The following is a 54,196-nucleotide window of genomic DNA, read 5'->3' on the forward strand; positions in this document are numbered from 1 at the left end:
GCGATGTTCTGGCGCAACCCCGACCGGAACATCGCCGAGGCGGTGATGGCCGTGCTTGACGGCGCCCGCAAGCCGGCCGAGCCGCAGAAGCCGAAGGCGGGAAGCCGCCGCGCGGCCGAGGCCATGGCGCCGCGCGAGAGGAAGGACCCGCCGAAGCCGCCCGAGCAGGAGCCGGAGAAGTTCGAGGCGGCGATGATCGTCTCGGCAGAGGAACGGCTCCGCAAGATGGATTTCGAGGCGATGAGCGAGGCGGAGGTGCGCGCCGCCCGCGCCGCCATCGCACGCCTTCGCCTGCCGTTCGACGAGCTGCCGACGCGCCGCTTCCGCCCCGACCCGATGGGACCGCGCGCCGATCTGCGCGCCACCCTGCGCCAGTCACTCCGCGAGGGCGGAGAGCTCGTCGAGATCGCCCGGCGGCGGCGGCGTGTGCGGACGCCGCCGCTCGTGGCGCTTGCCGACATCTCCGGCTCGATGGCGCGCTACGCCGCGGTGCTTCTCGCCTTCCTGCATGCGGTGGCGAACGACCGCTCGCGCGTGCATGTGTTCCTCTTCGGCACGCGGCTGACGAACGTGACGCGCGCGCTGAAGCATCGCGACGCGGAGGTGGCCTTCCAGATGGTCGCCAACCTCGTGCCGGACTGGTCGGGCGGCACGCGCATCGGCGAGACGCTGCACCGCTTCAACCGGGACTGGTCGCGCCGCGTGCTCGGCCAGGGCGCGACGGTCCTCTTGATCACCGACGGGCTCGACCGCGACGGCGGCGTCGGCCTCGCCGAGGAGGCCGAGCGGCTGCGCAAGTCCTGCAGGCGGCTGATCTGGCTGAACCCGCTGCTGCGCTGGGACGGGTTCGAGCCCAAGGCGGCCGGCATCCGCGCAATCCTGCCGCACGTGGACGATTTCCGCCCGGTGCACAATATCGACAGCCTGAAGGCGCTGGTTCACGCCCTGTCTGGCCCCGCGCCGCAGCGAAGCTGGAGGAAGGCGGCATGAGCACCAACACCGATGCCGAGGACATCATCGCCACGGCGAGCGACTGGCTTGCCAGGGGCGAGCGCGTCGCGGTCGCCACCGTGGTCGAGACCTGGGGAAGCTCGCCCCGCCCCGCCGGAAGCCAGATGGCGGTGAGCGAGACGGGCCGCATCGCCGGCTCCGTCTCCGGCGGCTGCATCGAAGGCGCGGTGGCGGACGCCGCGAAGGCGGTGATGGAGAGCGGCGCGCCGCAGCTCCTCGCCTTCGGCGTGACGAACGAGCGCGCCTGGGAAGTCGGGCTCGCCTGCGGCGGAAAGGTGAGCGTGTTCGTCGAGAGGCTCGGATGACGCCGACGCTTCTGGCCGCCCTGCAGGCGGCACGGGCGGCCAAGCGTCCCGTCGTTCTGGCAACCCGCCTCGATGACGGCACCCAGGCGCTCCTGGCCGAGGATGGCACGCACGGCGCCGCCCTTCCCGAGGCGCTGGTGCGCGAGGCGCTCGGTGCACTCGCCGATGACGATAGCCGCACCGTCGAGCACGAGGGCGCGCGGTGGTTCCTGCACGTGCACAATCCGCCGCTCCGTCTCGTGCTCGTCGGCGCCGTGCACATCGCGCAGGCGCTCGTTCCAATGGCGCTGCCGCTCGGCTTCGGCATCACCGTCATCGATCCCCGCCGCGCCTTCGCCACCGCCGAGCGCTTCCCCGGGGTGACGGTGTCCGACGCATGGCCGGACGAGGCGATGGACGTGCTCGCGCCCGACCGCCGCACCGCGGTGGTGACGCTGACGCACGACCCGAAGCTCGACGACCCCGCGCTCGACCGTGCGCTGAAGTCCGACGCCTACTACATCGGCGCGCTCGGCAGCCGGAAGACGCATGCGGCGCGGCTCGCCCGGCTCTCCGCGCTTGGCCACGGCGTGGAGGCGCTCGCCCGCATCCGCGGCCCTGTCGGGCTGCCGATCGAGGCGGCGACGGCGCCGGAGATCGCCCTCTCGATCCTCGCCGAGATCGTGGCGGTGCGGCGCGGCGCGGCGATGGTGCAGCAGAAGGCCGAGGGTGCGGCCGCATGATCTTCGGGCGGATGCCCACCGCGGAGGCAGAGGGCGCGATCCTCGCGCACACGCTGAAGCTCGCTGGGCAGGCGCTGAAGAAGGGCCGCCGGCTGACGGCGGACGATGTCTCTCTCCTCCGCGCGGCGGGCATCGACAGTGTCGTCGCCGCGCGGCTCCAGCCTGGCGATGTGGGCGAGGACGAGGCGGCCGCGCGCATCGCCGAGGCCTGCCGCACCGGGCACGTGAAGATCACCCGGGCGGCGACGGGGCGCGTCAACCTCGTCGCCGAGGCATCCGGGGTCGTCACCCTCGATGCCGCGCGGCTCGCCAGGCTCAACCGCGTCGACGAGGCGATCACCATCGCCACCGTGCCGGCCTTCGCGCTCGTCGCAGGCGGCGACATGCTGGCGACGATCAAGATCATTCCCTTCGCCGCACCCGGCGAGGCGGTCGCAGCAGCCGTGGCGATCGCTGCCGAAGGCGGCCCGCTTCTCAGGCTCCATCCGCTCGCCGCTCGGCCCGTCGGCCTCGTCATGACGCGCCTGCCTGGCATGAAGGAGAGCATCTTCGACAAGACCGAGGCGGTGACGCGCGCGCGCATCGAGGCGCTCGGAGCGACGATGCTTCCCGCGCGCCGGGTGGGCCATGACGAGCGCGAGGTCGCCGCCGCCCTGCGCGCGCTCGCAGCAGAAGGCGCGCGCGTGCTCCTCGTTTCCGGCGCGTCCGCCGTGGTGGACCGGCGCGACGTGTGCCCCGCCGGCATCGTCGTCGCAGGCGGCGTGCTCGACCATTTCGGTATGCCGGTGGATCCGGGCAACCTGCTCTGCTTCGGCCGGCTCGGCGACATCCCCGCCGTCGTACTGCCAGGCTGCGCGCGAAGCCCGAAGCTCAACGGGTTCGACTGGGTGCTGCAGCGCCTGCTGGCCGACCTGCCTGTCGGCCGCGACGAGATCATGGCGATGGGCGCGGGAGGGCTGCTCAAGGAGATCGAGACGCGCCCGCTGCCACGCGCACGCGCGCCCGAGCTGGGCGAGGCGAGGCGCGAACCAGTGCGGCAGGGCAAGCGGATCGGCGCGATCGTGCTCGCGGCCGGCCGGTCGAGCCGCATGGCCCCGCGCAACAAGCTCCTGATCGAGGACCGCGACGGCGTGGCGATGGTCGCGCGCGTGGCCGATGCCGTGCTCGGCTCCCCTGCCCGGCCGGTCGTCGTCGTCACTGGCCATGCGCAGGATGCGGTGCGTGCCGCGCTCGCGGGCCGCGACGTCGCCTTCGCGCACAACCCGGACCACGAGCTGGGCCTCTCCAGCTCGCTGCGCGTCGGGCTCGATGCGCTCGGCGATCGTGTCGATGCCGTGCTCGTCTGCCTCGGCGACATGCCGCTGGTGACGCCCGCGCTGATCGAGCGCCTGATCTCCGCCTACGATGCCGAGGAGGGGCGGCTGATCGTCGTCCCCGTCGCCGGCGGCCGGCATGGCAACCCGGTGCTGTGGGACAGGCGCTTCTTCCCGGCGATGCGCGCGATCACCGGCGATGTCGGAGCGCGGCATCTCCTCGGCGAGAACGCCGAGAGCGTGCATGAGGTCGTGCTCGAGGACGCGGCAGCGCTCGCCGATTTCGACACGCCCGACGCGCTCGCCTCCGCCCCTGGCCTCTTCAAGCCCGGCGCATGAGCCCAACCGTCACGCTCGAGGCCGAGCCGGATGAGGCGACGGTGAAGGCCATCGCCGACGGGCTGAACGCCTACAACGAGGCTGCGAGCGGCATGGCGTTCCGGCCCGAGCCGCTGTGGCTTGTGGCGCGCGATGACCAAGGCGCGGTTGTCGCCGGGCTGAAGGGGCGCTTCGCCTGGGGCTGGCTCGGCGTGGAATGGCTCTGGGTCGCCGGGCAAGAGCGTGGCCGCGGTCTCGGCTCGTCGCTGCTCTCGCGCGCCGAGGCCATGGCGCGGGAGCGCGGTTGCGACGGCGTCTATCTCGATACGTTCAGCTTCCAGGCCCCCGGCTTCTATGCCAAGGCCGGCTACGCCGAACTGGGTCGGCTCGACGGGCTGCCTCGCGGCGGTGCGCGGATCTACCTCGCGAAGCGCTTCTCGGCCTCGGGGCTGCAGAACTCCTCGTAGAGCGTGCGCAGCACCGCCTGCGCCGGCCCTTCCGCTAGGGCATAGAACACCGTTGTCGCCTGGCGGCGGAACGTCACCAGCCCTTCGGCGCGGAGCCGCATCAGGTGCTGGCTGACGACCGTCTCGCGCACGCCGACCTGGGCGGCGATCGCACCGACCGACTGCTCGCCGCCCACCATCGCGCACAGCATCTTGAGACGCACGGGGTTGGCCAGGGTCTTCAGCAGGGTCGCTGCGGCCTCGGCACGCGCATCGAGCGCGGCCGCGTCCATGATCATGTGTTCCGGCACCATGCAAAAGCCCTTCCCGACCTCACAAGGGCGGAGAGAATAAGCAAATGGACGCCCTTGTGAAGCGGGCTTCGCCCCGGCTCAGTCCGCCCTGATCCCGGCCTCGAGGATCACGCCGCGCCACTTGGCCCGGTCGGCGCGAATCGTCTCGAGGAATTCGCCCTGCGTGCCGACGATGATCTCCATACCATTGTCGGTCATGCGCTTCCTGAAGTCGGGGTTCGCCTCCATGCGGCGCAGCGCCGTCTGCCAGCGTGCGACGATGTCGGAGGGGAGCTTGCCCGGCCCGGCGAGCCCGAACCAGTTGCGCACCACGAAGTCGGGCAGCGTGGCGCTGATCAGCGGCAGGTCGGGGAAGAGCGGGCTCTGCTTCGGTGCGCCGAAGGCGATCGGGCGAAGGCCCCCGCCGCGGATCTGGCCGAGGAACTCCGGCATGTTGCCGAACATCATGTCGCACCGCCCCGCGGCGATGTCGACGATCGCCGGCGCGCCGCCGCGATAGGGAACGTGCAGCATGTCGATGCCGGCGAGCTTCTTGAAGAGCTCGCCCGAGAGGTGCTGGCTCGTTCCGTTGCCGGCCGAGGCGTAGGTGAGCTTGCCCGGGTTCGCCTTGCCGTAGGCGATCAGTTCGGGGATCGTCTTGAAGTTGCTCTCCGATTGCGGGCTCGCGACGAGGATGTTGAAGATGTTCGCGACATTGGCGATCGGGGTGAGGTCGTTGTCGACGTCGAACGGCATGCGCACGCCCGGCATCACCGGCAGGATGGTGTGCATCGCCATGGTCGCGAGGCTCACCGTGTGCCCGTCCGGCGCGGCCTTCGCCACCGTGTCTGCAGCGATCATCCCCGATGCGCCGGTGCGCGTTTCGACGACGACGTTCTGTCCGAAGTTCGGCGCGACGAACTCGCCGATGAGCCGGCTCAGGAGGTCGGCGGTGCCGCCGGCGGCGAAGCCGCAGAGGATGCGGATGTCACGCTCGGGAAAGGCCGCGTAGGCAGGCTTCGCGCGCGCAGCGATCAGGGCCGCGCCGGCCCCGCCCAGGATGGTACGACGATGCATCGTTATGCCTCCCTTTCCTCGTCCTCGACACGTTACACGTAGCCCGGCCCTTCGATTGCCGGATGCCGGCGGATGAACTCCTCGTCCACCTCGAGCCCAAGGCCCGGCCCCTCGAGCGGGCGCACGTAACCATCCTGGCCGATCTGCCACGGCGTGGAAACGAGCGTGTCGCGGAAATGGTTGCCGCGCGATAGGTCCGCCTCGAAATAGCCACCATTGTCGATCGCGCAGAGCAGGTGGATCGACGCCGCCTGGTTGAGCCCAGTCATCGAACTGTGCGGATGGATGGGGAGTTTCCAGGCGCTCGCCATCGCCGCGATGCGCATCACTTCCGTGACACCTCCTGCCTTCGAGAGATCGGGCTGGAGGATCGTCAGCACCCGGTCCTCGATCACGCGGTGGAACTCGAAGCGCGTGTAGTGGTTCTCGCCCGCGGCAAGCGGCGTCGTGGAGAAGGCCTTCGCCTCTGCATAGGTGCGGTGGTCATGCGCCGGGAACGGCTCCTCGAGCCAGCCGACGCCGAGGCGCTGCATCGCGGGCATCGCGGCGCGCGCATCGGCGATCGTGTAGCCGGTATTGGCATCGGTCAGCAGAGCGATCTCGTCGCCGAAGGCCTTCCGCACCGCCTCGATCCGCGCGATGTCGCGCCCGGGCGTGTCGCCAACGCGGAGCTTCAGCGCGCGGTACCCCGCATCGATCATCGGCCGCGCCTCGTCGACGAGCTTCGAGGGCTCCTGGTACCCGAGCGCGATGCCCCCCGCATAGGCCGGGATCGCCTTCGAGGTGCCGCCAAGAAGCCGGTACAGCGGCCATCCGACCGCCTTGCCGCGGATGTCCCACAGCGCCATGTCGATGCCGCTCATCGCCATCGCGGTGCCCGCGCCCATGCCGTGGCTGCCGAGCTGGAACTTGTAGATCCTTGCCCAGACGCCGACGACATCCGCCGCATCGAGTCCGGTGATGAGCGTGCGCAGCGAGGTGTTGATCAGATGCGCTATGGCGCCGTGCGCGCGGCCGTGATGGCTCTCGCCCCAGCCGACGATGCCGTCCTCCGTGGTCACCTTCACGATCACCGCATCGCGCTTAATCGCCGTGCCGATGCCGAGCGAGACGCGCGCCCCCTCCGGCACCGGGAAGGAAACGGGGAAGGCTTCGACCGAGCGGATCTTCATCGTGCGCGTCCGTACTGTTGCAGGAATGTCTCGCGCACCGTGATGCCGAGGCCCGGCCGGTCGGGCACCTCGACGTGGCCGTCCTCGACCGGGAAGCTCTCCTCGATCAGCTCATGCAGCATCGGGTTGTGGCCGAGGCTGTACTCGAGGATGAAGCCCGCGCTGTTCGAGGCGGCGACATGCAGCCCCGCCGCGAAGGCCGGCGCGCCCGACCAGAGATGAGGCGCGAGGCGGACATTGTAGGCCGAGGCCAGCGCGCCGATGCGCACCGCCTCGGTGATGCCGCCTGCGATGGCGAGATCGGGCTGCAGCACATCGGCGGCGCGCAGCTCGCAGATCTCGCGGAAATCGTGCCGGGTGAACTCGCTCTCGCCCGCGCTGATCGGCACCGCGGAGGAACGGCGTACCTCCGCCATGCCCGCCTTGTCGTCCGCCGAGACGGGCTCCTCGAACCACATCAGGTCGCACTCCTCGACCATGCGCGCGAAGGCCTTCGCCTCCGCAACGGTCCAGGTGCCATGCGCATCGGCCGCGAGCCCGATCCCGGGGCCGATCCCGGCGCGGGCGGCCTTCACGCGGGCGGCCGAGTTGGCGACCGTGCCGTCCATCACGCCGACGCGCATCTTCACCGCGCGGAACCCGCCCTTCTCGACATAGCCCTTGAGCTGCGCGCCGATCGCGCCTGCATCGGCCCAGCCGCCAGAGGCATAGGCGGGCATCCTCTCCGCGCGCCGCCCGCCGAGCAGCCGCCACACCGGAACGGCGAGGGACTTGCCGAGAATGTCCCACAGGGCGATGTCGACACCCGCAATGGCGCTGATCGAGAGGCCGCGCCGGCCGAGCTGCGGCAGGGCATGGCCGCGCGCGACCGCGTAGCCCTCGCGCGGGGTGTTGTACATCACGTCCCACAGCCGCGAGATGTCGCGCGGGTCCTGCCCCAAAAGCAGCGGCGCGTAGTCATCGTTGATGATCGCGGCAAGGCCTGCGCAGGCCGCGGCACTGCCCACGCCGGCCTTCGCCTCGCCCCAGCCCGTGTGGCCCGCATCGGTCTCGATGCGCACGATCACGCTGTCGAACGAGGTGACGCGCCCGAAATCCGAAACGTGCTGCCTCTCGTATGGGATCGGCACGTGGCACCAGGTCGCGCGGACGGACGTGATCTTCATGCAATGGCTCCAAGCCCGAGCGCGGCGCGGCGCGCGTTGTGCGCGGGCAGCGCCTCGGGATTGACGAGCGCGACGGGCCGTTCGCCGCGCAGCACGCGCACCACCTCCTCGGCCGAGCGTACCGCAAGCATGACCCTGCTCTCGCGCGAGATGCCGGCGGCATGCGGCGTCAACACCACGTTCGGCAGCGACAGCAGCGGATGGTCAGGCGCGAGCGGCTGCGTCGCGAACACGTCGAGCGCCGCACCGCCGATGCGCTTCTCGCTGAGGGCCGCGACAAGCGCTGCCTCGTGGATGATAGGACCGCGCGCGACGTTGATCAGCCAGGCCGTGGGCTTCATCCGCGCGATCAGAGATGCACCGACAAGGCCGCGCGTCTCGTCAGTCAATGGGCAGGCGACGACGATGTAGTCTGACGTGGAGAACAGCTCCGGCAGGGCGGCGAAGCCGACATGGGCCGGCAGCTTCGTCGCGTCGCGCCGGAAGCCGACGACGTTCATGCCGAAGCCATGATGGGCGATCCGCGCGAGATGCGTCCCGATATCGCCGACGCCGACGAGACCGAGCGTTCGGCCGCCGAGTTCCATCGCCGAATCGGTGCGCGCGCGCGCCTTGTCCCACCCCTCCGTGCGCAGCGCAAGATCAAGCGCATGCAGGCTGCGCGCCGCGCACAGCATCTGGCCGACCGCGAACTCAGCCACCGCCGGGGCAGTCACAGCCGGAACCCGGCTCGCGAGCACGCCGTTCCGCGTCGCGGGTGGAAGCGGGATCATGTCGACGCCGGCACCATGACGGACGGCGACGAGCATCCGCGAGGCATCGTCGAACGCGTCCTCGGGAAGCCAGGAGCGCACGATCACGGCATCGGCCGCCGCGCAAGCGCCGCGGAGCCCCGGCTGGGAACGATCCCCGGCGAGGCGGACGTCGCAGCCCGCGCGCTCGAGCACCTCGATGCCTTCGCGCGCGATCGGGTCGGTCAGCAGGACGATGGGTTTCCCCATCTCAGGCGACCTTGTATTTCGCGAGCACGTCGCGATCGACCTCGATGCCGATTCCCGGCGCGTCGGGAACGGCGACGATTCCGTTGTGCTGCACGATCGGCTCCCTCGCGAGATGATCGCGGAGCGGATTCGGCGTCTGCTCGAACTCGAGCATCGGCGGCATCGACCGCCAGGCGGGAGGCTGGTCAGCCAGCGCTGCGATGAACTGCACCGTGGCGGCAAGCCCGATCGCGCTGCCCCAGGCATGGGGCACGCATTCCACGCCATGGGCCGAGGCGAGTGCTGCGATCTTCAGGCATTCGCTGAACCCGCCCGCGGCGCAGAGATCGGGCTGGACGATGTCCATCGCCTTCTTCGCCACGATGTCGCGGAAGCCCCAGCGGGTGAAGTCGTTCTCACCGCCCGCGACCGCCATGTCGAGCGCGCGCGTGACCTCCACGTAGCCCTCGTGGTCCTCGGGGCTGATCGGTTCCTCGAACCACATCAGGTCGGACTGCTCGATCATCCGCCCGAGCCGTATCGCGTTCGGAACGGAGAAGCAGTGATTGGCATCGACGGCGAGCGCGATGTCGGGCCCGATCGCCTCGCGCACAGCGGCGACGCGGCGGGCATCGAGCTTCAGGTCGCCGAGCCCGATCTTCATCTTGATCGCGCGGAAGCCCTGGGCCGCGTATTTCTCCGCCTCCTCGACGGCCTCCTCGACGAGCCTGTCCTGGTCGATGAAGTAGAGGCCGGTCGCGTAGGCGGTGACCTCCTTGCGGTGCGCGCCGCCAATCAGCTTGTGGATGGGCCGGCCGAGCGCACGGCCGACGACGTCCCACAGCGCGATGTCGATGCCGCTTATGCCGGCGACGGAGAGGCCAGTGAGGCCATAATCCTTCACGCGGTTGTAGAGATCTTCCCACACCACGGAGGTATCGAAGGGGTCGCGCCCCACAACGCGCGGGGCGAGCATCGTGTCGACGACGGCCTTCAGCGCGGCGGCTGGCCCGTAGCACTCGCCCCAGCCGGTGATGCCTTCATCGGTCTCGATCTCGACGAGGCACGAGGCGCGCGTGGTGTAGAGCCAGCCCCGCGCCGAGGTGAACGGCCTGTCGACCGGGCAGGAAACTATGTGGGTCCTGACGGCGGTGACCTTCATCGGCCACGCCGCGCGTGCGCGCATCCCGGCATTCCTGACCCCTCCTCAGTGCCGCTCCGTGTCGTTGCCAGAGCGTTTCCGGCCGGGATGCTGGCACGCGACCCACGCCGGCTCAAGCCCGGCCGGGCCGACCCGGGTCAGAGGATTTCGCACACCTCGTCGAACGCGAAGCGCGGCGAGCGCGGGAAGATCTTCGCCGGGTCGCCATGGCCGAGGCTGCAGAGGAAGTTCGTCTTGACCTTCGTGCCGGCCCAGAACGCGGCGTCGACGCCTGCGGCATCGAAGCCCGACATCGGCCCGCAATCGAGGCCCACGGCCCGGGCGGCGAGGATGAAGTAGCCGCCCTGGAGCGAGCCGTTGCGGAAGGCGGTGGCCTGGATGTGATCGGGCTTGCCCTCGAACCAGCTCTTGGCCGTCTGGTTGTGCGGGAAGATGCGCGGCAGGTGCTCGTAGAACTCGAGGTCGTAACCGATGATTGCGACCACGGGCGCCGTCATGGTCTTGTCGGCGTTGCCGGCGCTCAGATGCGGCTTGAGCTTCTCCTTCGCCTCGCGGGAGGTGAGGAACTTGACGCGCATCGGCTGAATGTTTGCTGAGGTCGGCCCCCACTTCACGAGGTCGTAGAGGCGAACCAGCATCTCCTTCGCCACCGGCGTGTCGCGCCAGCCGTTCTGCGTGCGCGCGTCGCGGAACAGGGTGTCGAGGGCAGGCTCGGCAATCGGCTCGGCCATCCTATGCTCCTTCAGATGCCACGCCCGTGCGCGGGCTCGGTGATGGCGGACACGATCCTGCGCACCAGCGGCGCGACGACGAGGACGGTCGGGAAAGCGATCGCCCACGCGACGGACCAGGACGACATCCATGCCGTCGGCATCTCCCGCACCGCACCGAGCGCATTGAGGGTTGCGATGCCAGAGACGATGAAGCTCATCAGCCCTGACAGGAGGAGCCCGAACAGGACCGGCGCATAACGGGCGGGAAAACGCATTGCGGAAGCGTCAGATGTGGAAGCTCTCGCCGCAGCCGCAGCGGCCCTTCTCGTTCGGATTGGTGAAGGTGAAGCCTGAGGAGAGCTTGTCCTCGGCATAGTCCATCACGGTTCCGATCAGGAAGAGGCTCGCCTTGCGGTCGATCAGCACGGTCAGCCCCTTGTCGGTGACGACGTCGTCGTTCGGCCCCGGCTCGTCGACATAGGCCATGTCGTAGGAGAGGCCCGAGCAGCCGCGCGTGCGCACGCCGATTCGCAGGAACTTCTTCGCTCCCGGCGTCTCGTACAGCTTGCGCAGCCGCTCCGCCGCGCTCTCGGTGAGCGTCATCAGCGGCGGCAGCGCGCGGGGCTTCTTCGGTTCGGCGAGCGTGCTCATGGTTGAAAGCCTATCACGTTTGCCCGGGCTCAGAACATGTTCACGGCGAGGCGGGCTTCCTCGCTCATCCGGTCCGGCGTCCAGGGCGGGTCCCAGACGACATCGACATCGCAGCGCGTCACGCCCGGCACGCCGAGGATGGCGCCGCGCACCTGTTCGGGCAGTTCCTGCGCCGCGGGGCAGCCCGGAGCGGTCAGCGTCATCTCGACCTTCACGTGGCCGTCATCCTCGATCTCGATCGCGTAGATGAGGCCGAGCTCGTAGATGTTCACGGGGATCTCGGGGTCGTACACGGTCGCGCAGGCTCCGATGACGGCGTCCTCGCTCACCCCCTGGGGAGCGGGGGACACCTCGCCGTCCGGCGTCCAGGCCGAGTGCACCGCAGCGTCGTCGCGTTCGCCGCTCATTCCGTCGTCGCCTTTCCTTCACCCGCCAGCGCGGCCTCGAGAGCATGCCACGCAAGCGTCGCGCACTTCACCCGCGAGGGATATTCCGACACCCCGCCCAGCGGCGCGAGCCGTTCCATGGCCTCGGCCACAGCCCCCTGGCACGCGGGGCAGGCCCCGGTGCGGGCGAGGGAGCGCAGCGCCGATGCCAGCTCCTTCGCCTCGTCCGCCGTGCGGCCCGATACCAGCTCGGTCATCAGGCTCGCAGAGGCCTGGCTGATCGCGCAGCCACGGCCCTCGAACGACGCCTCGGCGATCCGCCCATCGGCGCCGAGGCGGAGGAACACCTCGACCCTGTCGCCGCACATCGGGTTGTCGCCCTTGGCGGAACGATCCGCATCCGCAAGTCGCCGGTGGTTCCGCGGGTGCCGGCCGTGGTCGAGGATCACCTCCTGGTAGAGGTCCCTCAGCTCGTCGAAGGCGGCAGCACCCGTCATCGCCTCACCGGAAGAAGGCCCGCACCCGCGCGAGCTGCTCGGCCAGATAATCGATCTCGGCCATCGTCGTATAGGCAGCGAAGCTCGCCCGGGCTGTGCTATCCAGGCCGAAGCGGCGCATCAGCGGCTCGGCGCAGTGCTGGCCCGCGCGCACCGCGATGCCCTGGCGGTCGAGGATCGTCGCGACGTCATGGGCGTGCACGCCATCGAGGGTGAAGCTTACCACCCCGCCCCGGTCCTGCGCCTGGCCCAGGACTCGCACGCCCTCGATCTCGGAAAGCCGCGCCAGCGCATGGTCGGTCAACGCCTGCTCGTGCGCGGCCACGCGGTCCCACCCGAGCGCAACGGTCCAGTCGATCGCGGCCTTCAGCCCGACGCCCTCGAGGATCGCCGGCGTGCCGGCCTCGAACTTGTGCGGCACCTTGGCCCACTCGCTTCGCTCGAAGGAGACGGTCGAGATCATGTCGCCGCCACCGAGAAAGGGCGGCATCGCCTCGAGCAGTTCGCGCCTTCCCCAGAGAACGCCGATGCCTGTCGGCCCGTAGAGCTTGTGGCCGGTGAAGACGTAGAAGTCGCACCCCAGCGCCTGGACATCGACCTTGCGGTGCACCACCGCCTGGCTGCCGTCGAGCATCACCTTCGCGCCCGCCTCGTGCGCGAGCGCGACGATCCGCTCCACCGGCGTGTAGGTGCCGAGGACGTTCGACATGTGCGTGATGGCGACGAGCTTCACACGCCCGTCGTCGAGCAGCGTGGCGAAGGCCTCCATGTCGAGCTCGCCCGCATCGGTCACGGGGGCGATGCGGAGCTCGATTCCATGCGAATCCCTCAGCATTTGCCAGGGCACGATGTTGCTGTGGTGCTCCATCGCGCTGATGAGCACCGCATCGCCCGGCTTGAGGACCGCCCGCCCGTAGCTGTGGGCGAGGAGGTTGATCCCCTCCGTCGTGTTGCGGACGAAGACGATCTCCTCGCGCTCCTTCGCGCCGAGCAGCGCCTGGGCGGCGTCACGCGCTGCCTCGTAGGCCTCCGTCGTACGCTCGCTCATCCAGTGCAGGCCGCGATGGATGTTGGCGTACTGGTGCTCCATCGCATGCACCATCGCCTCGATCACCGCGCGCGGCTTCTGCGCGGAGGCTGCGCTGTCGAGGAACACGAGCGGCTTGCCCCGCACCTGCTCGCGCAGGATCGGGAACTGCGCCCGGATCGCCGCGACATCGAGCGCGGCCGGCCTGTCGAGGATGCGCGCGTCGTTCACGCCCCCGCCTCCGCATGCGCGCGCGCCCACCACGCCGCCGTCGCCGCGGCGAGCGCGGCACGAAGCGTCTCGTCTCGCACGGCCTCGAGCGCATCGGCGAGGAACGCCTCGATCAGCATCGCGCGCGCCTCGGCGAGCGGCAGGCCGCGGCTGCGGAGATAGAAGAGCTGGTCGGCGTCGAGTTCGCCGACCGTCGCGCCGTGGCTGCACTTCACGTCGTCGGCGTAGATCTCGAGCTGCGGCTTGGCGTCGATCTCCGCCGTCGGGCTCAGCAGGAGCGCCTGGTTCATCTGGTAGCCGTCGGTCTTCTGCGCGACCTGGTGGACGTGGATCTTGCCCTGGAAAACCGCGCGCGAGGCCCCCGAAAGGACGGACTTGAAGGTCTGCCGGCTCGCACAGTTCGGCGCGGCGTGCGTCAGCACCGTCGTGGTGTCGACATGCCGCGCCCCGTCGCCGAGTTGCGCGCCGTTCAGATGCGCGACCGCCTTGGGCCCCGCGAGCGTTGCATGCACCTCGTTCCGGGCAAGCCGTGCGCCGGTGGCGAGAACGAAGCTGTCGTACTCCGCCTCCTCTGCCACATGTGCGAAGACGGTCGAGACCTGGAAGCCCGTCGCCGCCTCGGCCTGCAGGCGCACATGCGTCATCCGTGCGGCCTTCCCGAGCGTGATCTCGGCGACCGTGTTGTTCAGGTACGCGCCCTCGCCGAGAGCACTGTCGAAGAGGGTGAGCTCCGCGCCCTCTGCGATGTGGATCAGGTGACGCGGGTGGAAAGCGACCGGGCGCTCGCCGCCGCCGCGGCCGACCGAGACGAGGTGAAGCCGCGCTGCCGCCTCCGGGGCCGCCGTGCAGGTGATCACCGCGCCGTCGTCGGCGAGCATGGTGTTGAGCGCGACGAAGGTTCCGGACTCGGCATCGGCGAGCGCGCCAAGGCGCCCCTCCCCCCCGCCCATTGCCAGGAGCGAGCTGAGGCTCTCGACGCGCACGCCATCCGGCAGGCTGTCGAGATCGGAGAGGTCTGGCCGGAAGGCACCGTCGACGAAAACGAGCCTGGGCGCGCCCGCATCGGCCACGCCGTCGGGCAGCCGTGCCGCCCCGCCCCGCTCAGGTGCTGCGAAGCGCAGCTCCGCGAGGCTGCGCAGGTCGGTGTAGTGCCAGGCCTCGTTGCGGCGCGTCGGGAAGCCGAGGCGCGCGAAGGCCTCGGCCGCACGGTCACGCAGGGTCGCGAGCCACTCGGGCCCCTCCTCCGCGCGGCGCAGCTCGAGCATCGCCGCCACGGAGGGGTGGACCAGCGGCATCGGCGCGCCGCCCATCTCGCGGACGGCGCCGTCCATCACCGGAACCGCCATCTCAGGCTGCCTGCTGGAGCTCGCCATAGCCCTTCTCCTCGAGCTCGAGCGCAAGCTCCGGCCCGCCGGAGCGGACGATGCGGCCGCCGAGAAGCACATGCACCCGGTCGGGCACGATGTAGGTCAGAAGCCGCTGGTAGTGGGTGATCACAAGCATGCCGCGCTCCGGCCCGCGCAGCGCGTTCACGCCGTCGGCGACGATCTTCAGCGCATCGATGTCGAGGCCGCTGTCGGTCTCGTCCAGAACGCAGAAGGCGGGCTCGAGCACGGCCATCTGCAGGATCTCGTTGCGCTTCTTCTCGCCGCCCGAGAAGCCCACGTTGACGAAGCGCTTGAGCATCTCCTCGGTCATGCCGAGCGCCTTCATCCTGCCGCGCACGAGCTTGAGGAACTGCATCGCGTCGAGCTCCGCCTCGCCGCGCTTGCGGCGAAGCGCGTTCATCGCCTGGCGAAGGAAGTTGGCATTGCCCACGCCGGGAAGCTCGACCGGATACTGGAAGGCCAGGAAGAGGCCGGCGGCGGCACGGTCCTCGGGCTCCATGGCAAGCAGGTCCTCGCCGCGGAACTGCACCGACCCGCCCGTCACCTCGTAGCCCTCGCGACCGGCCAGAACGTAGCCGAGCGTCGACTTGCCCGAGCCGTTCGGCCCCATGATGGCGTGCACCTCGCCCGCGGGCACCTCGAGGTCGATGCCCTTCAGCACCGTCTTCTCGTCGATCGCCGCAGTCAGCCCTTCGATCTTCAGCATCGCCTTCATTCCCTCACTCACCCGACGCTGCCTTCGAGGCTGATCGCCAGAAGCTTCTGCGCTTCCACGGCGAACTCCATCGGCAGCACCGCGAGAACCTCGCGGCAGAACCCGTTGACGATCAGCCCGACCGCCTCCTCCTCGGAGAGGCCGCGCTGGCGGCAGTAGAAGAGCTGGTCCTCGGCGATGCGGCTCGTCGTCGCCTCGTGCTCGACCTTCGCCGTCGGGTTCCGGCTCTCGATATAGGGCACCGTGTGCGCGCCGCACTGGTTGCCGATCAGCAGGCTGTCGCACTGGGTGAAGTTCCGCGCGTTGTGCGCCTTCGGCATGATGCGAACCAGGCCGCGATAGGTGTTCTGGCCGTGCCCGGCGCTGATGCCCTTCGAGACGATCGTGCTCTTCGTGTCGCGCCCGAGATGGATCATCTTCGTGCCGGTATCGGCCTGCTGGTAATTGTTGGTGATCGCGACCGAGTAGAACTCCCCGACCGACCCGTCGCCCTGCAGGATGCAGGAGGGGTACTTCCAGGTGATGGCGCTGCCGGTCTCGACCTGCGTCCAGGAGATCTTACTCCGGACGCCGCGACAGGCGCCGCGCTTGGTCACGAAGTTGTAGATGCCGCCTCGCCCCTCGGCGTCGCCGGGGTACCAGTTCTGCACCGTCGAGTACTTGATCGAGGCCTCGTCGAGCGCGACGAGCTCGACCACCGCGGCGTGGAGCTGGTTCTCGTCGCGCATCGGCGCCGTGCAGCCCTCGAGGTAGGAGACGGAGGCCCCCTCCTCGGCGATGATCAGCGTGCGCTCGAACTGGCCGGTGTTGCGCGCGTTGATGCGGAAATAGGTCGAGAGCTCCATCGGGCAGCGCACGCCCTTCGGGATGTACACGAACGATCCGTCGGAGAAGACCGCGCTGTTCAGCGCGGCGTAGAAATTGTCGCCAGCCGGAACGACGGAACCGAGATATTTCCGCACGAGCTCGGGGTGGTTGTGCACCGCCTCGGAGAACGAGCAGAAGATCACGCCCACCGCCGCGAGCTTGTCCTTGAACGTCGTCGCAACGCTCACGCTGTCGAACACGGCATCGACGGCCACGCCCGCGAGACGCTCCTGCTCCTTCAGCGGAATGCCGAGCTTCTCGTAGGTCCGCAGAAGCTCAGGGTCGATCTCGTCGAGCGACTTCGGAGCCACCGTCTGCTTCGGCGCGGCGTAGTAGGATGCCTCCTGGAAGTCGATCGGCGGGTAGGACACCGCCGCCCAGTGCGGCACCTCCATGGACTGCCAGGCCTTGAACGCCTTCAGCCGCCAGTCAAGCAGCCATTGCGGCTCCTGCTTCTTGCCGCTGATGAGGCGCACGACGTCCTCGTCGAGGCCCTTCGGGATGATGTCCTGCTCGACATCGCTCTCGAAGCCCCACTTGTACGTGCCCTGCGTGACGTCGCGGACCGTATCGATCGTCTCGGCAACCGCTGGCATTGACCCTCTCTATCTTCCCTTCCCCGCCCGGGGTCTCGTGTCTCGTATCAGGCAACCACCACGGCGGCCCGCTCTCGGGCCGGTGGCGCCCAGGCGGGGCACTGCATGTCGGCAAGCGTGATTTCGGACAGCGCGCGGCGGATCGCCGTGTTCACCGGGTCCCACCGCCCGCGCACGGGGCAGCTCCCTTCCGCCTCGCAGGACCCTGTCGCGCCATCGACGCAGGCAGCAAGTGCGATCGGCCCCTCGACGGCGACGATCACATCCGCGATCGCCGTCCGGGCCAGGGGTCGGGCGATCCGGTAGCCGCCCTGGGCGCCGCGCCGGCTGGTGACAAGCCCAGCGGAGCCAAGCAATTTCAGCACCTTGGCAACAGTGGGTTCGGCGATGCCGGTGGCCGCCGCAAGGTCAGTCGCGCTGCGCTGGTCTGCACCGCCGTCCGGCCGCACGCCCTCGCGGCCGAGCTCGCTCAGCACGACGACGGCATAGTCCGACATCTTCGACAGCCTGAACATGGCGCGCCCCAATCTGGACCTACCCGGTCCTGTTTCGCAGATGCGCCCTGGACAGTGCCATGTCAAGGCGGCGCGGCGTCAGACCACCCCCGAAGCTAGGCGGAGCGCGGGGGAGGTTCTAGAACCGCAGCCGCGGTATGCACAGGGAGGAAGGCCGATGCTTTTGGCTGGCAAGGTTGCGGTGGTGACGGGCTCGGGCGGCGGCATCGGGCGTGAGATCGCGACGGCGATGGCCCGCGAAGGGGCGAAGGTGGTGGTCAACGATGTCGGCGCCTCGGTCACCGGAACGGGAGGCGATGCGACGCCGGGCCGCCAGACGGTGCAGCTCATCGAGCAGGCCGGCGGCGAGGCGGTTCTCGACACCAACTCGGTGGCGGAGTGGGACAGCGCCCAGGCGATCGTGAACACCGCGCTCGAGCGGTTCGGCCGGCTCGACATCGTCGTCAACAATGCCGGCATCCTGCGCGACGTGATCTTCCACAAGATGAGCCCGGAGGACTGGCTCTCCGTCATCGGCGTGCACCTCAACGGCAGCTTCTTCGTCTCCCGCGCCGCAGCGACGCATTTCCGCGAGCAGGGCTCGGGCTGCTTCGTCCACATGACCTCGACCTCGGGGCTGATCGGCAATGTCGGGCAGGCTAACTACTCCGCGGCCAAGCTCGGCATCGCCGCGCTCTCGAAGTCGATCGCGCTCGACATGGTGCGGTTCGGCGTGCGCTCGAACTGCATCTCTCCCTTCGCGTGGAGCCGGATGATCGGTGCGATCCCGACCGACACGCCGGAGCAGAAGGCACGCGTGGCCAAGCTGCAGCAGATGACGCCCGACAAGATCGCGCCGATGGCCGTCTACCTCGCCTCCGACCTCGCCAAGGACGTCACGGGCCAGATCTTCGCGGTGCGCAACAACGAGATCTTCCTGATGGGCCAGAGCCGCCCGCTTCGCTCGGTGCACCACGACGGCGGCTGGACGGCGCAGCGCATCGCCGACACCGCGATCCCCGCGATGCGCGCGAGCTTCTACCCCCTCGACCGCTCGGCGGACGTGTTCTCCTGGGACCCCGTATGACGGGGTTGGAGGAGCGTCGCGCCGCCCTCGTTCCAGAACTCTACTGCTCCGATGTCAAAGCCAGCATCGACTTCTACACCCGGCTCCTGGGCTTCACGGTGCTCTACGACAGGCCAGAAGAAGGGTTCGCCTATCTCGAGCGGCAAGGCGCCGAGCTGATGCTCGAGCAGCAGAGCCCCGGCTGGTCCGTTGGCCCGCTCGAGCATCCCTATGGCCGAGGCATGAACCTGCAGATCAGGGTCTCGTCCCTCTCGCCGATCCTCGAGGCACTCGCGCAGGAGGGCATCGCACTGTTCCGCCCAGTGGAGGATCGCTGGTACCGCATCGCCGCGGTGGAGGGCGGCAATCGCCAGGTCCTGGTGCAGGACCCGGACGGGTATCTCCTGCGCTTCTTCGAGAGCCTGGGTGACCGCCCGATCGGAGGCTGAAGGTGGATTTCTCACTGACCGAGGAACAGCGCGCCTTCCAGGAGAGCGTGCGCCGCTTCGCCGCAGACCATCTCGCGAAGGATGCCGTCGCCCGCGCGCATGACGAGGGCTTCCCCTGGGCCATCGCGAAGCTGATGGCCGAGAACGGCCTCTTCGGCATCATTCTTGCCGAGGAGGATGGCGGCCAGGGCGGGGCGCTGATGGATGCCGTCCTCGCGGCCGAGGCGGTGGCGGAGGTGTGCCCCAGGAGTGCCGACGTGCTGCAGGCAGGCAATTTCGGCGCCTTCCGCACCCTCGCCGAGTACGCGACGCCCGAGCAGAAGGAGCGCTGGTTCGCACCGCTTCTCGCCGGCGAGGCGATCTGCGCCGTCGGCATGACGGAGCCCGAGGCCGGCTCGGCGCTGACCGACCTGCGCTCGACCTGCACGCCGGACGGCAACGGATACCGCCTCAACGGCGGCAAGGTGTTCACCTCGAACAGCGACGATGCCTTGGTGTTCCTCATCTACTGCCGCTTCGGGCCGGGCACCGAAGGCATCGGCAGCGTCATCCTCGAGCGAGGGATGGAAGGCTTCTCGATGGGCGAGAAGCGACGCTATCTCAACGGCGAGACCTGGCGGCCGCTCCATTTCGACAACGTGTTCGTCCCGCCAGGCAACGTGCTGCTGAGGGAGGGCGGGTTCCGCCGCCAGATCGCCGGGTTCAACGTCGAGCGCGTTGGCAACTCGGCGCGGTCGCGCGCGGTGGGCGAATGCGCGTTCCGGATCGCCAAGGAGCATGCCGAGACGCGCGTGCAGTTTGGCCGCAGGCTGATGGAGTTCCAGGGCCTGCAGTGGAAATTCGCCGAGATGCGCGTCGCTCTCGACGGCGCGCGGCTCCTCCTCTACCGCGCGGCCGCGAATGCCGGGCGCGGCCTGCCCGACCCTCAGGAGGTCGCGATCGCCAAGTATGCCTGCAACCAGGCGGGCTGGCTCGCTGTGAACGAGGCGATGCAGGTGATGGGCGGCACCGGCTATTCCGACGACGTGCTGCTCGAATACTGCCTGCGCAAGTCGCGCGGCTGGATGATCGCCGGCGGCTCGCTCGAGATGATGCGGAACCGCATCGCCGAGGGGGTGTTCGGCCGAAGCTTCCCGCAGCGCCCGCCGAAGGGCGGCTGAGCGCCGCTACTCCGCCGGCGCCTCGCGCCGCCGCGTGGCGAGCTGCGTCAGGATCACCGCTGCGGCAAGCCCCGCTCCTGCGAGATCGGTGACGAGGCCTGGCTTGATCAGGCACAGGGCGGCGGCGATCAGCGCGGCGCGCTGCCAGGCCGCCGTCGGGCCGATCAGATAGCCGTGCAGCCCGCCCGCGAGAAGCAGGCACCCGGCCGTCGCCGTCACCGAGGCATGCACCACGTTCGGCCAGTCGCCGATGAGCAGCAGCGCGGGCTCGTAGACGAACATGAACGGCACGATGAACCCGGCCGCGCCGATCTTCACCGCCGCCCATCCCGACGACCAGAGCTCGCTCTTGGCAAGCCCCGCGGCGGCGAACACGGCGAGCGCGACGGGCGGGGTGATGGCCGACAGGATCGCGAAATAGAAGGCGAACATGTGCGCGGCAGGCTCGACCACGCCGAGCTTGATCAGCGCCGGCACGAGAAGCGAGACCATCACGATGTAGGCCGGCGTCGTCGGCATGCCCATGCCGAGGATGATGCCGGCGATCATCGTCATCACCAGGGCGAGGAGCAGGCTGTTCTGCGCCACGTTCACGACGACCTGCGTGAAGGTGATGCCGAGCCCGGTCAGCGCTATGATGCCGATGACGATGCCGGCGCAGGCGCAGGCCATGGCCACGCCGAGCGCGCCCTTCGCGCCGTCGAGCAGGGCCTCCCACACCGCGCGCACCGATACGTTCTGCCGCGAGCTCGCCCGGAGGAGCGCGACTGGGAAGCAGGTGAGCGTGCCGACGAGTGCGGCGAGCGGCGCCGAGTAGCCGCCGAACAGCCCCAGCAGGATCAGGATGATCGGGATGAAGAGGTGCCCGTTCGTGGTGATCGTGTGCATGAATCGCGGCACTTCGTGCTCGGGAAGACCGGCGAGCCGCGCCCGCTTTGCCTCGAAATGCACCGCTGCGAAGGTTGCCGCATAGTAGAGCGCCGCGGGAAGCGCCGCCCACTGCACAACCTGGAGATAGGCCACCCCCATGTACTCGGCCATCACGAAGGCCGCCGCGCCCATGATCGGCGGCATGATCTGGCCGCCCGTGCTGGCCACCGCCTCGACGCCCGCAGCGAAGGGCGGGCGGAAACCTGTGCGGAGCATCAGCGGGATCGTCACCTGGCCGGTGACCATCACGTTCGCCACCGCCGAGCCCGAGACGGTGCCGAACAGGCTCGAGGACAGCACCGCCACCTTGCCCGGCCCGCCGGTCGACCGGCCGGTGAGCGACAGGGCGAAATCCATGAACAGCTTGCCCGTGCCCGACCGTTCCATGAACGATCCGAACAGTACGAAGATCACCACGAACCCGGCCGAGACGCCGAGCGTCGAGCCGAAGATTCCATCCGTCGTCAGGTAGAGCTGGTCGAGGATGACGAGCGGCGTGACCGAGGTGAAGAAAAACGCATAGACAAGGAAAACGAGCGCAGTGACCGGCAAGGCCCAGCCGATCGAACGCCGCGTCGCCTCGAGGATCGTCGCGACGCAGGCCCAGCCCATGATCTGCTGCATCATGGTCGGGTCGTCGATCATCGGGATCCTGTTCACGAGATCCTCGTAGGTCGCGAACAGGTAGAGGATGGGTGCGGCGGCGACGATCAGGAGGATCCAGTCCTCGACGCCCGGGCTGCCGCCGCGGCTCTTCCGGAGCGGCAGCGTCAGGAAGACGAGGACGATCGCGAACAGAAGATGCATGCCGCGGAAGATCACCGCCTCGGGCGGTGAGACGGCGATCGCCCACATGTGGAAGAGCGCCATCGCCGCAGCGATGACGCCGGCGAGAACGCTGACGGCGCGGCTGTAGGTCATGCTTCGGCCCCGAGCCGCGCCGTCCCCGTCATCAGCCGCGCGCGCCCTGCTCGCGGTAGAAGCGCGCCGCACCAGGGTGCATCGGCACCCCGATATCCTCGGCCGCGGCGGCAGGCGTCAGCCCCTGCATCGCGCGGTTGATCGGGGTGAGCGCGTTCAGGTTCGCGAACATCAGCTGCACCATCCGGTACACACGCTCCTCCGGCTGCTCGCAGGAGGCGATCAGGTGCGCGGAGTAGACGATCTGCGGCACCGGGGCAGTCTGCTGCGGATAGGTGTTCGCCGGGATCGGTCCGAGATTGTAGCCGGCGTTGATCTTCTTCATCGCCTCGGCGTAGGGCGTGAGGTCGACGAAGCGGATCTGCCGCGCGCTCGCAAGGTCCATCACCGACGAGGCGGGAATCGTGGTGCCGAGCGTGAAGGCGACCGCGTGGCCGTCCTTCAGCAGGCCCACCGCGTCGGTGTAGCTCGCCTGGAAGTTGGCGCGCACGTCAGAGTAAGACATGCCGGCCGCGCGCAGGATGTGCTGCGTCACCACCTCTGCGGTGTTGCCGCGCGGCTGGATGGCGATCGACTTGCCGCGCAGGTCCGCGATGCGCGTGATGTTCGCATCCGCGACCGTCACCACCTGGAAGTACTGCGGGTAGAGATTGCCGAGGTTGCAGACCTTGGTGACCTTGCGGGGGAACGGTGCCTCGCCGTTCAGCCCGTCCACGGTGGTGATCGAGTTGCCGAAGCCGAGCTCGGCGCGGCCCTCGTCGATGCCGCGCACATTCGCCACGCCCGCGCCCGGAAGCGTCTGGATCGCGACGCCCGAGATGTTCTGTTCCCAGATGTTCTTGAGCGCGCCCGCGATCGGCACCCACACGCCGCCCTGCGGGCCGGTCATCATGCGCAGCGTCTGCGCCTCGGCGGACAGGACAGGCAGCGCGGCAAATGCGGCTGCGGCGGCCGCAAGGCGGATTCCTCGCTTCATGGACAGTCTCCCAGCTGCTGCGGCGTTGATCGCCGCCAGAGCGCGGCATTCAAAGTCGCCCTTGCGCGCGCGGTCAAGCCGAACCTGATGTTTCAGTCGAGCCCGGCTTCTGCCTGCATGCAGATGTGACCGTCAGCGTCTCGCGTCTCGAGCGCAACGTCGCCATCCCTTGCAACCGCGTGCAGCGTGAAGGGAGAGAGGTCGAACAGCGGGCGAAGACCGCGGAACGAGAAGCGCCGGATGCGCCTGCCCGGCACCTGGCGCGCGGCGAGGCCGGCGAGCAGCGTCGCCTGCAGCGGCCCGTGCACGATCAGCCCCGGATAGCCCTCGACCTCGGTGACATAGCTGCGGTCGTAGTGGATTCGGTGGCCGTTCGCGGTCAGCGCGGAGTAGCGGAACAGCAGCACGGGGTCGGGCGTCACCGTCTCCGTCACGGCGCAGGCTGACGGCGGCTCGGGCCTCGGCGCCGGCTTCACCGCCGCGCCTTCGAGGCCGCGATAGACAATGTCGTGCTCCTCGGTGATCGCCACGCCGCGCGGCCCGGCGATCTCGTGGCGGACGGTGACGAACACGAGCCGGCCGGTGCTGCCCGTCTTCTCCGCAACCTTGGTGATGGTGCTGGTCCGCACCATGCGCTCGCCCGCGAACACCTCGCCAGGGAAGGCGAGCCGGCCGCCTGCGAACATCCGCCGCGGCAGGTCATGCACAGGGGGCAGGAACCCGCCGCGCCTGGGGTGGCCATCCGGCCCGATCGACGACGCCGGCACCCAGACCTGGAAATGCGTCCAGTGCCAGAGCGGCGGCAGCGCCCCGTCAGGCGCGCAGTCGCCGAGCGGGCGGTCGAGCGTCGCGGCGAGCGCCTGCATGCGCCCCTTGTCCACGACGTCCTCGGCCGTCTCAGTCCTGCCGATCCACTCGTCCCATGCGCCAGCGCTCACGCTGATTCTCCTCCCTCTTTTGCCCTGCGCTCTCGTACTGCGCCCGGGCGGCGGCGAAAAGCGCGGGGCGCGGGACGCAGGTTTCCGTACAGGTGGTCCGCGAGCACGCCGCGCGGACCGGACCGCGCCACGAAAGCGGCCAGATCCTGTGCGACAGAACCGCGCTTAGCGGGGGAACGTCATCCGGGAGCGAGATGGAAGCCGAGGAATACGCGTTGATGGACGCGGTCGAGGACCGGATGTGGTGGTACCGGTCCCTGCACGCGATGGTCCTGCGCGCCGTGGGAAAGACGCCTTCCCCGCCTGGCCTCCCATTGCTCGATGCCGGCTGCGGCACGGGCGGGCTGCTCCGCCGCATCGCCGATGCGATGGCGGAGGGCTCGCTGCCGCGCCGCCCTCTCGCCGGGTTCGACCTGGTGCCGGAGGCCGTGCTCCGCGCCCGCGCCAAGGTTCCGGACGCCGAGCTGATGCTCGCCTCGGTCAACGACCTTCCCCTCGCCTCGGGCAGCCTCGGCACCGTCGTCTCGTGCGACGTTCTCTGCCATCGGGCGGTGGACGAGGCGCGCGCGCTCGCCGAGATCCGCCGCGTGCTCGCCCCCGGTGGCGTCGTCGTGCTCAACATGCCCGCGCACCAATGGCTGTTCTCGGCGCATGACCGCCGCGTGCACACCCGCGAGCGCTACAGCCGCGCCAAGCTCCGGCAGCGGCTGACGGCGGCGGGCTTCCTCGTCGGCGAGGTGCTGCACTGGAACAGCCTTCTCTTCCCCCTGATGGTCGTGCAGCGGAAGCTTCTCTCGCGCGGTGGCGAGGGTGAGGCCTCGCCACAGGACCGCAGCGATGTCGCCGCGTTCTCGCCACCGATCGAGGCCATGTTCCGGGGCGTGACCGGCGCAGAGCGCGCCCTCATCGGCCTTGGCGTTCGCTTCCCCGTCGGCGGCTCGCTGCTCGCGGTGGCCGCCAAGCCGCTCGCGTGACACTCTCTCCCGGATGACGACGATGGACATGCCGCTTCCTGACTGGGCCCCGCGCGGCGCCGATGCGCCAGCGCTCTCGATCGTCGTGCCCGTCTACAACGGGGCGGCGACCGTCGGCGCGCTGGTGGCCGCGCTCGAGACGCTCGAGGTGCCAGGCGGGCTCGAGATCGTGCTGGTCAATGACGGCAGCCCCGACAACAGCGGCGAGGTGTGCCGCGCCCTGCTCGGGCGCAGCGCCGTGCCGATCACGTATGTCGAGCACGCGCGGAATTACGGCGAGCACAACGCGGTCATGACCGGGCTGAGGCACGCCCGCGGCGCCTACGTCATCACCATGGACGACGACCTGCAGAACCCGCCCGAGGAAGTCGTCCGCCTGTTCCTGCACACGCGAGACGGGGGCTACGACGTCGTCTACACCCGCTATGCCGAGAAGAAGCACGAGGGCTGGCGCAACCTGGGCAGCCGCTTCGCCAACCGCGTGGCCGACATCCTGATCGACAAGCCGCGGGGCCTCTACCTCTCCTCTTTCCGCTGCATGAGCCGCGTGGTGGTCGACGGCGTGACGCGCTACGAGGGACCGTTCCCCTATGTGGACGGCCTGATCATGCAGGTGACGCAGCGCATCGGCTCGCTCGAGGTAATGCACCTGCCGCGCGCCCATGGCGTGAGCAACTACACGCTTCGGCGGCTGGTGCGGCTGTGGCTGAACCTCGCCGTGAACTTCTCCCTCCTGCCGCTTCGCTTCGCGGTATTCGCGGGCGTGGCGATGGCCGGTCTCGGCGCGCTCGGCGCGCTCTACGTCATCATCCATGCCCTGACGGGCGAGCAGCCGCAGGGCTGGGCCTCGACGATGGTCGTGATCCTGCTCGTCTCCGGCGTGCAGTTCGTCATCCTCGGCATCCTCGGCGAGTATCTCGGCCGGACGTTCATGACCGGCAACCGAAGGCCGCAAGGCATCGTGCGGACGGTGGCGCATGGCGAGCCTGTCGCCCGCGTGGGGCGCCGGTGAACCCGCACTGGGTCGCGCTCGCGGGCGCGATCGTCATCGGCGTCGCCGGCCAGCTTCTGCTGAAGGCCGGCGCGATCGGGCCTGGCGGGGTGGTGGAACAGGTGCTGCGCCCCACCACCCTCGGCGGCCTCGCCCTCTATGGCGGCGGCGCGTTCCTCTACCTGTTCGCCTTGCGCGGCATTCCCGTTTCGGTCGCCTTCCCTTCCGCGGCGGCGCAGTACGTCGTGGTCGCCGCCGTCGGCTGGCTTGTGTGGTCGGAGCCGGTCGGCATCCAGCAGATCGCCGGGCTCGGGCTCATCGTCGCCGGGGTGCTTCTGCTCGCGACGGCGTGAGAACACGTGTCGGGAAATTTGACAAACCCTCGCCGCGGGTCAAGGGTTGGACTGATAAGCCACTGAGCGTTATCACTTTTTAGTTCTGGCCTCGATCTTGCAAGCCCGTGCTTCAATCGCGGCGCCGTCAATGCCGCGTGCAAATGGAGCAGATCCGATGGTGCATAGGGCATGGCTTGGCATTGCAGGTGGCGTGGCGCTTCTCGCCTCGGGGGCATTGTCGACGCAGGTTCACGCGGCGCCTCTCTTTACGGTGACGGGTCAGCTGACCGGCGATCCGCGGACGGCCAACCCTGATGGCCTGATTGTTGACGTGAGCGTTGTGGTCGATGCTGCGACGCAGAACCGCGCGACTTGGACCGTCAACATCAACTCGCCGCTGCACCCGAACGTGCGGCTCGACAATTTTGCCTGGAACCTGCTCAACACGGGCAACAAGTATTCGCCTGCGAATGTCGGTTTCCAGAACGTGTCGCCGAGCGGCTGGGTCGGACAATTCTCGTCTCCGGGCAACAATGTCCCGGGCAGCGGCAACATGGACTTCCTCTGGGTAGCCGACGCCAACAACGCCAATAATGTGAACAACAACGTCACAAACTCGGTGAACCTGGTGTTCGACATGGTGTTGACCAGCGGAAACTTCCTGCTCAGCGACTTCACCAATGCGCCGAGCTCTTCGGGTGCCGGTGGTGCGCTGACGGGACAGATGGGCGCGCATCTCATCTCGCTCACCGTGAATAGCAATACCTGCCCGGGTGGCGGGTGCAGTGACTCGGGCTTCGCCACGGGCAACTATTCCAGCCCGACGATCCCGGTTCCCGAGCCTGCCACGCTCGCTCTGCTCGGCGCCGGCCTCCTCGGGCTCGGCCTCGCCCGGCGGGCGCGCCGTAAGGCCTGAACTCAGGAAGCGCGCGGTCCGGCCAGTCCGGATCGCGCGCAACACTCCGCTCCTGGTCCACTGGCGGTCTGGCTCACCGCGATCAGGACGCATTCGATGCGATATCGTGTCGAAGAAACTGACAGGGCGATGATAAGCCCTGTCCAGCAAGCGGATAAGCTCCTGATATCATTGTACGGCCCGAAAATTGCATAGTCCTGAATGCATGCCAGAAAGGCAGCAACGGGACACAGGGCAACGACAATGAAAAGAGAAACCTGGCTAGGCTTTGCGGCTGGCACGGCGATTCTCACGGGCGTTGCGATCGTCAATCCGGCCTCCGCCGCCTTCCTCGTCCAAGAAGGGATCGTTGGCGGCAGCGGAGATGTGGACAACGTCATCTCGAACGCCTGTACCGGTACGGTTACCGGTCCGGCGCCGCTCGTCCAGGGTTGCCTTAACAACGACCATGACGAGATCGTCAACTTCTCCAGCACCACCGACAATCTTGAGATTACCGGCGGCCAGGCTGAACTGACGGCAGTGGACGACATCATCAACCAGTTGACTGTCGAGCTGGCAGAAGTCGCCAGCACGTTTGCCAAGATGATCATCGACATCCAGCACACGAACAATACGGATGCCACCGTGACGTTCACGGCCGATCCGAACAGTGGCATGGGACCGTACGTGTTCAACCTCGGCAACGGCTCGAACTTCTTCACCATCACAGGTGAGGACTTCAACTCGGTGTCGTTCACGACGAGCCCGGATGCGGAGGTCGAGGTGGTCGATGTCAAGCAGGTTCGCCTAGGCGGCATCAGCGACGGGGGCACACCCGTTCCCGAGCCGGCGTCCCTTGCGCTCCTCGGCGCCGGCCTTCTCGGACTCGCCCTGGCGTGGCGCCGGCGTCGCGACGCCTGATACATCAAGGCTTGTCGGCGGAATTGACAGGCTAACATCTGTGGGGCGGCGCCGATCCGGGCGCCGCCGCGCGCGCGTCAGGGGCGATCAACCGAAGGCCCCCACCTCCTGGGTGATCGCCGCCGAAGCCTCGCGCACCAGCGCGAACAGCGCCCGCATCGGCTGGAACACCTCCGCATGCTCCTGCTCGTAGGTCGCAGCCTCGGCTGACCCTGGCGGCTCAGCGAAGTCGAGCGCGAGCGCCGCATCGGGATTGCGGGGAAACACCTCCTCGAGCACGGCAACCGCGCCGGGCACGTCGAGCCGGAGGATGCGCCCGAGGAGCGCCGAGCGGGTGATGCCGTGGCGGGGCGAGAAATCCGGAACCCGCACCGCGAGAAGCCAGATGCGATGGATCAGCGCGAGCCTGATCGCATGCAGCAGAACCAGCCGCTCCGGCGGGCGCTCACCAGGCCAGGCGGCCTCCATGGCAAGGGAATCCTGCTTCAGCCGGCGGAACATCCGCCGCACCGGCTCGGACAGGCCGAACTCCTCGAGCGCCGCCGCCACCTCGACCAGCGCCGCCGCCCTTCCCGGGCGCTGCGTCCTCGCCGCCCGGTCGAGCCATGTTCCGGGGTCGAGCGTCGCGACATAGCCGCGCAGGATGTCGAGCGATCCCGCCCGCCGCGCCGCCTCGGCCATGCCCATGGCGCGGCCGAAGCGCGGCGAGCGCGCGCGGAGCTCGGCAAACGTCTCGGGGCTTCGCGACGCGGCGCGGCCGAGACCGTGCAGCGTATTCGCGAGCCACCCCATCTGGTGCAGGATCGCATTGTTCGGAATGGCGCGGAGCTCGCGCGGGTGGGCGATGATCGCGGGCCCGCCGAACCCGTCGCGCTGCCGTGCGGCGGGGCGCGAGCCGGTCGGGTCGAGCAGCGCGGGGCCGAACGCCCCGAGCAGGGCGGCGTAGCCCGGGTCCTCGACCAGCGTCTCCATCTCCGAGCGGATGGTGCCGAAGAACTCGGCCGCCCAATCCGCCTCGGCATAGACGGGATCAGATGCGGCCTCTGACGGTTCGTCGGCGAAGGCATGCTCGGCGATGCGCGCGACGGTGGCGGAGGCGAGCGCGGGCGTGCCGAGGAGAAGGTAGCCGTCAGAGCCCTGGAAGCTGCTCTCCTCGCGCACCGTGAGCCCGGCTGCAGAGAACTGCGCCCGCGAGGCTGCGGGGGCGAGATACTCGAGCCTGTCGGCGAGCGAGCCGGGATGCGCGCCGCGGCCGATGCTCTCGCCGTGGGTGTTGAACAGCACGAGCTCGATGCCCGAGAGGTCGTAGCGGCGAAGCGTCTCGGCGAGCTTCAGCCTGAGCCGCTCGATCCAGTAGCTGGCCGCGAGCTGGCCGACGAACCGGCCGGAATCCGAGTAGCCGAACTGAAGGCAGAGCCGGCCTGTGGCGCGGAGATAGGCGCGCCAGTGCGGGCTCCTCAACGCCTCCTCGAGAACCCGCGCGCCGCGCTCGAGCCCCTCGGCCGTCTCGAAGAGCGGGCTGATCTCGACATGCCGCTCGATGCCGAAGCGCCGCGCGAGCCAGAGCGCGGCGAGGAGCGTGTAGCCCGTTTCCGTCTCGGCGATCAGGAATCGGATGGGCTGCGAGCGGTCGATGTGCTTGACGATCTGCGCGACCGTCATCATCAGCCGCGCGGCCGAGGCGCCCTCGGTCAGCAGCGCGCCGAAATCCACCGGAACGGGCTCGACGGTATCCAGCGCTGCGTTGATCGCGGCAAGCAGCCCGCGGCGGCGGGCGCGATCCTCCGGCCCGCCATCGAAGCCAAGGCGGTGGCGAAGCGCGTTGTGCACCTGCGTGGCGTTGAGCCGCACATGGGTGTGGGCGAGAGCGAGCCCGTGCGACACCAGCCCCGCGCGCGCCACCGCGAGCCGCATGCGTGTGGCATCGTCCGGCGCGGCCGCGGTCGCCTCGGCGAACAGCGGAAGCAGGGGCCCGGGTTCGTGCAGCGCCTGCTCCGCCCCGTCGACCAGCGCATGGGCGAAGCGCCGCACCGCCTCGGGCTCCGGGGCGGTGCCTTCGGGGCAGGCTTCGATCTGCCCGGCCACCGCCTGCTCGGCGTCGGCGATGCGCGCGGCGAGCGCGCCCCCGCCCACCGCCTCGCGAAGCCGGGCGAGCTGCAGCGACTTCATCCTCAGGCGGAAGCGGAGCGTGTCGGCAAAGCCGATATCGGTCCGCCCATCCGTGTCGTAGCCGACCCAGCTCGCCACCAGCACAGGCGCCGGCGCGAGGCTGTGCCAGCGGTCGGGCCACACCGCGCGCGCGGCGGCGAGCAGCGCCTCGGCGAAGGCATCGAGCGCGTCGCGCGCATGCCCGATCGCCACCGAAGCCGCGTCGAACTCCTCCGCGAGCGTGATCGGGCCGGGGCGGAGGCGCATCGGGTCGATCGCGCCGAGCCCGCCCGCGGCTTCGGCGAGCAGCGCCGCGGTCGCGCGCGGCATCGCGAAGGTCGGGTGCGCGGTGAACACCGCGGCGTAGCGGGCATGCTCGACGAGCGTGCGGTAGGCGGCGAAGGGAACCGGGCTGTCGGCCGGGTCGGGCCGGACGAGCCTTGCCGCGAGCCGCGCGAAGGAGGCCGGCCCGGGCGGGCCTGCGTATCCGGCAAGCCTCCCTGCCCTCGCCCGGAACGCCGCCGCGCCGAGGCGGCGGAGCACGACGGTCAGGCCCGGAAGGTCGAGCCGCCCGTCATCGAGCCTGCGCGAGATCGCGAGCGCGGCGGAGGAGACCGGGTCGGCGAACGGGTCGGTCGCTGCGTCGGCGAGCAGGCGCGCGACCGCGCCCTGGAGATCGGCTATCGCCGCCTCCGCCGCATCCGCCCCGGCGTCCGTTCCCGCTGCATCGGCCATGCCGAGGATTGTGCACGTGCGAAACGACGAAGGGGAAGCAAAACCGTAAGCGGCGCGCGGCCATGCTGCGCGGCAGCGAACTCAGCCAGGCAGGGCCCGAAGGGCTGCGCACACCGTCTCGACCTGCGCGTCGGCGAGCTCTGCGAACATCGGCAGCGACAACACCTCCGCCGCGGCCCGCTCCGTCTCGCGGCAGGCGGCGGGGCCGAGCGCGATGCGGCCGCGATAGGCGGCCTGGGCATGCACGGGAACGGGGTAGTGGATGTTGGTCGCGATGCCGCGCGCGCGGAAATGCGCCTGCGTCGCCGAACGGTCGGGGCAGCGCAGAACGTACTGGTGGAACACGTGGCTCGTGCCCGCGCGGCGAGCCGGGGCAGCGAGCGGCGCATCGGCGAGCGCGGCGTCATAGGCGGCGGCGATCGCCTGGCGGCGGGCGGTGACGGCATCGAGCGCGCCGAGCTTCACGCGCAGGGCAGCGGCCTGGATCTCGTCGAGCCGCGAATTCACCCCCGCCATGTCGGAAATGTAGCGCTCGCGCCAGCCGTACTGGCGGAGCGCAGCGATCCTGTCGGCGAGCGCCGCATCGTCGGTCGAGAGGACGCCGCCATCGCCGAGTGCGCCGAGATTCTTGGTGGGGTAGAGGCTGAAGGCGGCCGCGGCGCCGAGCGTGCCGCATTTGCGGTTGCCGATGAGCGCGCCATGGCTCTGCGAGCAATCCTCGATCACCGCCGCGCCGTGGCGGTTGGCGATCGCGATGATCTCCTCCACGGCCGCGGGCTGGCCGTAGATGTGCACCGGGATGACGGCCCGGATCGGCGGCAGGCCGGGGGGCGGGTTTGCGAGAACGGCCTCGAGCTCGGCCGGGTCCATGGTGAACGTGTCTGGCTCGATGTCGACCAGCACCGCCGACGCGCCGACCATCTCAATGGCCGCGACCGTCGCGACCGCCGTGTGGCTGACGGTCGCCACGGCAGCACCAGGCCCGATGCCGAGGCCTCGCAGGATCAGCGCCAGCGCGTCGGTTCCGTTGGCGACGCCCACGGCGCGCGCGGCCCCCTGCCAGGCGGCGAACTCCACCTCGAACGCGGAACATTCCTTGCCGAGAATGTACCATCCACTGTCGAGGGCCCGCATGATCGCGGCGTCGATCTCCGCCTTCTGCGCGCGGTAGCCCGCGCCCGGGTCGGCCTGCGGAACGGTGATCGGCGGCAGGGTGGCGTTCATGGCGTGTCCCCGAGATAGAGGGCGAGGCGTGGTCGTAACCAGTCGAGCGTGCGGGCGAGCCCGTCCGGCAGCGTGACGGTCGGTGCCCACCCCGTCGCTTCGCGGAAGGCGCCGTCGTCGGCGACGTAGGAGCCGATGTCGATCTTCGCGCGATCGGCCGGGAAGTCCCGCACCGTGTAGCGGCCCGAGCCGTTCGCCGCGACGAGGAGATCGGCAAGCGCGCGCAACGACACCGCAGGGCTTCCGCCGAGATTGTACACGCCCGTGGGCGCATCGAGCGCTGCGATGAACGCCTCCGCGACGTCCTCGCCGAAGGCAAGGTCGCGCATCTGCTCGCCGCCCCACACCTCGAACGCCTCGCCTTCCAGGACGCGGCGTATCCAGAGGCCGAGGAAGGTCTGCCTCGCATCCGCCACGCGCAGCCGCGGGCCGTAGCAGTTGGTCAGGCGCAGCGAGACCACGGGCCGGCCATGCACCTTCGCCTCGAGAAGCCAGTACTGCTCCGCCGCCCACTTGCTCACCGCGTTCGCATCGGGCGGGTCGATGGGGTGATCCTCGGCTACGGGAAGGGCGCGCGGGCGGCCGTAGAGCTGCCGCGTCGAGGCATGCACCACGCGGGCGGCAGGAGCCGTTTCGCGCGCTGCGAGGATCAACCGCAGCGTCGCGTCGGCGTTCTGCGCGAGATCATGCCGCGGGTCGGCCTGGCTTCCCATGTGCGAGGTGTGCGCGGCGAGGTGGAAGATCGCCGCGGCGCCGGCGAAATGGGCTGCGATGTCGTCGCGCGCGAGATCGGCCTCGACGAGGGTCGCTTCGATGCCGTCGAGATTGGCGCGGTTCGCGCCCGTACCCGGAAGCATCGCATCGATCGCCGTGACGCGCGCGCCCCGCGCGGCGAGCGCTCCGGCGAGCGTTGCGCCGAGGAACCCAGCACCTCCGGTGACGACGACGTGCTTGCCAGCGAGATCCATCACCCCTCGCGGGCGATCCGGGCGAGATAGGCGCCGAGCTCCGTCTTGCCGAGGCTCGCTGCCTCGCGCGACAGCGCCTCGGCGTCGATGAAGCCCATGCGGTAGGCGATCTCCTCGGGGCAACCGATCATCAGGCCCTGCCTCTCCTGCAGCGTCTGCACGAAGGTTGCGGCGGCGAGAAGCGAAGCGGGCGTTCCGGCATCGAGCCAGGCATAGCCACGGCCCATCCGTTCCACGTGCAGCTCGTCAAGCGAGAGATAGACGCGGTTGACGTCGGTGATCTCGAGCTCGCCCCGCGCGCTCGGCGGAAGCGAGGCAGCGATCTCGGAGACCTTCCCGTCATACACGTAGAGGCCGATCACGGCCCAGTTGCTCGACGGGTTGGCGGGCTTCTCGACGAGGTCGGTCGCCCGCCCCGTCGCATCGAACCACACCACGCCGTAGCGCTCGGGGTCGCGCACCTGGTAGGCGAAGACGCTCGCGCCCACCCCGCGGCTGGCCGCCCCCGCGAGAAGCGCGCCAAGCCCCTCGCCGTGGATCATGTTGTCGCCGAGAGCGAGCGTGCAGGGCGAGCCGCCGAGGAACTGCCGCCCGATGGTGAAGGCCTGGGCGATGCCGTCGGGCCTCGGCTGCACGGCGTAGTGGATGGAGAGGCCGAGGCGCGAGCCGTCTCCCAGAAGGCGGACGAAGGCTGGCTGGTCGGCCGGCGTGGTGATGACGAGGATGTCGCGGATGCCTGCGAGCATCAGCGTCGACAAAGGGTAGTACACCATGGGCTTATCGTAGACGGGCAGGAGCTGCTTCGAGGCAGCGAGCGTCATCGGGTGAAGCCGGCTGCCGGAGCCGCCGGCGAGAAGGATGCCCTTCACGTCTCAGGCCGCCGTGCCGAGGCGCTGCCCGGCATAGCGGCGGGCGCGGATCGCCTGCCACCACGCGGCATTGTCGATGTACCAGCGGATCGTGGCCTCAAGGCCGCTTTCGAAGCTGTGCACGGGCGTCCAGCCGAGCGCGTCCATCGCCGGCTTCGCATCGATCGCGTAGCGGAAATCGTGGCCCGGACGGTCGGTCACGAAGCTGATCAGCCGCTCGCGCGGGCCGGCGGCATCCGGCACGAGGCGATCGAGCACGGCGCAGATCGTGCGCACCACCTCGATGTTCCGCCGCTCGGCATGCGCGCCGAGGAGATGCGTCTCGCCAGGCCTGGCGCGCCACAACGCGGCGACGAGGCCGGCGGCGTGATCGTCGACATGGATCCAGTCGCGCACGTTCTCGCCGCGGCCATAGACCGGCAGAGGCTTGCCCTCGAGCGCATTGGCGATGGTGAGCGGGATCAGCTTCTCGGGGAACTGCCAGGGCCCGTAGTTGTTGCAGGTGTTCGTCACGAACGCGGGGAAGCCGTACGTCGCGTGGAAGGCGCGCACGAGATGGTCCGACGCCGCCTTCGAGGCGGCGTAGGGGCTTCGCGGCGCATAGGGGGTGGCGGCGGTGAACGGCGCATCGCCGGGCTCGAGATGGCCGAACACCTCGTCGGTGCTGACATGGTGGAAGCGGAACCGCTCGGCCCTCTCCTTCGGCATCGCCCGCCAGTGCGCCAGCGCGGCCTCCAGCATCGAGAGCGTGCCGGTGACGTTTGTCTGCACGAAGGCGGCCGGGCCGTCGATCGAGCGGTCGACATGGCTTTCGGCGGCCAGATGCATCACCGCATCCGGGTCGTGATCAGCGAACACCGCGCGCATCGCCACCGTATCGGCGATGTCGGCCCTGACGTGCAGGTGGCGCGGGCTCGCGCCTGCCTCCTCGATCGCCTCGGGGCTCGCGGCGTAGGTGAGGCAATCGACGTTCACGAGTTCGGCCGAGGTCGTTCGCATCAGGCGGCGGATGACGGCCGAGCCGATGAAGCCCATGCCGCCGGTGATCAGGATCTTCATGATGGGCAAGCGTGGCCACGCTTCGTGGCGGGGCGCAAGCGGGGCCGTGGCGGAACCGTGGCGACCCATGCCCGGCGCGCAAGGCCGCCTCTCCTGCGCGCCTGACTGGAACGTCAGCCCCTCCCCGCTTCGCCTCGCCGGCGCAGGTCGCCATATTGTCCTGGCAATGCAGGATGCGAGCACGCTGCGCACGACGCGCGACCTCGTCGAGGCCCTGGCCGGGCGCGGCGACCACCCAGCCCTCCTCTCCGTCCGCGGCGGCGAGCCGCACGCCCTCGCCTACGCCGAGCTGTCGCGCCGCGCTCTGGCGCTCGCGGGCTCGCTCGCAGCGCGCGGCCTCAGCCGCGGCGGCCGGGCGATCCTGTTCGGCGCACCGGGGGCGGACTGGATCATCGTCCGCCTTGCCCTCGGAGCGCTCGGCGCCGTCGCGGTCGCCTTCGACGAGACGACCTCGGATGCCGAGCTCGCCCTGCTCGTTCCGGCCTCCGAGGCGCGCCTCGCCTTCACGGACGCCGCCTTCGCCCCGCGGCTCGTCGCGGTCGATCCCGGGCTCGCGATCGCCACGCTCGACGAGGCGGAGGGCCTGCCGCGGTGGTCCGACTGGGCGGCAGGCGAGACCGCGCCGCTGCCGGAGATCGACGAGCAGGACCCGACCATGCTGGTCACGACCAGCGGCACGACCGGCACGCCCAAGGCCTTCCTGCTCACCCACGCGAACATCTTCCACAACGTCCGCGCCATCGCCGGCCAGGGCATCATCAAGGCGCGCGACCGTGCGCTGCTGCCGCTGCCGCTGCATCACGTCTATCCGCTGACCGTGGGCGTGCTCACCCCGCTCGCGACCGGCGCGACGGTGGTGCTGCCCGAAGGGGTCACCGGGCCGCTGCTGGTCGCAGCGCTGAAGGCCGGGCGCTGCACGGCGATGGCGGCGGTGCCGCGGCTCTACGGCGCGCTGCTCGCAGGGCTGATGGGGCGCGTCGCTGCGCAGCCCCTGCCGAAGCGGCTCGCCTTCCGCGCGCTGTTCTCGCTCTCTCTCTTCCTGCGCCGGCGCTTCGGGCTGCGCGTCGGCAAGCGGCTGTTCGGTTCGCTCCACCGCAACCTCGCGCCCGACCTCTGGCTGATGGCGTCGGGCGGGGCGGCGTTCGACGCAGAGACGATCTGGCCGCTCGAGGCGCTCGGCTGGCAGGTGCTCTCCGGCTGGGGGCTTGCCGAGACCGCCTCGATCCTGACCAACAACCACAAGGACCGCGCCCGCATCGGCGCCGAGGGCTTCCCTCTTCCCGGCATAGCGCTCCGCGTCGCCGAACCGAACAGCGAGGGCATCGGCGAGCTCCAGGCGCGTGGCCCCTCCGTGTTCGCGGGCTATCTCGACAATGACGAGGCGAACGCGGCGGCATTCACGGAGGATGGCTGGTTCCGCTCGGGCGATCTCGGCTTCATCGACGCGGACGGCTACGTCCACATCTCCGGGCGGGTGAAGGAGATGATCGTCCTCGGCGGCGGCAAGAACATCTTCCCCGAGGAGGCCGAGAAGCTCTACCTCGAGGATCCTGCCATCGCGGAGATCGCGCTGTTCGAGCAGCGCGGCGCGCTTCTCGCGCTCGTGGTGCCGGACGAGGCAGCGATCGCCGCCTCCGGCACGCCGCGCATCGAGGATGCCGTGCGCGTCGCGCTCACCTCCGTCGGCCATCGACTGCCGACCTGGAAGAGGCTCGCGGGCTTCGCCATCACGCGCCAGAAGCTGCCGCGGACGCGCCTTGGCAAGGTGCAGCGCTTCCTGCTGCCGAAGCTCTACGAGGATGCCGCCGCGGGCCGCGCCCCGGCGAAGGCGGAGCTCTCGGAGGAGGAGCGCGCGCTGATCGCCACGCCGCCTGCCGATGCGCTGTGGGCGCTGCTGAAGGAGCGTTTCCCCGGCAAGGTCGTTTCGCCCGCGCAGTCGCCGCAGCTCGATCTCGGGCTCGACAGCCTCGGCATGCTGTCGCTCGCGATGGAGATCGAGGCGCGGCTCGGCGTGTCGCTCGGCGAGGAGGAGCTCGGCTCGGTCGGCACGATCGAGGACCTGCTGCGCCTCGTCATCGACCGCCCGGCATCCGCGCCCGCGCAGGCCGCCCCGCCCGACTTCTCCTGGCTCGACGAACCTGGCCTCTGGCCGCGCCTCGCCGGCCGCGTGCTCGCCGGCGTCAACCGGGGCCTCATGGCGGTGATGTTCCGGCTGCGCGCGGAGGGCCGGCAGAACATTCCCGATGGCCCGGTCATCATCGCCGCCAACCACCTCTCCGACATCGACCCGCCGATCATCGCCGCCGCCCTGCCCGGGCGGGCGCTGCGCAGGGTGCGCTGGTCGGGAGACCGGGCGAGGCTGTTCGGCTCGGGGCTCGGCCGCTTCCTCGCCCGTGCCGCGCGCATCTTCCCCGTCGATGAGCGCGCACCGGGCGCGACGCTCGCCTATGGCCGCGAGGCGCTTGCGCGGGGAGACTGCCTCGTCTGGTTCCCGGAGAGCTGGCGGAGCCCGGACGGCACCGTCCAGCGCTTCCTTCCCGGCATCGGCGAGCTGGTGCGCGCGACCGGCGCGACGGTGGTTCCGGCCCGGATCATCGGCACCTTCGAGGCGATGCCGCGCACGGCGAGGTTTCCCAGGCCCCACCCGGTGCGGGTCGTGTTCGGCCCGCCGATCGCTGCCGCGGAACTCACGGCGGGGGCGGCGGACGCGGCAGCAATCGCCGCCCGGGTGCGCGAGGCGGTCGCTGCCCTCGGCCGGGCCGAGCCGGCGTCCTAGCCGGGGGTGCTTGACGGCGCGCTACGCCTCCCCCTTCTCTCTGCCGCGCCGCAACAGGAGCCCCGGATGGACCGCACCATCGACGCCGTGATCTTCGACCTCGGCGGCGTGCTGATCGACTGGAACCCCCGCCATCTCTACCGCAAGCTGTTCGAGGACGAGGCGGAGATGGAGGCCTTCCTGCGCGAGGTGTGCGCGCCTGCCTGGAACCTTGAGCAGGATCGCGGCCGCCCCTGGGCACAGGCGATCGCCGAGCTTTCCGCCGTCCACCCCGACAAGGCGGAGCTGATCGCCGCCTATCGCGGCCGATGGATGGAGATGCTCGCCGGCCCCATCGCCGGCACCGTCGCGATCCTCGAGAGGCTGCACGAGGCCGGCGTGCCGCTCTACGCGCTCACCAACTGGTCCGCCGAGACCTTCCCGATCGCAGAGGAGCTGTACGGCTTCCTCGGCCGGTTCCGCGGCGTCGTCGTCTCAGGACGCATCGGCCTCGTGAAGCCGGATGCGGCGATCTACACCCACACGATCGAGCGCTTCGGCGTCACGCCGGAGCGGACGGTGTTCATCGACGACAGCGCGAAGAACGTCGCCGGCGCCGCGGCCACGGGGCTGCGCGCCGTGCACTACACCGGGCCCGATGCGCTCGCGCGTGACCTCGCCGCGCTCGGCCTTCCCGTGGCGGCCTGAGCGGGAAGCGGGGCATGAACGCACTGCAGAAGATCATCGAGCGCACGATCCTCGCGAGCCGCTACGTGCTCGTGGTGTTCTACATCGGCCTCGCCTTCGCGCTGGTGATCTTCGCGGGGCAGTTCGTCCTCAAGATCGTCGACATCACGCTGAAATTCCCGAGCGCCGACGAGACGGCCGTGCTGCTCGCGATGCTGCAGCTCATCGACAAGGCCCTCGTGGCGGGCCTCGTCGTCATGGTCATGCTGTCGAGCTACGACAATTTCGTCTCCCGCCTCGACAGCGGCGATGGCGACACGCCGCGCATCACCTGGATCAGCCAGCTCGATCCCGGAAGCCTGAAGATCAAGGTCGCCTCCGCGATCGTCGCGATCAGCTCCATCCACCTCCTGCAGATCTTCATGAACGCGACGAACGTGACGAACGACGACATCTACTGGAAGGTCGTCATCCACATCGTGTTCATCTTCTCTGCGCTTTTCCTTGGCGTGCTCGACAGGCTCACGGTGATCTGGCCGGCGAAGTCCAAGGACAAGGAGCCGCCGCCGCGCCTCTAACGCGCAGCCCTCAGCCCTTGAGCGCGGCCGTGACGATGATCTCCACCTTCCAGCGCGGGTCGACGAGCTTGCCCTCGATGGTCGCGCGCGCTGGCGGGTGCTCCTTGTCCACCCACGCATCCCAGGCCGCGTTCATTGCCGCTGCGTCGCGGATGTCGGCAAGCACGACGAGCGCCTGGATGATGTGGCGCCTGTCCGACCCCGCGCGCTCGAGGAGCTCGTCGATCTGCGCAAGCACGCTCGCCGTCTGCGCCGCCGCGTCCGCCGTCGGGTCCTCGGGGATCTGGCCCGCCAGGTAGACGGTGTTGCCGTGCACCACCGCATTGCAGAGCCGGCCGTTCTCGATGTCGATGCGCCGCAGCATCCATCCCTCCTCGTGTCGATTCGCGCCGGGATGGTAGCGTGCGTGGATGAATGACGCGCCCTCCCTTCCCGTCGGGCTCGCACTCGCCCTGGGCCTGGGCTTCTTCCTCGGCCTCGCCTACGAGGAGCATTACGGGCAGGACAATGTCCGCCGCCCGGGCGGGATCAGGACGTTCCCCACCCTGTCCCTGACCGGCGCGGTGCTCTGGCTTCTCGAGCCGGCGCAGGGGCTCGCCTTCCTCGCCTTCCTGCTCTTCGTCGCGGCCTCCGGCCTGCTCTACTGGCGCGCCTGGCTCGGCCTCCAGGCGGGCGGGCAGACCATGCTGCGCGGCGGGCTGATGGTTCCGGCCTGCGCGATGACGGCCGCGGCGATCGGCCCCGCCTCGGTCTCGCTCCCCTCATGGATCCCCGTCGGGCTCACCATGGCCGTGGTGCTGCTGATCCGCGCGCGAACCTCGCTGCACGCGCTTGCCGCGAAGCTGCCAGGCGAGGAGATCACCACCGCGGCCCGGTTCCTCGTGCTTGCAGGCGTCATCCTTCCCGTGCTGCCGCGGGAGCCGATCGCCGCTTGGCTGCCGGTGACGCCGTTCCAGGTCTGGCTCGCGGTCGTTGCGATGTCAGCGATCTCCTGGGGCACCTACCTGCTGCAGCGCTACGTCTCGCGCGGGCACGGAACGTTGATCGGCGCGCTGCTCGGGGGGCTCTGGTCGTCGACGGCGGTGACGGTGGCGCTCGCGCGCGACCTGCGCGGGGCGGAGACGCGGCAGCCCGCGATCGAGGCGGGTATAGTCGCAGCCACCGCGGTGATGTTCGTCCGCGTCGGCGTCGTCGCCGGCGTGTTCAACCCTGGCCTCGGGCTTGCGCTCGCGCCGTGGCTTGCCGGGTTCTCGGTTGCCGCCGGCCTGGCGGCCGGGGCGATGCTGCTCGCGGGACGCGGCCCGGGCCCGGAAGCGCCGCTGCCATCCGGCAACCCGCTGCGCATCCCCTCGGCGCTTGCGTTCGCCGCCCTCTTCATCGCCATCTCGGCAGCGATGGCGCTGCTCGGGGGGCGCTTCGGCACCGCCGGGGTGTATGCTGTCGGCGCCATCGTGGGCCTGGGCGACCTCGATGCGTTCACGATCAACCTCGCGACGACGCCACAGCCTGGCGCGGTGGGGGCGATCCTGCTTGCCTGCGCGAGCAACAACGCGGTGAAGGGCGGCTACGCCCTCGCCTTCGGCGGCAGTCGCGGCGCGTGGCCTGGCCTTGCCCTCGCCGCGCTTTCGATCGCCGGTCTCGCCGTTGCGTTGGCGATCCGCTGAGCCTCAGGCCGCGAGGGCTTCGGCCATCATGCGCGTGTTGTGGCGGATCATCTCGACATAGCTCGGCGCAGGCCCGTCGGTGCGGCTCAGCGCATCGGCGTAGAGCTTGCCGCCGATGCGCGCGCCGCTCTCGGCCGCGACCTGCTCGAGAACGCGCGGGTTCGCGCCGCCCTCGATGAACAGCGCAGCGATGCGCTCGCGCCTTATCTGCTGCACGAGCCGCGCGATGGCCTGCGCCGAAGGCTCGCCGCGGGTCGAGATGCCCTGCGGGCTCAGGAAATCGATGCCGTAGCGCGCGCCGAAATAGCCGAACGCGTCGTGGCTCGTCACGATCCGCCGCCGCGCGCGCGGGATCGTCGCGAACTGTGCCTCGACCCAGGCGTCGAGCGCCTCGAGCGTGGCGATGTAGCGCGCCGCCGCCATGCGGTAGGCCTCCGCCGCCTCGCGGTCGGCTACGGCGAGGCCCTCTGCGATGGTCCGCACCATCGCCTGGGCCCGGCGCGGGTCCTGCCACACATGCGGGTCGGCGTCGTCATGGGCATGGCCGTGCCCGTGGCCGTGCGAACCACCCTGGGCCTTGATCGTGGCGATGCCGCGGCTTGCCACGATCTCCGTGCCCCGGAAGCCCGAGGCGCGGATCAGCCGCGGCATCCACCCCTCGAAGCCGAGCCCGTTCAGCACCACGAACCGGGCCCGGGAAAGCTTCTGCGCATCCGAGGGCGCAGGTGAGAAGGCATGCGCATCCGCCTCCGGCCCGACGATCGTCTCGAGGGTCAGGAAGTTGCCGCCGATCTCGCGCAGGAAGTCGCCGAGGATCGAGAAGGAGGCGACCGTCGGGCGCGGGTCGAGCGCGCGCGCGGTCCGGGCCGATACGAAGGGCGCCGCCAGAAGCGGGGCGGCGAGAACTGCGCGGCGTGCAATGCGGTGCATGGCTGACCTCCTATCCTGCAAGATGCGGGCGGCGCGCCCATCGGCGGAGAAGCGACCCTTGCGGCCCCGCTGCAAGCCCGAGCGCCCAGATCGCGCCGGCAGCGAGGACGATGGCAGGGCCCGTCGGCAGGTCCGCGTGGAAGGACACGAGCAGCCCCGCCACGGAGGCGGCCGAGGCCGCGAGCACCGCCGCGACCACCTGCCCGCCAACGGAGCCTGACCAGAACCGCGCGCCCGTCGCGGGCAGCATCATCAGCCCGACCGCCATGAGCGTGCCGAGCGCATGGAAGGCGGCGACGAGGTTCAGCACGACCAGCGCAAGGAAGGCGAGATGCCACGCCGCGCCGCCGCCGCCGGCATGGCGGAGGAAGCCTGGGTCGAACGTCTCGGCGACGAGCGGGCGCCACATCAGCGCCAGCGCCACGAGCGTCACCGTCGTGACCGAGGCCATGAACAGGAGCGCCCCGTCATCCACGCCGAGGGCCGCGCCGAACAGCAGGTCGAGCAGGTCGACGCCGCTTCCGCTCATCGAGACGAGCACGACGCCGAGCGCGAGCGCCACCAGGTAGAACCCCGCGAGCGAGGCATCCTCACGCAGGCCCGTGCCGCGGGACGCGAGGCCGGCGGCGACGACGATGGCAAGCCCCGCCAGCACTCCGCCCACGCTCATCGCGACGAGGCTCAGGCCGCCGACCATCGCGCCGAGCGCGACGCCTGGCAGGATCGCATGGCCGAGGGCATCGCCGATCAGCGACAGCCGCCTGAGCACGAGGAACACGCCGAGCGGCGGTGCAGCAAGAGACAGCGCGAGACAGCCGACGAGCGCGCGCCGCATGAAGGCGTAGTCGAGGAACGGATCGAGCAGCATCGCCGCCTCCAACCGCGCGCTCAGGCAGCGCGGGCGCAGATCTCCGCGTCGTCTGCCCAGGCCTCTGCCATCATCCGCGCGCGCAGCGCATTGGCCGGCACCAGCACCTCTGCCGTCGGGCCCCAGGCGATGGCCTCGCGGGCGAGCAGGAGCGTCTCGGGAAAATGCGTGCGCACGAGGTCGTGGTCGTGCAGCACGGCGATGACGCTGCGCCCCTCGCCATGCCAGCGCGCGACGACTCGAAGCAGGTCGGCGGTGGTCCTCGCGTCGATCGCCGTGAAGGGCTCGTCGAGCACAATCACGGGGCAGTCCTGCAGGAGCATCCGCGCGAACAGGACGCGCTGGAACTGCCCGGCAGAGAGGCTGGCGATCTGACGCGTCTCGAACCCGGTGAGGCCGACGGCGGCCAGCGCCGCTTCCGCCTCCCGGCGCATTGCGCCGCCGATGCGCCGGAATAGCCCCGCGCGGCGCCAATGCCCCATCATCACGACCTCGAGGGCGGAGATGGGAAAGGACCGGTCGAGCGCCGCCTGCTGCGGCAGGTAGGCGATGTCGGAGGCGGCGATGCCGCCGCGGTCGATGCGGCCGCCGTCGATCCTGGCCTCGCCGGTCACGGCGCGGAGAAGGCTCGTCTTGCCCGCCCCGTTCGGGCCGACGATGGCGGTGAGACTGCCTGCGCCGAACGTCCCGCTGACATGGTGCACGGCGGGGTGCCGGTCATACGCCACCGTCAGCCCCTCGAGGATGATCGCCGGCGCGGGAGGGGAGCGCTGCATCAGGGGACCGCCCAGGCGACGCCGGCCCAGAGGAGCGCGGCGAGGAGGCCCGCGAGGAGCAGCCGCTCCGGCACGCCGGCGGCGAGTGAGAGGGGCGAGGGCCTCTGGTGGTGGGTGTGCCGATGCATGGAATGTTATTGTATAACGTTCACGCGCCGGGGCGGCAAGAGCGTGCGTCTCTGGTAGCGTCCGCCCCATGTCACCGCATGACCTTCCCCTGGAAGCGCTCCGCGCGCAGGAGCGCGACGCGGACCGCCGCACCCTCACCCGCTGGCGCCTCTATGCCGGTCTCGCCATGGCCGGCACGCTCGGGGCCACGATCGGCCTCTATGCCGTGCCCGAGCCCCGTCCCTTCTGGCTCGACCTTGCCCATGCCGCCGCCAAGGCGGGCTTCGTCGGCGCGGTGGCGGACTGGTTCGCCGTCAACGCCCTGTTCCGCTACCCATTCGGGCGATGGACCGGCCTCGGCGGACTCCTGCCGCGGCAGAAGCAGCGGCTCGCCGGCGGCATGGGCCGCTTCGTCGCCCGCCAGTTCTTCACGCCCGACAGCATCCGCCGTGCCGTCGAGGGGGTGGATGTCGGCGCCGCCGCCGGACGCTTCCTGTCAGACCCCGCCGCGGCGCGGCGCACGGCCATCGCGCTCGCCCCCTTCGTGCCGCAGCTTCTCGAGGCGCTGGCGGACGGGCGCGCCGTGCGGGCGCTGCGGCGCGTCCTGCCGCGGATCGTCTCTGGGCCGGAGGCAGGCCCCGTGGTCGCCCGGCTTCTCCGCTCCTTCCTCGACGGCAGCCATCACCAGGAAGTGTTCAGCCAGGCGCTCACCCGCCTCAAATCGTCGCTGACGGCGAACGAGGCGAAGATTAAGGCGGCCATCGAGGCGCGCGTCGCGGAACAGGGCGGCTCGATGGTGAAATGGGTCGCCGGCGCGTGGATCGCGCGCAAGGTTCTTTCCGCCGCCAATGCCGAGCTCGCCAAGGTCGAGCCGGACGACAGCGACCTTCGCGCCGCCTTCGACGCCTGGGTGAACCACGAGATCGAGCGGCTCGAGAAGGACCCCGTGCGCGCGGCCGAGATCGGTGCGGCGCTGCGCCGGGCCGTCTCGCATCCGGCCGTCGCGCTCTGGCTCGAGGATGCGGTGATGCGGCTGTCGCAGATGGCGCGGTTCGACGCCGAGCGCGAGGACGGGCGCATCGTCACCGCGCTCAGCGGGCTGTTCGGGAATCTCGGCCGCACGCTGTCGGAGAACGAGGCCTCGCGCGCCGGCCTCAACAAGCTGCTCGAGGAGACGGTTGCCGCGATCGCGCCGTCTGCGCAGACGCGCATCGAGGGCTTCGTCGCGGCCAAGGTCTCCACCTGGTCGGACGAGGACCTGATCGAGCGGATCGAGCTGAAGGTCGGGCGCGAGTTGCAGCTCATCCGGCTGAACGGGACGCTGGTCGGCGCTGCCGTCGGCGCGCTTCTTTACGGTGCGCTCACGCTTCTGTTCGGCCGGGTGCCCGTGTAGTTGCGCCCGCCTCACCCGGGACCCATCATCGCCGCATGACCCCGCTCTCGATCCTCGACCAGTCCTCCGTCGCCGAAGGCCGCACGCCGGCAGAGGCGATCCGCGAAACGATCGCGCTCGCCGAAGCGGCAGAGGCCATGGGCTATGGCCGCTACTGGCTTGCCGAGCACCACAACAGCCTCGCCCATGCCGGTGCCGCACCGGAGATCGTCATGGCGGCGATCGGGGCGCGCACGCGGCGCATCCGCATCGGCTCGGCCGGCATCATGCTGCCGCACTACGCCTCGCTGAAGGTTGCCGAGGTGGCGCGCGCGCTCGAGGCGGTGGCGCCGGGGCGGATCGATCTCGGCCTCGGCCGCGCCCCTGGCTCGGACGGGATGACGGCGCTCGCGCTGAACCCGCTGGCGCGCGAGGCGGCCGATCGCTTCCCGCAGCAGGTGGCGGAGCTGATGGGCTGGCTCGGCGAGGGGCTGCCAGCGAACCATCCCTTCGCGCGCATCGTCGCCAACCCCGTCGGGCCGACGCGGCCGGAGATCTGGATCCTCGGCTCGTCCTCCTACGGCGCGCAGGTAGCGGCCCATTTCGGCCTTCCCTACGCCTTCGCTCAGTTCATCACCGATGCCGGGGCAGAGGACGCGATCGGCCTCTATCGCGGCCGGTTCAAGCCCTCTCCCTGGCTCGCCGAGCCGCGCGCGGCGGTCGCGGTGTTCGCGCTCGCTGCCTCGTCGGACGCCGAGGCGCGCCACCATGCCGCCTCGCGCCTGCTGTGGCGGCTCTGGCGTGACCGCGGCATCTACGCGCCCCTGCCGACGCCCGACCGGGCGCTTGCCGAGATCGCCGCTCTCTCGGCGCCCGAACGCGCGTTCCTCGAGCGCCTCGGCGGCGACGCCTTCATCGGAACTGGCGCTGCGGTGCAGGCTCGACTTGCAGAGTTCGCAGCCCAATGTGGGGCCGACGAAATTGCCGTGCTGACCCCCTGCCACGATCCCGCCGCGCGCCGGGCGTCCTACGCAGCGCTTGCGGAGGCTTCTGGGCTGGCGCGAGCGGCCTGATCAGGCCGTCGCCGCGTTCGCACGTTCGTCGGAACGTTCGGTTCCCGAACCATCGAAGCGCCAGATCTGCATCGCGACGGTCGCCTGTTCGACACTCGCGTGCAGGAGCGTGCCCTCGCCTTCGGCCGCTCCATAGGCGACAAAAAGCGGGAAGAGGTGTTCGGCCGTCGAGTGGCTCGTGCAGGCGCAGGGGCCCTCCTCCCACGCGAGCAACCGCGCCGTGTCTCCGGCGGCGAGCGCCTCGCCGAGCCAGCTCGCGAAGCGGGCCGCGTTCGGGCAGACGGTGTCGTCGCCCGGCTTCGTCATCCTTCGCGTGTCGTGCGTGAACGCGCCGGAACCGATGATCAGCACGCCCTCGCGACGCAGAGGTGCCAGCGCGCGGCCGACGGCGAGATGGTGCGCGGCATCGGCGAAGGGCTGCACGGAGAGCGGTACAACGGGGATCTCGGCATCAGGGTAGAGCACGGCGAGCGGGCCCCACACGGCCTGATCGAGCCCATGCGCAGGGTCGATCGCTGCCGACATTCCGGTCGCGTCGAGCAACGCCTTGGCGCGCTGGGCGAGCGCCGGATCGCCAGGCGCCGGATACCGCCTTCGGCGGACGCGATGGTCGAAGCCCGGGAAGTCGTGCAGCGTGATCGGCCGCTCCGCCCCGCCGAGGACAGGCCCGCCCGTTTCCCAATGCGCCGTCGCGACGAGGATGGCGCGTGGCCGGACGATCGTTCTGGCGAGTGCCGACAGCGCATCCCGCGCGGCCGATGGCCGCGCGGGGAAGTCGGGGGCGCCGTGACTGACGAAGAAGGCAGGCAGCGGCGCCACGGTGTCGGGGCGGCTCACGCCGTCTTCAGCGTGCTGCGTTCGGGCAGCCGCTCCTCCGCCAGCGCCCAGCGGCCCGGGCCGAGAAGGGCCTGCACGACGAGCGTCACGGTCCAAAACGCCGGGAATTCCCAGCCGCCGCCCTGCGCGCCGAACAGCCAGCCATTCGGCAGGTGCTGCAGCGTCGCGCCGATCATCACGGGGATGAGGGCGAGGCTGACGACCCGAACATAGGCGCCGAGGATGAGCGCGACGCCGCCGGCGATCTCGAGCGCGATCACGACATAGGCGAGAGCGGCGGGATAGCCGATGGACTGGAAGAAGCCGGCCGTACCGGCGAGGCCGAAGGTCATCACCTTCAGGAGCAGGCCGTGCGCGAGGAACATCACGCCGAGGCTCACGCGGAGCAGGAGCGCGGCGTTTGCTGCATTCGAGGGGCGGTCGAGCATGGTTTCAGGGTCCTTGTGCTGACAGGGCAACCGCCCTGTGTCGCGGTCAACCATGCGCGCCGGCGCCATTGCGCACCAATATCGAATAGGGATGGTGAGCATCGCCTCCGCCGATGCATCCCGGACGCTCATCCAGCCTGGCGCAGCGCCGCCACCATCTCCGAAAGCCGCTCCTGAAGGGCGAGGCGCGGCAGCTTCGTCAGGTCCTTCGGCACGGTGCGCGTCACCGCCGCCGCGGCGTCGTGGCCGAGGCGGGCCTCGATCATCCGCAGGAGCCTTGGCGGGGCGGCGAGGACGAACCGCACCCCCGGTGCGGTCGCGACCTGCCGCTCGATCGCGCCGGCAAGGTCGGTCGCGAAGGCGGCGAGCAGGCGTGCCCGCGGCGTCGAGCGAGGTTCGATGGCGCTGCGCCGCGCCCCCTGCGACTCGAAGGCCCTGCCCGGCCTGTCCTTGCCGAGCGCATGGTCTGGCCTGTGCGCATCGGGGTTGTCGAACGTGCCGACCGTCTCGAAGGGCGGGCTGCCGGTGCGCCTGCGCAACAGTTCGGCGCGTGCGGCATCGGCGACGAGGACGATGACCTCGGCGGGCTTCGGCATCTGCTTGTTCCTCCCCCTTCCCCGCGGCGGTTGCGCAAGGACGTGGCGAGGTCAGGCGGTGGCGCGGCTCCTTTCGGCCGCGGCGGCGGGAACTAGCGCCCCGTCCCGCCTCGCCAGCTTCGCCAGCGTAGTCCAACCCAGGCCGCGATGCCGGCGACGATCGCGGCTGGAACGGCAACGAGCGCGACGGTCGCGGCGAACACCACCAGGAGCGCGAGCAGCCCCATGCCGGCAGCCAACGCGGCGACGAGGATGGTCGTCCTCAACAGCGGCGAAGGCTGGCGGATGGTCTGTGCGGAGGTGGCCTCGCGGAACGCGTTGCGCTCCTCCCCCGGCTTCGCGCCCGGAGGGATGATCTCAATCACGTGGATCTGCTGGCGGTCATCCTGCATGCCTTCCAACATGATCCTGCGCAGCCTTCGGTTCAACCATCGCCTGCCGCGCATCGCCCGCCCCCGCTACAAGCCCGGCTTGCAGGACCCAGCACCGCCGGGCCCGCGGACTTGCGTGCAGCACGAAACGAGGCCATGTCCGCCCCATGCACGTCACAACGACGGATTTCCGCGCCGCCCTGGGCGCCTTTGCCACGGGCGTCTGCGTCGCCGCGACGCGCGACGCCGGGGGTGCGCCGGCCGGGGTGACGGTTAACAGCTTCGCGTCCGTCTCGCTCGAGCCGCCGCTCGTCCTGTTCTGCCTCGGCCGCGGCGGCACGGCGCTTGCCCGGTTCTCGGCCGCGCCCTCCTGGGCCATCCACGTGCTTGCCGACAACCAGCGCGACCTCGCCCGCCGATTCGCGCTCAGCCGCCGCCATGCCCCGGGGGTGGACCCGTGGGACGGGCTTGCCTGGGAGGAGGACGAGACGCGCCTTCCCGTCATTCCCGGCTGCCTGGCGCGGTTGACATGCCTTGCAGACCGCGTGGTCGAGGGCGGGGACCATGCGATCCTGCTCGGGCGCGTCGAACGCCTCTCCTGGGAGAAGGCGGGGCGGCCGCTGCTCTACTTCCGCGGTCGCTACGAGGCGGTGGCGGAGGCGCACCCGGCATGAGCGCGGAGGGGCCCCCCGGTTCGGGCAGGCTTCCTTTCCCCACGCTCTGGCTCGGCCTCGGCGGTCTCATCCCATTCGCCGGCGCGACGATCGTCGCCCTCGGCGGGGGGCCGTTCTCCGGCCTGGCCGTCGATGCGCTGCTCGCCTACGGAGCGGTGATCCTCTCCTTCCTCGGCGCGGTGCATTGGGGGCTCGCGCTGGCAGACCCTGGCGATGCGGCTGCCGCACGGTCGCGCCTCACCCTCGGCGTGCTGCCCTCGCTCATCGCCTGGGCGGCGCTGCTAGCGCCGATCTGGATCGGCTTCGGCATCCTCGTCGCGGGTTTCGCCGCGACCGGGGTGGCGGAGGAAGCGGCGCACAGGCTCGGGAGGCTCGGTGCGCGCTACCTCTGGCTGCGGCGGGGCCTCACCCTTGCCGTGGTGGCGATGCTCTCCGCCGTCTGGGTGGCACTTCTCATCAGCTGACCGGACCGCCCTGAAACGCAGAACGGCGCCGGGTCTCCCCGGCGCCGTTCCTGTCTCTTCTGGGCCGTGCCCGTCAGGCCGACTTGGCCATGATCTGCTCGGCGATGTTCCGCGGCACCGGGTCGTAGTGGTGGAACTGCATGGTGAAGGAGGCACGTCCCTTCGTCATCGAGCGCAGGTCCGAGATGTAGCCGAACATCTCCGACAGTGGCACATGGGCACGGACGATCACCGAGGTGCCGATGATGTCCTGGCTCTGGATCATGCCGCGCCGCCGGTTGAGGTCGCCCACCACGTCGCCGACATGGTCGGGCGGCGTCGTGCACTCGACATCCATGATCGGCTCGAGGATCACCGGGCCGGCCTTCTTCATGCCCTCGCGGAAGCAGGCCTTGGCAGCGATCTCGAAGGCCATCGCCGACGAATCGACGTCGTGGTACTTGCCGTCGATCAGCGAGTACTTGAAGTCGACCGTCGGGAACCCGGCGAGCACGCCGGTGTCGGCCTGCACCTTGATGCCCTTCTCGACCGCTGGGATGTACTCCCTCGGCACCGAACCGCCGACCACGGCGTTCTCGAACACGATGCCCGAGTTCCGCTCGAGCGGCTCGAACACGATCTTCACCTCGGCGTACTGGCCGGAGCCGCCGGTCTGCTTCTTGTGGGTGTAGGTCTCGGTGTGGCTCTTCGAGATCGTCTCGCGATACGCCACCTGCGGCGCGCCGATGTTCGCCTCGACGCCGAACTCGCGCCTCAGCCGGTCGATGATGATCTCGAGGTGCAGCTCGCCCATGCCCGAGAGGATGGTCTGGCCCGTCTCCTGGTCGGTCTTGAGCCGCAGCGAGGGGTCCTCGGAGGCGAGCTTCTGCAGGCCAAGCGTCATCTTCTCGACGCTGTCCTTGGTCTTCGGCTCGACCGAGATGTCGATGACCGGCACAGGGAAGATCATCCGCTCGAGCACCACCGGGTCGGACGGGTCGGCAAGCGTGTCGCCGGTCTGGGTGTCCTTCAACCCGATGAAGGCGGCGATGTCGCCGGCGTAGACCTCCTTGATCTCCTCGCGCTTGTCGGCGTGCATCTGGAACATCCGCCCGATGCGCTCCTTGCTGTCCTTCGTCGTGTTCAGCACCTGATCGCCCGAGCGGAGGACGCCCGAGTAGACGCGCACGAAGGTCAGCGTACCGTACTTGTCGTTGATAATCTTGAAGGCGAGGCCGGAGAACTTCGCCTCGTCGGTGATCTCGATTTCGCGGCCCTCGCCCTCCTCTCCGTCCTCGACGACGGTGCGGATGCCCGGCACCTCGTTGGGAGCCGGAAGATAGTCGAGCACCGCATCAAGAAGCGGCTGCACACCCTTGTTCTTGAACGAGGTTCCGCACATCACCGGGCGGAACGTGCCGGCAATCGTGCCCTTCTTCAGGCAGCGCTTCAGGGTCTCGACCGAGACATCGCCCTTGTCGAAATACTCTTCCATCGCCGCGTCATCGACCGACAGCGCCGTGTCGAGAAGCTTCTGGCGGTATTCCTTGGCCTTCTCGAGCAGGTCGGCCGGGATCGGCTCGTCGTGGAAGGCGGCGCCGAGCTCGGAGCCGTCCCACACGATCGCCTTCATCTCGACGAGGTCGACGACGCCGACGAACTGGTCCTCCGCCCCGATGGGCAGCTGCAGCTCGAGCGGCGTGATGCCGAGCTTGTCGATCAGCGATTGCACGGCCTTGTAGAAGTCGGCCCCCGTGCGGTCCATCTTGTTGATGAAGATGATGCGGGGAACGTTGTAGCGGTCAGCCAGGCGCCAGTTGGTCTCGGACTGGGGCTGCACGCCCGCCACGCCCTCGATGATGAAGATTGCGCCGTCGAGCACGCGCAGCGAACGGTTCACCTCGATGTTGAAGTCGATGTGCCCCGGCGTGTCGATGATGTTGATCTGGTGGTCCTTCCACTGGGCGGTCACGGCGGCGGAGGTGATGGTGATCCCCCGCTCGCGCTCCTGCTCCATGTAGTCGGTCGTGGTGTTGCCCTCGTGCACCTCGCCGATCCTGTGCGAGCGGCCGGTGTAGTAGAGGATCCGCTCCGTCGTCGTCGTCTTCCCGGCATCGATGTGCGCGGTGATGCCGATGTTGCGGATCTTCGAGAGCGGGATGGTGCGCGGCACGTGTGCCTCCGTATCTGACGAGCTCGGGCCGCGACCGTCCGCGACCATGGACAGACGCGGCAGAAGCGGGCGCATGCTCGCCCGCCAGGCTGCCGCGCCAAGCGTTCCGGAACTGGCCCTTATCTGCCCGTGCGCGACCCGGATTGCAACCCTGCCCGAAGCGGGATCGCGCAAGGCTGGGCTGCTCAGCCTCCTCCGCCCGGGCCAGCGCCGCCGCTCGCAAGCCTCGGGTCGGCCCAGGTATGGGCGAGATCGGCGAGCAGGTTGGCCACGATCACCGCGAGCGCGAAGATGATGATCACGGCCTGGACCACCGGATAGTCGCGCCCCGCGATCGCCTGGAACGCGATGCTGCCGAGGCCTGGCAGGCCGAACAGCACCTCCATCGTCAGCGCTCCGCCGACCAGGCCGCCGAGCACGAGGCCGGCGACGGCGGCGAGCACGCCGGCCGCGTTGGGCAGGACATGGCCGAGCACGATGGCGCGCCGCGACAGGCCCTTGGCGCGGGCGGTGCGGATGAAGGGGCTCGCGGCAACCTCCTTCAGCTCCTCATGCAGCGGCTTGGCGATCTGCCCGGCGATATCGAGGCCGAGGATGAGCACCGGCGAGAGAAGCTGCCCCCTGACGGGCAGCCAGCCGAGCCAGACGGAAAGGACAAGGATCGCGGCAAGCCCGACCACGAAGGTCGGCACGGCGATCGACCACACGTTCAGGGCCTGGACGAGCGCGGGGAGGAACCCTCCGGGCCATATCGCGGCCCCCACCGCGAGCGTGACGGCAAGCACCACGCCGAGCGAAAGCGAGAGCCCCGCGAGCGTCAGCGTCGACGGCGCGGCATAGAGCAGCATGTCCGAGACGGGCCTGTTGAAGCGGAGCGACAGGCCGAGGTCGCCGGTGAGCGCTGCTTCGGCCCAGAGGCGGAACTGCACAATCCAGGGCCGGTCGAGCCCGAGCTCGGCGCGCCGGCCTGCCATCTCCTCCTCCGTCAGGTCTCCCTCGATGCCGAGCACGTCGATCGCATCGCCCGGGATAGTGCGGACGAGCAGGAACACCACGAGCACGATCGCGAGCGCGGTGAGAAGCTGGCGGAGAATGGGCCCGGCAAGCCGCATCACGCAGGCCGCCGCAAGGGGTCGAGGTGGCGGCGCACGCGGTCACCGGCGAGCGCAAGGATGAGGGTAAGCAGGCCAAGCGCCGCCGCGGGCGCGGCCATCGCATGCGGCGCACGCTCCACGAAAGGCAGCGCCGCGGCGATCATCCGCCCCCAGGTCGGAACCTCGGGCGGGACGCCGAGGCCGAGGAAGGACAGCACCGATTCGGAGGTTACGCAGCGAGGCAGCACGATCGCCAGCTGGGTGACGAGCACGCCCGCGACGTTGGGAAGGATATGGCGGCGAAGCACGGTCCACGTTGTGCCACCCGACGCGACAGCGGCCTCGACATAGCCGGCCTGCCGCTCGCGCTGCCAGGCGGCGCGGGCAAGTTGCGCCATCGTCGGCGCGAAGGAGACGCCGAGCGCGACCACCACCGGCCCGACGCCCGCGCCAAGCGCCACGAGCAGGGACAGCGCGAGCAGTATCGACGGCATCGCACGAACGAGGTCGAACACCGCGAAAACGGGTCCCGACGCCCAGGGCCCCGCAGCGAGCGCCGCGAGGCCGAGCCCCGCTCCGAACAGCAGCGACAGCAGTGCCGCGCCGGCGGCGATCGCAAGCGTGATCCGCCCGCCCGCGAGGAGCCTTGCCAGGACATCGCGGCCCAGATTGTCGCGACCGAGCCACGCAGGAGGTCCGGGCGGCGCGTTGCGGGCGAACAGGTCCTGCGCCAGCGGGTCGGCCGGAAGCAGCGCAGGCGCGGCCAGGATCAGCGCGACGACCACCGCCACCGCGAGCAGGAGCGGATCAGGCAGGCGTCGTTGCAGCGCCTCTCCCGCGTCCCCGGGCCGATCTGCTCCGAGGACGAGGGCAGGCGTTGGCAGCGAGGGGCCGATGCCCTCTGGCACGGGGGCTCAGCCGAGCGAGGCGAAGGCGGCTCCGCCATCGACCCGGTTCGCTCCCCAGGTGAACCCGGGAGACCAGGCCATGACCTCACGGCGATTGGCGATCGCCTCCGCCGCGTGGCCGGCTACCACCGTGTAGTACCCATCCATCGCCCGCTTCCAGGCAGCGAGGTAGAGGCGCCTGCGCTCGGCGAGATCGACGGCGGCGACGGCGCCGCGCACCAGGGCGTCGAACTCGGCGTCGCGCACGCCGCCCCACAGGCCGGGGTTCGGCCCGTCCGACATCATGCGCACGAAGCGGAGGAAGATGTCGGCGCGCGGGCCGGAGGCGAAGGGCGCGAGATCCCAGTCATAGGCGCCGAGGCGCCGCTGCGCGCCGAGATCGTCGAGCGCGAGATGTTCGACCTGGAAGCCAAGCGAGCGCATGGCCTGCGCCGCCACCTGCGCATAATCGGTCTGCCACGACACGATCCGGAGCGGCGTGCGCGCAGGCTCCACGCCCTCGGCGCGGAGCATCGCGCGGGCGCGCTCGAGATCGGGGCGCGCATGCGCATCGGCATCGTGGATCGCCTGGTCGAACCAGAACTGGCCGGGCGCGGCCATCTGGTTCGTCACCACGCCTGCGTCGCCGGCGACGAGGCGCATGATGGCAGGCTTGTCCATCGCGAAGCTCAGCGCCTGGCGCACTGTGGGGCGGTCGAACGGCGCGCGGGGCGATCGGTTGTTAAACGACCAGAAGAACCAGGACGTGTCCTTCATGAACTGGATTTCG

Annotated in this window: 58 protein-coding genes (2 of these 58 running past the window's edge); 21 read left to right on the forward strand and 37 right to left on the reverse strand. The window is 70.0% G+C overall.

Annotation, left to right across the window (positions count from 1 at the left end):
* The 5 genes in view from FIF60_RS00270 to FIF60_RS00290 are tightly spaced (each overlapping or abutting the next) and all read left to right on the forward strand, a layout consistent with a single transcriptional unit that may run on beyond the window.
* Positions 1-990, forward strand: the 3' portion of a protein-coding gene (locus FIF60_RS00270) for a vWA domain-containing protein (protein ID WP_144182623.1). It extends 243 nt beyond the left edge of the window; 990 of the gene's 1,233 nt are visible here — the last part of the coding sequence; its start codon lies beyond the left edge, outside the window; its stop codon occupies positions 988-990.
* Positions 987-1,316: an XdhC family protein gene (locus FIF60_RS00275; RefSeq protein ID WP_144182625.1), complete on the forward strand. Its 330-nt coding sequence runs from the start codon at positions 987-989 to the stop codon at positions 1,314-1,316. Before FIF60_RS00270 ends, FIF60_RS00275 begins: the two co-directional genes overlap by 4 nt.
* Complete coding sequence (locus FIF60_RS00280) at positions 1,313-2,038, forward strand: XdhC family protein (RefSeq protein WP_144182627.1); 726 nt, start codon at positions 1,313-1,315, stop codon at positions 2,036-2,038. The genes FIF60_RS00275 and FIF60_RS00280 overlap by 4 nt, the downstream gene beginning before the upstream one ends.
* The gene (locus FIF60_RS00285; protein WP_144182628.1) at positions 2,035-3,690 is read left to right on the forward strand and encodes an NTP transferase domain-containing protein; all 1,656 of its coding nucleotides are present in this window, start codon (positions 2,035-2,037) and stop codon (positions 3,688-3,690) included. Before FIF60_RS00280 ends, FIF60_RS00285 begins: the two co-directional genes overlap by 4 nt.
* A complete protein-coding gene (locus FIF60_RS00290) occupies positions 3,687-4,136 on the forward strand; it encodes a GNAT family N-acetyltransferase (RefSeq protein ID WP_144182630.1) in 450 nt (149 codons plus the stop codon). Before FIF60_RS00285 ends, FIF60_RS00290 begins: the two co-directional genes overlap by 4 nt.
* Here the strand turns inward: FIF60_RS00290 and FIF60_RS00295 are convergent.
* The 16 genes from FIF60_RS00295 to FIF60_RS00370 form a co-directional block, all read right to left on the reverse strand.
* The gene (locus FIF60_RS00295; RefSeq protein ID WP_239451419.1) at positions 4,088-4,429 is read right to left on the reverse strand and encodes an ArsR/SmtB family transcription factor; all 342 of its coding nucleotides are present in this window, start codon (positions 4,427-4,429) and stop codon (positions 4,088-4,090) included. The two genes, FIF60_RS00290 and FIF60_RS00295, sit on opposite strands and share 49 nt — an antisense overlap.
* Before the next feature lie 78 nt (positions 4,430-4,507).
* Positions 4,508-5,485 (reverse strand): Bug family tripartite tricarboxylate transporter substrate binding protein, encoded by a 978-nt coding sequence (locus tag FIF60_RS00300; protein ID WP_144182632.1) that lies wholly within the window; start codon positions 5,483-5,485, stop codon positions 4,508-4,510.
* Positions 5,486-5,517: 32 nt separating this feature from the next.
* Positions 5,518-6,657: a mandelate racemase/muconate lactonizing enzyme family protein gene (locus tag FIF60_RS00305; RefSeq protein WP_144182634.1), complete on the reverse strand. Its 1,140-nt coding sequence runs from the start codon at positions 6,655-6,657 to the stop codon at positions 5,518-5,520.
* On the reverse strand, positions 6,654-7,823 hold the full coding sequence (locus FIF60_RS00310; protein WP_144182636.1) for a mandelate racemase/muconate lactonizing enzyme family protein: 1,170 nt from the start codon (positions 7,821-7,823) through the stop codon (positions 6,654-6,656). Before FIF60_RS00310 ends, FIF60_RS00305 begins: the two co-directional genes overlap by 4 nt.
* The gene (locus FIF60_RS00315) at positions 7,820-8,824 is read right to left on the reverse strand and encodes a hydroxyacid dehydrogenase (protein WP_144182638.1); all 1,005 of its coding nucleotides are present in this window, start codon (positions 8,822-8,824) and stop codon (positions 7,820-7,822) included. Before FIF60_RS00315 ends, FIF60_RS00310 begins: the two co-directional genes overlap by 4 nt.
* Before the next feature lies 1 nt (position 8,825).
* The gene (locus FIF60_RS00320) at positions 8,826-9,989 is read right to left on the reverse strand and encodes a mandelate racemase/muconate lactonizing enzyme family protein (RefSeq protein ID WP_239451420.1); all 1,164 of its coding nucleotides are present in this window, start codon (positions 9,987-9,989) and stop codon (positions 8,826-8,828) included.
* Positions 9,990-10,102: 113 nt separating this feature from the next.
* Positions 10,103-10,696, reverse strand: coding sequence for a malonic semialdehyde reductase (locus FIF60_RS00325; RefSeq protein WP_144182640.1), 594 nt, complete (start codon positions 10,694-10,696; stop codon positions 10,103-10,105).
* A gap of 11 nt (positions 10,697-10,707) precedes the next feature.
* Positions 10,708-10,953 carry a DUF2798 domain-containing protein gene (locus FIF60_RS00330; protein ID WP_144182642.1) on the reverse strand — a complete coding sequence of 82 codons (246 nt, stop codon included), beginning with the start codon at positions 10,951-10,953 and terminating at the stop codon, positions 10,708-10,710.
* Between the two features lie 10 nt (positions 10,954-10,963).
* A complete protein-coding gene (locus FIF60_RS00335; RefSeq protein ID WP_144182644.1) occupies positions 10,964-11,329 on the reverse strand; it encodes a HesB/IscA family protein in 366 nt (121 codons plus the stop codon).
* Positions 11,330-11,358: 29 nt separating this feature from the next.
* Positions 11,359-11,736, reverse strand: a complete 378-nt coding sequence (locus FIF60_RS00340) for an SUF system Fe-S cluster assembly protein (RefSeq protein WP_144182646.1) — start codon at positions 11,734-11,736, stop codon at positions 11,359-11,361.
* Positions 11,733-12,212 carry a Fe-S cluster assembly sulfur transfer protein SufU gene (gene sufU, locus FIF60_RS00345; RefSeq protein ID WP_144182648.1) on the reverse strand — a complete coding sequence of 160 codons (480 nt, stop codon included), beginning with the start codon at positions 12,210-12,212 and terminating at the stop codon, positions 11,733-11,735. The genes FIF60_RS00340 and sufU overlap by 4 nt, the downstream gene beginning before the upstream one ends.
* Positions 12,213-12,216: 4 nt before the next feature.
* Positions 12,217-13,470 carry an aminotransferase class V-fold PLP-dependent enzyme gene (locus FIF60_RS00350; protein ID WP_239451421.1) on the reverse strand — a complete coding sequence of 418 codons (1,254 nt, stop codon included), beginning with the start codon at positions 13,468-13,470 and terminating at the stop codon, positions 12,217-12,219.
* A complete protein-coding gene (gene sufD, locus FIF60_RS00355) occupies positions 13,467-14,843 on the reverse strand; it encodes a Fe-S cluster assembly protein SufD (protein WP_144182650.1) in 1,377 nt (458 codons plus the stop codon). Before sufD ends, FIF60_RS00350 begins: the two co-directional genes overlap by 4 nt.
* Positions 14,818-15,564 (reverse strand): Fe-S cluster assembly ATPase SufC, encoded by a 747-nt coding sequence (gene sufC / locus FIF60_RS00360; RefSeq protein WP_144182652.1) that lies wholly within the window; start codon positions 15,562-15,564, stop codon positions 14,818-14,820. Before sufC ends, sufD begins: the two co-directional genes overlap by 26 nt.
* Before the next feature lie 17 nt (positions 15,565-15,581).
* Positions 15,582-17,036 (reverse strand): Fe-S cluster assembly protein SufB, encoded by a 1,455-nt coding sequence (sufB, locus tag FIF60_RS00365; RefSeq protein WP_144182654.1) that lies wholly within the window; start codon positions 17,034-17,036, stop codon positions 15,582-15,584.
* 47 nt (positions 17,037-17,083) lie between these two features.
* Positions 17,084-17,551 (reverse strand): SUF system Fe-S cluster assembly regulator, encoded by a 468-nt coding sequence (locus FIF60_RS00370; protein ID WP_144182656.1) that lies wholly within the window; start codon positions 17,549-17,551, stop codon positions 17,084-17,086.
* Between the two features lie 157 nt (positions 17,552-17,708).
* On the opposite strand from FIF60_RS00370, the gene FIF60_RS00375 reads away from it, so the two are divergent.
* Genes FIF60_RS00375 through FIF60_RS00385 form a run of 3 tightly spaced genes read left to right on the forward strand, consistent with a single transcriptional unit; the run spans position 17,709 to position 20,205 of the window.
* Positions 17,709-18,617 carry an SDR family oxidoreductase gene (locus FIF60_RS00375; protein WP_144182658.1) on the forward strand — a complete coding sequence of 303 codons (909 nt, stop codon included), beginning with the start codon at positions 17,709-17,711 and terminating at the stop codon, positions 18,615-18,617.
* Positions 18,614-19,045, forward strand: coding sequence for a bleomycin resistance protein (locus FIF60_RS00380; RefSeq protein WP_144182660.1), 432 nt, complete (start codon positions 18,614-18,616; stop codon positions 19,043-19,045). The genes FIF60_RS00375 and FIF60_RS00380 overlap by 4 nt, the downstream gene beginning before the upstream one ends.
* A gap of 2 nt (positions 19,046-19,047) precedes the next feature.
* Positions 19,048-20,205, forward strand: coding sequence for an acyl-CoA dehydrogenase family protein (locus tag FIF60_RS00385; protein WP_144182662.1), 1,158 nt, complete (start codon positions 19,048-19,050; stop codon positions 20,203-20,205).
* Between the two features lie 6 nt (positions 20,206-20,211).
* On the opposite strand, the gene FIF60_RS00390 is transcribed toward FIF60_RS00385, so the two are convergent.
* The 3 genes from FIF60_RS00390 to FIF60_RS00400 all read right to left on the reverse strand — a co-directional run bounded on the left by FIF60_RS00390 (position 20,212) and on the right by FIF60_RS00400 (position 23,970).
* Positions 20,212-22,056, reverse strand: a complete 1,845-nt coding sequence (locus FIF60_RS00390; protein ID WP_144182664.1) for a TRAP transporter permease — start codon at positions 22,054-22,056, stop codon at positions 20,212-20,214.
* A 31-nt stretch (positions 22,057-22,087) separates the two neighbouring features.
* Positions 22,088-23,032 carry a TAXI family TRAP transporter solute-binding subunit gene (locus FIF60_RS00395; RefSeq protein ID WP_144182666.1) on the reverse strand — a complete coding sequence of 315 codons (945 nt, stop codon included), beginning with the start codon at positions 23,030-23,032 and terminating at the stop codon, positions 22,088-22,090.
* 92 nt (positions 23,033-23,124) lie between these two features.
* Positions 23,125-23,970 (reverse strand): FAS1-like dehydratase domain-containing protein, encoded by an 846-nt coding sequence (locus tag FIF60_RS00400; protein WP_239451422.1) that lies wholly within the window; start codon positions 23,968-23,970, stop codon positions 23,125-23,127.
* Between the two features lie 194 nt (positions 23,971-24,164).
* Here FIF60_RS00400 and FIF60_RS00405 point away from each other — a divergent pair, with 194 nt between their 5' ends.
* The 5 genes from FIF60_RS00405 (at position 24,165) to FIF60_RS00425 (ending at position 28,089) form a co-directional block, all read left to right on the forward strand.
* Entirely contained in the window at positions 24,165-24,944 is a 780-nt protein-coding gene (locus FIF60_RS00405; protein ID WP_144182668.1) for a class I SAM-dependent DNA methyltransferase, read from the forward strand.
* A gap of 22 nt (positions 24,945-24,966) precedes the next feature.
* Positions 24,967-25,956 (forward strand): glycosyltransferase family 2 protein, encoded by a 990-nt coding sequence (locus tag FIF60_RS00410; protein WP_144182670.1) that lies wholly within the window; start codon positions 24,967-24,969, stop codon positions 25,954-25,956.
* Positions 25,953-26,288 (forward strand): EamA family transporter, encoded by a 336-nt coding sequence (locus FIF60_RS00415; RefSeq protein WP_144182672.1) that lies wholly within the window; start codon positions 25,953-25,955, stop codon positions 26,286-26,288. Before FIF60_RS00410 ends, FIF60_RS00415 begins: the two co-directional genes overlap by 4 nt.
* Positions 26,289-26,445: 157 nt before the next feature.
* Complete coding sequence (locus FIF60_RS21985; protein WP_239451423.1) at positions 26,446-27,186, forward strand: PEP-CTERM sorting domain-containing protein; 741 nt, start codon at positions 26,446-26,448, stop codon at positions 27,184-27,186.
* Between the two features lie 243 nt (positions 27,187-27,429).
* Positions 27,430-28,089: a PEP-CTERM sorting domain-containing protein gene (locus tag FIF60_RS00425; protein ID WP_144182676.1), complete on the forward strand. Its 660-nt coding sequence runs from the start codon at positions 27,430-27,432 to the stop codon at positions 28,087-28,089.
* 87 nt (positions 28,090-28,176) lie between these two features.
* Here the strand turns inward: FIF60_RS00425 and FIF60_RS00430 are convergent, their stop codons facing one another.
* From FIF60_RS00430 to rfbB, 5 genes are all read right to left on the reverse strand, one after another.
* Positions 28,177-30,972: a phosphoenolpyruvate carboxylase gene (locus tag FIF60_RS00430; protein WP_144182678.1), complete on the reverse strand. Its 2,796-nt coding sequence runs from the start codon at positions 30,970-30,972 to the stop codon at positions 28,177-28,179.
* An 81-nt stretch (positions 30,973-31,053) separates the two neighbouring features.
* Positions 31,054-32,196 (reverse strand): DegT/DnrJ/EryC1/StrS family aminotransferase, encoded by a 1,143-nt coding sequence (locus tag FIF60_RS00435; protein WP_144182680.1) that lies wholly within the window; start codon positions 32,194-32,196, stop codon positions 31,054-31,056.
* Complete coding sequence (locus FIF60_RS00440) at positions 32,193-33,164, reverse strand: NAD-dependent epimerase/dehydratase family protein (protein WP_144182682.1); 972 nt, start codon at positions 33,162-33,164, stop codon at positions 32,193-32,195. Before FIF60_RS00440 ends, FIF60_RS00435 begins: the two co-directional genes overlap by 4 nt.
* Positions 33,164-34,033, reverse strand: a complete 870-nt coding sequence (gene rfbA, locus FIF60_RS00445; RefSeq protein ID WP_144182684.1) for a glucose-1-phosphate thymidylyltransferase RfbA — start codon at positions 34,031-34,033, stop codon at positions 33,164-33,166. The genes FIF60_RS00440 and rfbA overlap by 1 nt, the downstream gene beginning before the upstream one ends.
* Before the next feature lie 3 nt (positions 34,034-34,036).
* Positions 34,037-35,092 carry a dTDP-glucose 4,6-dehydratase gene (rfbB, locus tag FIF60_RS00450; RefSeq protein WP_144182686.1) on the reverse strand — a complete coding sequence of 352 codons (1,056 nt, stop codon included), beginning with the start codon at positions 35,090-35,092 and terminating at the stop codon, positions 34,037-34,039.
* Positions 35,093-35,159: 67 nt separating this feature from the next.
* Between rfbB and FIF60_RS00455 the strand changes: the two genes are divergently transcribed.
* The 3 genes from FIF60_RS00455 (at position 35,160) to FIF60_RS00465 (ending at position 39,112) form a co-directional block, all read left to right on the forward strand.
* Positions 35,160-37,868, forward strand: a complete 2,709-nt coding sequence (locus FIF60_RS00455; RefSeq protein ID WP_158639005.1) for an AMP-binding protein — start codon at positions 35,160-35,162, stop codon at positions 37,866-37,868.
* 66 nt (positions 37,869-37,934) lie between these two features.
* On the forward strand, positions 37,935-38,555 hold the full coding sequence (locus FIF60_RS00460) for an HAD family hydrolase (protein WP_144182690.1): 621 nt from the start codon (positions 37,935-37,937) through the stop codon (positions 38,553-38,555).
* A gap of 14 nt (positions 38,556-38,569) precedes the next feature.
* Positions 38,570-39,112, forward strand: a complete 543-nt coding sequence (locus FIF60_RS00465; protein WP_144182692.1) for a TIGR00645 family protein — start codon at positions 38,570-38,572, stop codon at positions 39,110-39,112.
* Between the two features lie 10 nt (positions 39,113-39,122).
* Here FIF60_RS00465 and FIF60_RS00470 read toward each other — a convergent pair whose 3' ends face one another.
* On the reverse strand, positions 39,123-39,476 hold the full coding sequence (locus FIF60_RS00470) for a RidA family protein (protein WP_144182694.1): 354 nt from the start codon (positions 39,474-39,476) through the stop codon (positions 39,123-39,125).
* A gap of 46 nt (positions 39,477-39,522) precedes the next feature.
* Between FIF60_RS00470 and FIF60_RS00475 the strand changes: the two genes are divergently transcribed.
* Positions 39,523-40,776: an MgtC/SapB family protein gene (locus FIF60_RS00475; RefSeq protein WP_144182696.1), complete on the forward strand. Its 1,254-nt coding sequence runs from the start codon at positions 39,523-39,525 to the stop codon at positions 40,774-40,776.
* 3 nt (positions 40,777-40,779) lie between these two features.
* On the opposite strand, the gene FIF60_RS00480 is transcribed toward FIF60_RS00475, so the two are convergent.
* From FIF60_RS00480 to FIF60_RS22215, 4 genes are read right to left on the reverse strand one after another with little or no spacing between them, the layout of a single operon-like run.
* Positions 40,780-41,706 (reverse strand): metal ABC transporter solute-binding protein, Zn/Mn family, encoded by a 927-nt coding sequence (locus FIF60_RS00480; RefSeq protein WP_144182698.1) that lies wholly within the window; start codon positions 41,704-41,706, stop codon positions 40,780-40,782.
* A 10-nt stretch (positions 41,707-41,716) separates the two neighbouring features.
* Positions 41,717-42,574, reverse strand: a complete 858-nt coding sequence (locus tag FIF60_RS00485) for a metal ABC transporter permease (protein ID WP_144182700.1) — start codon at positions 42,572-42,574, stop codon at positions 41,717-41,719.
* A gap of 20 nt (positions 42,575-42,594) precedes the next feature.
* Complete coding sequence (locus FIF60_RS00490; RefSeq protein WP_144182702.1) at positions 42,595-43,350, reverse strand: metal ABC transporter ATP-binding protein; 756 nt, start codon at positions 43,348-43,350, stop codon at positions 42,595-42,597.
* A complete protein-coding gene (locus FIF60_RS22215; RefSeq protein ID WP_275426696.1) occupies positions 43,350-43,478 on the reverse strand; it encodes a hypothetical protein in 129 nt (42 codons plus the stop codon). Before FIF60_RS22215 ends, FIF60_RS00490 begins: the two co-directional genes overlap by 1 nt.
* 68 nt (positions 43,479-43,546) lie before the next feature.
* Here FIF60_RS22215 and FIF60_RS00495 point away from each other — a divergent pair, with 68 nt between their 5' ends.
* Together FIF60_RS00495 and FIF60_RS00500 are read left to right on the forward strand one after the other, a co-directional pair.
* Positions 43,547-44,851, forward strand: coding sequence for a DUF445 domain-containing protein (locus FIF60_RS00495; RefSeq protein ID WP_144182704.1), 1,305 nt, complete (start codon positions 43,547-43,549; stop codon positions 44,849-44,851).
* Positions 44,852-44,886: 35 nt separating this feature from the next.
* Positions 44,887-45,903: an LLM class flavin-dependent oxidoreductase gene (locus tag FIF60_RS00500; RefSeq protein ID WP_144182706.1), complete on the forward strand. Its 1,017-nt coding sequence runs from the start codon at positions 44,887-44,889 to the stop codon at positions 45,901-45,903.
* On the opposite strand, the gene FIF60_RS00505 is transcribed toward FIF60_RS00500, so the two are convergent.
* From FIF60_RS00505 to FIF60_RS00520, 4 genes are all read right to left on the reverse strand, one after another.
* The gene (locus FIF60_RS00505) at positions 45,904-46,740 is read right to left on the reverse strand and encodes a DODA-type extradiol aromatic ring-opening family dioxygenase (protein WP_158639006.1); all 837 of its coding nucleotides are present in this window, start codon (positions 46,738-46,740) and stop codon (positions 45,904-45,906) included.
* A complete protein-coding gene (locus FIF60_RS00510; RefSeq protein ID WP_144182710.1) occupies positions 46,737-47,168 on the reverse strand; it encodes a DoxX family protein in 432 nt (143 codons plus the stop codon). Before FIF60_RS00510 ends, FIF60_RS00505 begins: the two co-directional genes overlap by 4 nt.
* Positions 47,169-47,296: 128 nt before the next feature.
* Positions 47,297-47,764 (reverse strand): host attachment protein, encoded by a 468-nt coding sequence (locus FIF60_RS00515; protein WP_144182711.1) that lies wholly within the window; start codon positions 47,762-47,764, stop codon positions 47,297-47,299.
* Between the two features lie 92 nt (positions 47,765-47,856).
* Positions 47,857-48,156, reverse strand: a complete 300-nt coding sequence (locus FIF60_RS00520) for a hypothetical protein (protein WP_144182713.1) — start codon at positions 48,154-48,156, stop codon at positions 47,857-47,859.
* Positions 48,157-48,302: 146 nt separating this feature from the next.
* On the opposite strand from FIF60_RS00520, the gene FIF60_RS00525 reads away from it, so the two are divergent.
* Complete coding sequence (locus FIF60_RS00525; protein WP_144182715.1) at positions 48,303-48,809, forward strand: flavin reductase family protein; 507 nt, start codon at positions 48,303-48,305, stop codon at positions 48,807-48,809.
* Entirely contained in the window at positions 48,806-49,273 is a 468-nt protein-coding gene (locus FIF60_RS00530) for a DUF3429 domain-containing protein (RefSeq protein WP_144182717.1), read from the forward strand. Before FIF60_RS00525 ends, FIF60_RS00530 begins: the two co-directional genes overlap by 4 nt.
* A gap of 73 nt (positions 49,274-49,346) precedes the next feature.
* On the opposite strand, the gene fusA is transcribed toward FIF60_RS00530, so the two are convergent.
* The 4 genes from fusA to FIF60_RS00550 all read right to left on the reverse strand — a co-directional run.
* On the reverse strand, positions 49,347-51,473 hold the full coding sequence (gene fusA, locus FIF60_RS00535; protein WP_239451447.1) for an elongation factor G: 2,127 nt from the start codon (positions 51,471-51,473) through the stop codon (positions 49,347-49,349).
* Positions 51,474-51,610: 137 nt separating this feature from the next.
* On the reverse strand, positions 51,611-52,537 hold the full coding sequence (locus FIF60_RS00540; RefSeq protein WP_144183158.1) for an ABC transporter permease: 927 nt from the start codon (positions 52,535-52,537) through the stop codon (positions 51,611-51,613).
* Positions 52,537-53,427, reverse strand: a complete 891-nt coding sequence (locus tag FIF60_RS00545; RefSeq protein ID WP_239451424.1) for an ABC transporter permease — start codon at positions 53,425-53,427, stop codon at positions 52,537-52,539. Before FIF60_RS00545 ends, FIF60_RS00540 begins: the two co-directional genes overlap by 1 nt.
* Before the next feature lie 6 nt (positions 53,428-53,433).
* A protein-coding gene (locus tag FIF60_RS00550; RefSeq protein ID WP_144182721.1) for an ABC transporter substrate-binding protein crosses the window boundary here: on the reverse strand, positions 53,434-54,196 show its 3' end. It continues 779 nt past the right edge of the window; 763 of the gene's 1,542 nt are visible here — the last part of the coding sequence; its start codon lies off the right edge, out of view; it ends in the stop codon at positions 53,434-53,436.

Source organism: Elioraea rosea (genome assembly GCF_007644105.1).
In the GTDB taxonomy this organism is placed as follows: domain Bacteria; phylum Pseudomonadota; class Alphaproteobacteria; order Acetobacterales; family Acetobacteraceae; genus Elioraea_A; species Elioraea_A rosea.

Coding starts and splice junctions, on each gene's coding strand:
- FIF60_RS00275 (WP_144182625.1), top strand. CDS start 987: ATGAGCACCAACACCGATGCCGAGGACATCATCGCCACGGCGAGCGAC.
- FIF60_RS00280 (WP_144182627.1), top strand. CDS start 1,313: ATGACGCCGACGCTTCTGGCCGCCCTGCAGGCGGCACGGGCGGCCAAG.
- FIF60_RS00285 (WP_144182628.1), top strand. CDS start 2,035: ATGATCTTCGGGCGGATGCCCACCGCGGAGGCAGAGGGCGCGATCCTC.
- FIF60_RS00290 (WP_144182630.1), top strand. CDS start 3,687: ATGAGCCCAACCGTCACGCTCGAGGCCGAGCCGGATGAGGCGACGGTG.
- FIF60_RS00295 (WP_239451419.1), bottom strand. CDS start 4,429: ATGGTGCCGGAACACATGATCATGGACGCGGCCGCGCTCGATGCGCGT.
- FIF60_RS00300 (WP_144182632.1), bottom strand. CDS start 5,485: ATGCATCGTCGTACCATCCTGGGCGGGGCCGGCGCGGCCCTGATCGCT.
- FIF60_RS00305 (WP_144182634.1), bottom strand. CDS start 6,657: ATGAAGATCCGCTCGGTCGAAGCCTTCCCCGTTTCCTTCCCGGTGCCG.
- FIF60_RS00310 (WP_144182636.1), bottom strand. CDS start 7,823: ATGAAGATCACGTCCGTCCGCGCGACCTGGTGCCACGTGCCGATCCCA.
- FIF60_RS00315 (WP_144182638.1), bottom strand. CDS start 8,824: ATGGGGAAACCCATCGTCCTGCTGACCGACCCGATCGCGCGCGAAGGC.
- FIF60_RS00320 (WP_239451420.1), bottom strand. CDS start 9,989: ATGCGCGCACGCGCGGCGTGGCCGATGAAGGTCACCGCCGTCAGGACC.
- FIF60_RS00325 (WP_144182640.1), bottom strand. CDS start 10,696: ATGGCCGAGCCGATTGCCGAGCCTGCCCTCGACACCCTGTTCCGCGAC.
- FIF60_RS00330 (WP_144182642.1), bottom strand. CDS start 10,953: ATGCGTTTTCCCGCCCGTTATGCGCCGGTCCTGTTCGGGCTCCTCCTG.
- FIF60_RS00335 (WP_144182644.1), bottom strand. CDS start 11,329: ATGAGCACGCTCGCCGAACCGAAGAAGCCCCGCGCGCTGCCGCCGCTG.
- FIF60_RS00340 (WP_144182646.1), bottom strand. CDS start 11,736: ATGAGCGGCGAACGCGACGACGCTGCGGTGCACTCGGCCTGGACGCCG.
- sufU (WP_144182648.1), bottom strand. CDS start 12,212: ATGACGGGTGCTGCCGCCTTCGACGAGCTGAGGGACCTCTACCAGGAG.
- sufD (WP_144182650.1), bottom strand. CDS start 14,843: ATGGCGAGCTCCAGCAGGCAGCCTGAGATGGCGGTTCCGGTGATGGAC.
- sufC (WP_144182652.1), bottom strand. CDS start 15,564: ATGCTGAAGATCGAAGGGCTGACTGCGGCGATCGACGAGAAGACGGTG.
- sufB (WP_144182654.1), bottom strand. CDS start 17,036: ATGCCAGCGGTTGCCGAGACGATCGATACGGTCCGCGACGTCACGCAG.
- FIF60_RS00370 (WP_144182656.1), bottom strand. CDS start 17,551: ATGTTCAGGCTGTCGAAGATGTCGGACTATGCCGTCGTCGTGCTGAGC.
- FIF60_RS00375 (WP_144182658.1), top strand. CDS start 17,709: ATGCTTTTGGCTGGCAAGGTTGCGGTGGTGACGGGCTCGGGCGGCGGC.
- FIF60_RS00380 (WP_144182660.1), top strand. CDS start 18,614: ATGACGGGGTTGGAGGAGCGTCGCGCCGCCCTCGTTCCAGAACTCTAC.
- FIF60_RS00390 (WP_144182664.1), bottom strand. CDS start 22,056: ATGACCTACAGCCGCGCCGTCAGCGTTCTCGCCGGCGTCATCGCTGCG.
- FIF60_RS00395 (WP_144182666.1), bottom strand. CDS start 23,032: ATGAAGCGAGGAATCCGCCTTGCGGCCGCCGCAGCCGCATTTGCCGCG.
- FIF60_RS00405 (WP_144182668.1), top strand. CDS start 24,165: ATGGAAGCCGAGGAATACGCGTTGATGGACGCGGTCGAGGACCGGATG.
- FIF60_RS00410 (WP_144182670.1), top strand. CDS start 24,967: ATGGACATGCCGCTTCCTGACTGGGCCCCGCGCGGCGCCGATGCGCCA.
- FIF60_RS21985 (WP_239451423.1), top strand. CDS start 26,446: ATGGTGCATAGGGCATGGCTTGGCATTGCAGGTGGCGTGGCGCTTCTC.
- FIF60_RS00425 (WP_144182676.1), top strand. CDS start 27,430: ATGAAAAGAGAAACCTGGCTAGGCTTTGCGGCTGGCACGGCGATTCTC.
- FIF60_RS00430 (WP_144182678.1), bottom strand. CDS start 30,972: ATGGCCGATGCAGCGGGAACGGACGCCGGGGCGGATGCGGCGGAGGCG.
- FIF60_RS00435 (WP_144182680.1), bottom strand. CDS start 32,196: ATGAACGCCACCCTGCCGCCGATCACCGTTCCGCAGGCCGACCCGGGC.
- FIF60_RS00440 (WP_144182682.1), bottom strand. CDS start 33,164: ATGGATCTCGCTGGCAAGCACGTCGTCGTCACCGGAGGTGCTGGGTTC.
- rfbB (WP_144182686.1), bottom strand. CDS start 35,092: ATGAAGATCCTGATCACCGGCGGCATGGGCTTCATCGGCTCGGCCGTC.
- FIF60_RS00455 (WP_158639005.1), top strand. CDS start 35,160: ATGCCCGGCGCGCAAGGCCGCCTCTCCTGCGCGCCTGACTGGAACGTC.
- FIF60_RS00460 (WP_144182690.1), top strand. CDS start 37,935: ATGGACCGCACCATCGACGCCGTGATCTTCGACCTCGGCGGCGTGCTG.
- FIF60_RS00465 (WP_144182692.1), top strand. CDS start 38,570: ATGAACGCACTGCAGAAGATCATCGAGCGCACGATCCTCGCGAGCCGC.
- FIF60_RS00470 (WP_144182694.1), bottom strand. CDS start 39,476: ATGCTGCGGCGCATCGACATCGAGAACGGCCGGCTCTGCAATGCGGTG.
- FIF60_RS00475 (WP_144182696.1), top strand. CDS start 39,523: ATGAATGACGCGCCCTCCCTTCCCGTCGGGCTCGCACTCGCCCTGGGC.
- FIF60_RS00480 (WP_144182698.1), bottom strand. CDS start 41,706: ATGCACCGCATTGCACGCCGCGCAGTTCTCGCCGCCCCGCTTCTGGCG.
- FIF60_RS00485 (WP_144182700.1), bottom strand. CDS start 42,574: ATGCTGCTCGATCCGTTCCTCGACTACGCCTTCATGCGGCGCGCGCTC.
- FIF60_RS00490 (WP_144182702.1), bottom strand. CDS start 43,350: ATGCAGCGCTCCCCTCCCGCGCCGGCGATCATCCTCGAGGGGCTGACG.
- FIF60_RS22215 (WP_275426696.1), bottom strand. CDS start 43,478: ATGCATCGGCACACCCACCACCAGAGGCCCTCGCCCCTCTCACTCGCC.
- FIF60_RS00495 (WP_144182704.1), top strand. CDS start 43,547: ATGTCACCGCATGACCTTCCCCTGGAAGCGCTCCGCGCGCAGGAGCGC.
- FIF60_RS00500 (WP_144182706.1), top strand. CDS start 44,887: ATGACCCCGCTCTCGATCCTCGACCAGTCCTCCGTCGCCGAAGGCCGC.
- FIF60_RS00510 (WP_144182710.1), bottom strand. CDS start 47,168: ATGCTCGACCGCCCCTCGAATGCAGCAAACGCCGCGCTCCTGCTCCGC.
- FIF60_RS00515 (WP_144182711.1), bottom strand. CDS start 47,764: ATGCCGAAGCCCGCCGAGGTCATCGTCCTCGTCGCCGATGCCGCACGC.
- FIF60_RS00520 (WP_144182713.1), bottom strand. CDS start 48,156: ATGCAGGATGACCGCCAGCAGATCCACGTGATTGAGATCATCCCTCCG.
- FIF60_RS00525 (WP_144182715.1), top strand. CDS start 48,303: ATGCACGTCACAACGACGGATTTCCGCGCCGCCCTGGGCGCCTTTGCC.
- FIF60_RS00530 (WP_144182717.1), top strand. CDS start 48,806: ATGAGCGCGGAGGGGCCCCCCGGTTCGGGCAGGCTTCCTTTCCCCACG.
- fusA (WP_239451447.1), bottom strand. CDS start 51,473: ATGGTCGCGGACGGTCGCGGCCCGAGCTCGTCAGATACGGAGGCACAC.
- FIF60_RS00540 (WP_144183158.1), bottom strand. CDS start 52,537: ATGCGGCTTGCCGGGCCCATTCTCCGCCAGCTTCTCACCGCGCTCGCG.